The sequence below is a fragment of the Zoogloea sp. genome (genome assembly GCF_044344315.1).
GTDB lineage: Bacteria > Pseudomonadota > Gammaproteobacteria > Burkholderiales > Rhodocyclaceae > Zoogloea.
In genome coordinates this window covers 1-40,673 of record NZ_JBIJDC010000033.1, presented here as the reverse complement: position 1 = coordinate 40,673, position 40,673 = coordinate 1, and the positions used below count along the sequence as shown (strand labels likewise).

The window sequence follows — 40,673 nt, the reverse complement described above, 5'->3', positions numbered from 1 at the left end:
AAGGCAGGAAACTACACAAAATATGGCGCTGTGAACAGGGGTGTTGTAAGCACATGAAAGTGAACGATATTTTTATGGAAATATGCCATATCGATGCAATTGCCCTGCGCCTGGGGGGTGGACCGTTCCGGAGCTGCTAGGGTGCTTTTCGGCTGGGGATACCCCGGATGAAGTCATTGAACATGCTCGCGAGGCCATCGAGCTGCATATTGATGGCCTGCTTGACGACCGCCAGCCCGATCAGTTGGAGCGCATCAAGCCCGTATAGAGTTTTCCGGGTGGATCTTGGCAGTAGTCGAGATCGATCCTGCCATGCTGGATGACCAAGTGGAGCGAGTGCCCCCCCTCCCGCGCTGAGTGCTGTCCCGCCTCGACCGAGCCGCCAAAGCCGCTGGCCAGACGCTGTGTGCATCGCCCACTTGGCGATTGGTGGGCACATATAAGCCACAACAAGAGCGCGAAGTCCGCGCAGATGCCGGATTCAAGAAATGATGAAAATCACCACCTGGAACGTCAATTCCCTCAAGGTCCGCCTGCCCCATGTGCTCGACTGGCTGGCGGCCAATCAGCCCGACGCCCTGTGTCTGCAGGAGCTCAAGTGTGAGAACAAGGCCTTTCCCCTGGCCGAAATCGAGGCCGCCGGCTACCAGGCCGTGTTCAACGGACAGAAAACCTACAACGGTGTCGCCATCCTCAGCCGCAAGCCCCTCGAGAACGTCACCCTCGACATCCCCGGCTTTGCCGACGAACAGAAGCGCATCATCGCCGGCACCCTCGACGGGGTACGCATCGTGTGCGGCTACTTCCCCAACGGGCAGGCGGTCGGCTCCGACAAGTTCGCCTACAAGATGGCCTGGCTGGAGGCCCTCACCGCCTGGCTGAAGACCGAACTGCAGGCCACGCCGCAGCTGGTGCTGGCCGGCGACTACAACGTGGCCCCGGAAGACCGGGACGCCCACCCGGACTGGAACGAAGAGATCCACGTGTCAGTGCCCGAGCGGGCCGCCTTCCAGGCGCTAATCGGTCTCGGGCTGAGTGATGCCTTCCGTCTCTTCGAGCAGGAGGAGCGCAGCTTTTCCTGGTGGCACTACCGGGAGGCATCCTTCCGCCGCAACTTCGGCCTGCGCATCGACCACCTGCTGCTGTCAGCACCGCTGGTGGAGAAGTGTTCGGCCTGCTACACCGACAAGGCGCCCCGCAAGCTGGAACGCCCCTCCGACCACATCCCGGTTGTCGTCGAACTGGCATGAACAGCGCACCGGCCGGCGACGCCCTGATCGCCCTCTACCCCATCCTGGCCCAGTTGACGGCCAGAGCACGTCAGCGTCTGCAGGCCCGCGCCCAGCTCGTGCAGGCCCCGGCCGGCACCACCGTATTCGACGAGCGTCAGGCTTGCCGGGGCTTTCCCTTCGTGATCGCCGGCAGCATCCGGGTGGTCAAGGCGGCCCCCAATGGCCGGGAGCTGCCCCTCTACCGTGTCACGCCCGGAGAAACCTGCATCATCTCGTCCGCCTGCCTGCTCGGCCAGGCGCCCTACAACGCCCGGGGCGTCACCGAAGCCGACACCACCCTGCTGGTCGTGCCCACGGAAGACTTCCAGGCCCTGCTGGGCGAGCAGGCCTTTCGCGATTTCGTCTTCCAGCTGTTTTCCGAGCGCATCGCCGACCTGATGCAACTGATCGAGGAAGTGGCCTTCCGCAAGCTGGATCAACGCCTCGCTGCACTCCTGCTGGGCAAGGGGCAGCGCGTGCACACCACCCATCAACAATTAGCCGACGAGCTGGGCAGCGTCCGCGAGATCGTCAGCCGCCTGCTCAAGGGCCTGGCAGAACAAGGCCTGGTCGCCCTGTCCCGGGAGCAGGTGGAGATCCTCGACCCCGCCGGCCTGCGCCGCCTGGCCGGTGGCTGACTCAGCCGCCCCCCGCTCTGTAACCAAGGTTACAGACGCCCCCTGGTCACGGATGCTCCAATGCGTCCACCTGAACCAATGTGCCGAGGAGGCGATCATGAAAGCGAACGTGGGCGGTATCGACAAAGTGTTGCGGATTGGCGGCGGCGTGGCCCTGGTGGCCTGGGCTGCACTGTTGGGCGGCCCCACCTGGGCCTGGATCGGCGTGGTCCCCCTGGCCACCGGTCTGACCGGCTTCTGCCCGGTCTACCCGCTGCTCGGCATGAGCACCTGCCCGATGAAGAAGGACTGAGCTCCGGCGTCTTCCCGGACACGTCCCGGCCCGGCCCCCTTTGCGGCGCCGGGCCTTTTTCATCGCCGGGCCGCCCCAAGATGCAAAGCACCCCCTTGGGGGGCAGCGAACCGCGCAGCGGGGAGCGTGGGGGTACTTGCCTCATCGCCGGGCCGCCCCAAGATGAGAAGCGCCCCCACGGGGGGCAGCGAACCGCGCAGCGGGGAGCGTGGGGGGGATTCTTCATGCCCGAGCGATACAAAATTCCACATGCGCAAACAGTTGTGCCATGAGGAATATTAGACACCTTTATCGTGGCCGACTTCTTATCCTCTGCGCTTTCCGTGCCCGCGAGGGCCCAATGCGCAAGAAAGGAAGTTCCATGAAGAAGCTCTCCCTGCTGGCGGTATCCGCCCTGCTGGCCTGCGGCCAGGCCGCTGCCGCCGATGTCAAGACCGACGGCCAGTGGCGTGGCGTGGGTGGCGCCGCCGCTTCGTTCTCGTCCGGCAATGCCCGCAACAGCACCGTAAACATCAACCTGGATGCCGCGCGCATCACCGCCACCGACAAGTGGTCGGTATACGGCCAGGCCCTCTTCGCCCAATCCAAGGACAAAGACGACAACACCAACACCACCGCCAACCTGTGGCGCGCCGGCACCCGCTACGACCACAACCTGAACGACAAGGTGTTTGTCTTTGGTGGTCTCGATCTGGAGCGTGACCAGCTCAAGCACCTCAACCTGCGTGCAGGTGTCAGCGGCGGTCTGGGTTACCACCTGATCAAGACGCCCGAAACCACCTGGGATGTGTTCGGCGGTCTCGGCTACAAGGTCGATCGCTACGCCTCCCCAGGCGTGATGATCAACAACGACCTGCGTCGCACCTACACCACGCCGGAGCTGATCCTCGGTCAGGAATCCACCCACAAGCTGACCGACACCACCAGCTTCAAGCAGCGCCTGGTGGTCCACCCCAACCTGCGTGAAACCGGCGAATTCCGCGCCATCTTCGACGCGGGCCTGGCCGTGGCCATCAACAAGACCATGAACCTGACGGTCGGCTTCCAGAACCGCTATGACAGCCTGGCCCAGTCCCCGGCCAAGCAGAACGACACCCTCTTCCTGGCGGGTGTGAATGTGAAGTTCGGCGCCGACTAAGCCACGCCACGCGCCTCCCCGAAGCCGTCACCGGGCCCCAGCCCCGCGGCGGCTTTAACGTTTTAGCGCCGGGCCGTGACCCGCTTGGCGGCGGAACACGAGAGGCAGCGTCCTCAAGCGCCGGCCACGCTCCAGAAACCCAGCTTCCCGAGACTTGCGGCGAGGCGCAGGCGGGTGGCCCGCCAGGTGGCCAGGGCGTTGATGCGCTGCTGGGCAGCATCGGCCATGGCGCGCTGGGCCTCCAGCAGCTCCAGGGTGCTGCCCACTCCCGCCTTGTAACGCCCCTGGGCCACCTCCAGGGATTTGCTGGCATAGCCGAGCAGCTTCTGGGTGCTGTCCAGGGTCTGGGTCTGGGTCTGCAGGGTCTGATAGGCCTGCCAGACCTCCAGCGCCACCTTCTGCTCCACCCCGCGCAGTTCGGCATCGGCCTGCTCAAACTCGGCACGGGCAGCAAGCCCCTGGTAGTGGCGGGAGAAGCCGTCGAAGATCGGCACACTGAGTTGCACGCTGACGCTCCGATCGTTCTGGTCGAGGGCCGGGGTGGCACTGTCGTAGCGTCGGTCGCTGGTCGAGCGGACGGCATTGAGGCTCAGCGTGGGCAGGTAGGCCCGGTCGGCCACCGCAATGCGGGCCCTGGCCGAGGACAGCCGTGCCCGGGCCGCTGCCAGTTCCGGATGGGCCTTCTGGGCCAGATCCAGCAACTCGTCCACACCCTTCACGAAACTCGTGTCGGGCAGATTGGCGTCATCCGCCTCCACCTTCACCGCCCGCAGGGGCGGCTCGCCGATGCTGACCGCCAGTTGCCCCTGGGCGTTGCGGAGGTTGCCCTCGGCCCTCACCCGGGCCAGGATGGCCTGGGCAAAGGCGGTCTGGGTCTGCAGCTTGGAGGTCAGATCACCCACACCGGCCGCGTGCTTGGCCTCGGCGGCCAGGAAACTCTGCAGGTTGATGCGCTCCACCTCCTGCGCCACCGCCAGCTCCCCCTGGGCGTTGAGCAGGCTGAAGTAGGCATTGGCCGCGTCGAGGAAGATGGTCTGGATGCTCAGGTTCTGGCTGGCCGCGGCGGCGAGCAGGGTCTGGCGGGCGCTGTCCACGTTGGCCTCGCGCTGACCAAAGTCGAACAGGTTCCACGCCAGATCCAGCTGGCTCCCCCGGTTGCGGCCGTCGGAGCGGACGGTGTTGCCGCCCTGCTCCAGTGTCTGGCCGATCCGGCTGCGCGTCAGGCTGCCGTTCAGGGTGGGGAGGTAGGCCGCACGGGCCGCCCCCAGGCGCGCCGCAGCGAGGGACGCCTCGGCCCAGGCCTGGCGCGTTCGGGGGTCGCGGCACAGGGCGCGGCGCACCACCTCCGAGAGGCTGATCTCACCACCGGCAAAGGGCTCGGGGCAACTCACGCCACCGCTCAGCTCGGCATCCAGTGGCACCCGGCCGGGGGCGGTGAGATCGCGCAGGTCGGTCCGGCTACCCAGCGGATCGAAGGCCAGCACCGACCCGCAAGCCACCAGCAGGCCGGCAGCGGCAAGCAGGCGCCGCATCACACCACCTCCTCCGCCGTTGGCGCCGCAGCCGCCGCCTGGCGCGCGATCAGCTCGCTCACCGGCATATCTTCGACAACCTTGCCGCCATGGAGCATCACCACGCGCTCGGCGCTGAGGATGGTCTCGGGGCGGTGGGCGATGATGATGCGGATCAGGTCGAGGGACTGGATGGCCGCATTGACGGCCTGCTCGCAGGCCACGTCCAGATGGCTGGTGGCCTCGTCGAGCACCAGGATGCGCGGCTGCTTGTAGAGGGCCCGGGCCAGGAAGAGGCGCTGCTTCTGCCCACCGGAGAGCACCGTGCCCATGTCCCCCACCAGGGTGTGATAGCCCATGGCCATGGCGGCGATCTCCTCGTGGATCTGGGCCAGGCGGGCGCATTCCTCGATGCGGGCCCGGTCGGGCGCCGGATCGAAGAAGCAGATGTTGTCGGCGATGGAGCCGGCGAACAGGGTGTCGTCCTGCATCACCGTGCCGATCAGCGCCCGGGGCGCCTCGCCACCGCTGCGGCGCAGGCTGGCCTCGCCGATCAGGATGTCGCCCTCCACCGGCGGAAAGACGCCGAGGATGAGGTTGATGAGGGTGGTCTTGCCGCAGCCCGAGGGGCCGACGAAGGCCACCGACTGGCCGGGGGGGATTTCCAGGTCGACGCCATCCACCACCCACGGGTCGGTCTCGGCGTAGCGGAAGCGCAGGCCCTGCAGGCGCACCGCCGGTGTGCTGCGGCTGGCTGCGTCGTGGCCGGGGCCGGGGCCGGGGGGGGCGTCCTGTTCGGGCTGGGTCAGCACGATGTCGGCCAGGCGCTCACCCTGCAGGCGCAGCATGCGCAGCTCGAAGAACTTCTCGATCAGCCCGGCCACGCGGCCGTCGAACTGGTCTTTGTAGGCCTTGAAGGCCATCAGCACGCCCACGGTCATCAGGCCGTCGAGGGTCTGCTTGGCCCCCAGCCACAGAATGGCGATGCCCACCAGGCCGAAGAGCAGGCCGTTGATCGACTCGAAGGCGATGAACAGGCGCTGGGTGCGCACTCCGGCATTGACCTGCTCGGCCACCAGGCTCACCCAACCGGAGCGGCGCTCGTTCTGGCGCTGGAACAGCTTGACGGCCTTGATGCCGCGCACGGTCTCGAGAAAGTGGGACTGCTGGCTGGCGTGATGGACGATCTCCTGCTCGGTGGCCAGGCGCAGGGGGCGGAACCACAGGGCGCGGATCAGGGCGTAGGTGAGCATCGCCGCCACCGCCATCCAGGCCAGCGCCGGGCTGTACAGGAACATCATGGCCAGGGTCACCGCCGACATCACCCCGTCGATCAGCACCGAGAAGAACGAGGCGGTGAGCTTGCTCTGGATCTCGTCCACCGCCCCGAAGCGTGACACGACGTCGCCCAGGTGGCGCTTCTCGAAGTACTGCACCGGCAGGCGCAGCAGGTGGGCAAAGACGTTGGTACGCCATTGCAGGCTGAGGTTGGTGCCGATGTGCAGCAGGATCCATGAACGCAGGGCCGAGAAGAGCTGCTGGACGATCAGCAGCAGGCCGAAGCCCAGGGCCAGGGTGGTGAGCAGGTCCCGGTCGGCGGACACCAGCACGTGGTCGATCACCCACTGCAGGTAGAAGGGGCTGGCCAGGGCGAAGACCTCCAGCGCCGCCGCCAGGATGAGCACCTGGGTCGCGGCGGAGAACAGCCCGTCCACCCGGCCGATCAGATCGCGGAAGCGGATCGCCGGCGGCGCCGCCGACGGCCGGAACTCGGCGCTGGGCCACAGCTCCAGGGCCACGCCGGTGAAGCTGCGGGAAATCTCGTCGCGGGCCACCCAGCGGGCGCCGCTGGCCGGGTCATGGATCAGGATGCCGCGACGGGCCACCTTCTTCAGCACCACGAAGTGGTTGAGATTCCAGTGCAGGATGCACGGCGTGCGCAGCTGGCCCAGGTCTTCCAGATCCAGGCGCAGGGGCCGGCTGGCCAGGCCGAGGGCGTTGGCGATGCCGATCAGCTGGCCCAGGGTGGCGCCGTGCTGGGAGATGGAGAACTGGCGGCGCAGCTGGGCCAGGTCGGTGCGGCACCCGTGGTAGCCGGACACCATGCCCAGGCATGGCCAGGCCGCATTCGGTGGCTTCGGTTTGCAGGATGACAGGGAGCGAGCGCCCGAACGCGGCGGGCAGATTGGCAATCAGGGACATGGGCTCAGAGTTTCCCGGTGATGCTGATGAGGGGTTCCAGGACCCATTCATAGAGCCGGCGACGCTCCTGCATGATGTCGGCCTCAAGCTGCATGCCCACCTGCAGCGGGCGCGGTTCGCCATAAGCTGTGATGGACTGGGCGGCCAGGTCCACCGTGATGCGATAAACCTGCTCCCCGCTGCCGGCGCCGTCCAGCCCGGACAAGCCGAGGGCTGACAGATCCTGACTCGACAGGGCAACCCGGGCCACCTGGGCCACGCGGCCGGCGGTGTGACCAAACTTCTGATAAGGGTAAGCGTCGAAGCGCAGCATCACGGCATCCCCCTCGCGCACAAAGCCCACCGCCTTGCTTGGCGCAAACAGGTAGGCCTGCAGGCGGGCGCCCGGCGGCACGATGGACACCACCGGACGGCTCCCATCCACGGTGTGGCCGACCTCGGCCGTCGCCGCCGTCGCCACCCCGTCACGGGGTGCCAGCACATGGATGCGCCGGCGCAGCTCGCTCTCGGTGAGTTCCTGATCGGAGCTGGAGATGCTGCGGCGGATCTCGGCGATCTGCTTCGACTGCTCCAGGGGCATACGCGCCAACTCGCCGCGCAGCAGGGTCAGCTCGCGCTGGGCATTGAGACGCTCGCGTTCGAGAACCTGCAGGCGCGAGCGCTGGTCGATCAGGTCTGCCTCACGCAACTGCACCTGCTCGCCGGCGATGTAGTCCTTCTCCAGCAAGCCCCTGTAACGCTGCAGGGTGTCCTGGGCCAGGGCCACGCGGGTGCGCTGACCGTCCATGGACTGTTCGATCACCTGCAGCTCGGCCTCGTAGGCGGCCTGCTTGCGGGCCAGTGCCGCGCGCTGCTCCTGCTGAAGGGATTCCGTCTTGCCCAGTTCATTGCGCAGGCTGTTGCGACGCGCTTCGACCTGCTCGGTGATGCTGGCGAGGCCGCCCGGCGCGGCATCGCTCTTGCGCTCCAGGGACAGCACGTACAGCACATCACCCTCGCGGACGGCCTGGCCTTCCCTGACGCGCTTCTCCACCACCACACCAGACTGCCCCGGATAGACCTTGGACCAGCCCCCGGCCGGCAGCAACTGGCCGGACACCGTCGTGCGCTTGGTATAGCTACCGAACACGAAGAAGGCCATCAGCGCCAACGCCGCCACTGCGGCGATCAGGGCGAAGATGGCGAAGGAGAGGGGCTGGCTGAGAGCCACCGGCCCGAGCCAGTTGGTGCGCTGGGCATCGAGAGCCTCGGTGCGGAACAGGGAGTCGTCTTTCACGGAAACAGGGGAAGCAGAGGCCGGAGGTGTGACGGGAGGATCCCACTTCTTTCCGGAAGCTGCCCTGAACTATTCCCGCCGGTCGGACGGATGGGCATCCGGAGCGTGAGGAATGTCCCGATGGCTCGATCAAATTCAAATGGCAACGGGCCACCCAGGGGTGGCCCGTTATCGGCAAGCCTGTCACCCGGAGGTGAGGGCTATCCCGACTTCCTCCGAGGCGCTAATCAGCAGCCGCAGGAGGGAGCAGGCTGGCAGGGGCTCGGGGCCGGCTGACAGGGGCTCGGAGCGGGCTGGCAAGGGCTCGGGGCCGGGGTGTAGCAGCTGCTGCGACGGCCGAAAAGGCTGCTCAGCAGGTTCAGCTTGAAGGACAGCAGGCCGCCCAGCAGGCCGAAGGTGCCGCCGGAAACGTTCTGGACTTCCTGGGAGGAGAGCTCACGAATAGCCATTTTGAAACCTCTTGAGAGTGAGTGAATTTGTATTTTGATGTTGCACCTCCCGAATACGCCAAACGGGTATCCAGACGGCGAATTCACTATAACCCCAAAGAAATCTTAAATTCGTGAATTAAACCGCTGAAAAACGACATGAAAAACATTTTTACCGTTTTTATGCGAATTTGGCGAAATTGCGTCCAGTATCGCTACACCCACCGCGCGGGACGCTGTCTCTACACGGCCAGGGACGCCCGCCCGGCAACGTGATTGGCGATTTGCACAAAACGGTCCACACCAAGTTTTTCACCGCGCAGACCAGGGTCCAGCTCGAGGGCCGCAAAATCTGACTCTTCCAGGAAATCCCGCAGGGTATTGCGCAGGGTCTTGCGACGCTGGCCGAAAGCTGCCGTCACGATCCGGCCGAGCAGGGCATAGTCTGTAGCGGTGCACTCAGCCACAGGGCGCGGCACCATGCGGACGATGCTCGACATCACCTTGGGCGCGGGACGGAAGGCGCCCGGCGGCACATCGAAGACCCGCCCCATGTTGAAGCGATACTGGAGCATCACCGACAGCCGCCCGTACTCCTCGGTACCCGGCTCGGCCACCATGCGCATCACCACTTCCTTCTGCAGCATGAAGGTCATGTCCTTCACCTTCTCGGCATAGTCGGCCAGGTGAAAGAGGATGGGCGTGGAGATGTTGTAAGGCAGATTGCCGACCACCCGCAGGGGTGCGCCGTCGGCCACCAGGCTACCGAAGTCGAACTTGAGGGCGTCGCCTTCGTGGATGGTCAGCTTCTCCGGGGAGTGGGCCTCCTTGAGGCGGGCGATCAGGTCCCGGTCGATCTCGACCACGTGCAGATGAGGCAGACGGGCCATCAGCGGCTCGGTCATGGCCCCCAGGCCGGGGCCGATCTCGACCATGCGGTCGCCCTCCGCCGGGCGGATGGCCTCGATGATCTTGCGGATGATGTTGGGGTCGGACAGGAAATTCTGGCCGAAGCGCTTGCGCGCGAGATGGGGTTCGCTCATCCGTTGTTCCTCAGGCGTTCTTTTTTTCCCAGGCGGCGATCGCCTCCCGGACGCGGGCCACGGCGGCAAAGCCGACCCGTTCCCCCTCCAGGATGGCTTCATGGCGCTGCTGGAAGTTGGTGGCCGGCAGGCCCTTCAGCTCGGGCCGGATGACCACGTCGGCCCCGGCCAGCTCATCGCGGCCCAGGGCGCCGCCCATGATGGCGATGGTATCGAGCAGCACATCGAGGCTGCCCTGGTTCTTCTTGCCACTGGGACGGGCGGAGATATCCACAGCGATGATGATGTCCGCGCCGAGGGCGCGGGCCTCGCGTACCGGAATCGGCGCCACCAGCCCGCCATCCACGTACTCCCGCCCGTTGATGGGCACCGGCGGGAACACCCCGGGGATGGACGAGGAGGCGCGCACGGCGGTGCCGGTATTGCCCCGCTGGAAGACGATGGGCTGGCCGCTCTGCAGGTCGGTGGCCACCGCGGCAAAGCGGCGCTTCAAGCCTTCGATGGGTTTGTTGCCCACGTTGGTGTTGATGAAGCGCTCCAGGGCTTCGCCCTTGATCACCCCTCTATCGAAGAGGCTCCAGTCGGTGACGGCCGATTCGTCCAGCTGGATGGCCAGCTTCTGCAGCTCGAAAGGCCCGTGTCCGGCAGCGTAGAGGGCACCGACCACCGCCCCGGCGCTGGTGCCGACCACCAGGTCCGGCGCCAGGCCATGGGTTTCGAGCACCTTGATGACGCCGATATGGGCAAAGCCGCGGGCCGCGCCCCCACCCAGGGCCAGCGCCACCCGCGGCTTGCGGGCGGCACGGGGCGCCACGGGCTCCGGCTTGCGGCCCAGGTCGGCGCAGGCAGCCAGACCCAGGGCCGCAAAGCCGCCAACGATCAGACGACGACGGCTGTTCATGCCCGAGCCATGGAAATGGCCAGCTCGACGGCCGCGAACAGGCTGCCAGGGTCGGCCCGGCCCGTCCCTGCCAGATCGAGGGCCGTGCCGTGATCCACCGAGGTGCGGATGATGGGCAACCCCAGGGTGACATTGACGCCGCCACCGAAGCTGGCGTGCTTGAGCACTGGCAGGCCCTGGTCGTGGAACATGGCCAGCACCGCATCACCCTGGGCCAGGGTGTGGGGCACGAACAGGGTGTCGGCCGGCAGCGGGCCGCGCAGGTCCATGCCCTCGGCGCGCAGGGCCTCGAGCACGGGCGTGATCACGTCGATTTCCTCGCGCCCCATGTGGCCCCCCTCCCCCGCGTGGGGATTCAGGCCGGCCACCAGGATGCGCGGCGCGGCCAGGCCGAAGCGCGTGCGCAGGTCGGTGTGCAGGATACGCAGGGTGTCGGTGAGCAGGGGGCGGGTGATGGCCGCGGAAACATCCTTGAGGGGCAGATGAGTGGTGGCGAGGGCGACGCGCATGCTCCCGCCCACCAGCATCATCACCACCAGCGGCGTGCCGGTGGCTTCGGCCAGATACTCGGTATGCCCGGAAAACGGCACACCCGCATCGCAGATGATGCCCTTGTGCACCGGCGCGGTGACCATGCCGGAGAACTCCCCGGAGGTGCAGCCGGCGATGGCCCGGTCGAGCACATCAAGGACATAGCGGGCATTGGCCGCATCCAGCTGCCCCGGCGTGACGGGCCGGGCCAGCGGCACGTGGAGCACCTCCAGGCTGCCGGGCCGGGGGGTGTTGCCAGCAGCGTAGTCGAGGATGTCGACGGAGGGCTCGACCGCGTGGATGCGTGCGGCGATCATCTTGCGGTCACCCAGGACGACAAGGCGCGCCGGGCATTCGAAGCGCGGCAGGGCGGCACACAGATCGGGGCCAATGCCGGCGGGCTCACCGCTGGTAATGGCGAGGACGGGAAGCGGGGATGGCATGGTGGGGGAGACGCAGGAAGGGGACAACAGGAGGGACAGGACTGCAGGCCTGGCCCGGGCGGTGGAAGGTGTTCCGCCGCCCGGGCCGCCAGATCAGCGGTCTTCGGTGCGGTATTCCACGTAGGCCCGGTCACGCAGCTGGCGCAGCCAGTCCTGGTAGGCCTCGTCGGACTTGCGCTCGCGCAGGGCGTTGCGGGCGGCACCGCGCTTGCGCTCGTCGGAAACATCCTGCACGCGGCGGTCTTCCACCTGGATCAGGTGCCAGCCAAAGGGCGACTGCACGGGCTGACTCAGCTCGCCGGGCTTGAGGGCGTCCATGGCCTGTTCGAACTCGGGCACGGTGTCACCTGGGTAGATCCAGCCCAGATCGCCGCCCTTGGCCGCAGACAGGTCGGCGGAGTGGATACGGGCCAGGTCGGCGAAGCTGGCGCCCCCCTGGACGACGCGCTCGCGCAGGTCGGTGAGGCGACGGCGGGCATCGGCATCGGTGAGCACTTCACTGGTTTTGATCAGGATGTGACGGGCACGGGTCTGCTGAACCTGGGCCGGCACGCCCGACTGGCTGCCCCCCTTGCGATCCATCACGCGGACGATGTGGAACCCGGCGGCGCTGCGCAGGATGGGCGTGGTTTCGCCCGGCTTGAGGGTGGTGACGGCTTCGGCAAACAGGCCCGGCAGGCGCTCGGCGCTGCGCCAGCCCAGATTGCCGCCGGTCAGGGCGTCGGGGGCATCCGAGTAGCTGGCAGCCAGCTTGTCGAAGGGTTCGCCCCGCCCAATGCGGGCAGCCACGTCTTCAGCCTTGGCGCGCAGGCGTGCCAATTGCTCGGGGGTAGCCCCCTCGGGCGCACGGAAGAGGATGTGGGAGAGGTTGTATTCCTCCTGCCCCATGGTGTTTTCGGGATGGGCCAGGAAGTTGCTGACCTCGGCATCCGACACCACGATGCGGGCCTCGACCTCACGCTCGCGCACCCGGGTGAGGAGCATCTCGTTGCGTACTTCCTCGCGGAAGCGCTCCCAGGAAAGGCCGTCCTTTTCTAGGGCCTTGCGGAACTCGGTCATGGACAGGCGGTTGCTGTCGGCAATGCGCCCGACGGCCCGGTCGAGGGTCACGTCATCGATGCGCAGGGAGGTTTCGGCGGCCAGCTGCAGTTGCAGGCGCTCGATGATCTGGCGCTCCAGCACTTGCTTCTCAAGCACATCGGCGGCCGGCAGGGGTGTGCCCTGACGGCTCAGCTGGCGCGTCACCTGGGCAACGCGCATGCGCAGGTCGGCGCGGGTGATGACTTCGCTGTTAACGACCGCCACGATGCGATCCACTTCGACCGGCCCGTTGGCGGCGAAGGCAGTGCTGGCGAGCAGGGTTGCGGCAAGCAGGGAGACGATGAGTTTCATGGGTCGGGATAGGCTTTCAGAATTCGTCGTCGCTGGAGAAGGGGTTGGAGCCATCGTTGATGCGGTTGTAGCCCGGCACGCTGCGGCGCAGGACATTGAGCGGGCTGGAGCCGAGGCTGCCTGCACCATTGAACTCGAGCTGGAAGAAGAAGGCGCGGGTCACGTCGGTGGCGCTGGTGGTGAGGTGCTGGATCACGCCGCGGAACACCCAGCAGCCGGCGTTGTATTCGACACCGGCAATACCCTGCGTCAGACGGTGGTCACGCAGGTTGCGGTTGTAACGCCCCACGCCGTACCAGTTGCCCCACAGGGGCCACTGACCGGTGAGATCGATGTCACGGAAACCGTTGGGGTTGGCCGGATCGGTGGAGTAGTTGCGCCGATAGCGCCAGCTCACTCCCAGGGTGCGGGCGTAGCCGGGCTGGAAACGGAAGCCGAAGTTGAAGCGCTCGGTCCAGTTGTCCCGGGGGTTGTACTGCCAGGCGGTGTCGAGCGTGGTCTTCGGGGCCAGGTTTACGCCGAAGGCGGCCAGCAGGTCGGCCTGCTTGCCGGTACGGGCCGGGGTGTCCTTGTTCAGGGTGACGCGCTGGTCTACCAGGTAGTAACGCTGGCCGAGGGCCGCACGCAGGGTTTCAGCGCCGCTGGTCGGGTCGATCAGGCGGCTCTGCACTGCCGTGGTGATCTGGTTGGCGTTGGAGATGCGGTCGCCGCCCGTGTAGACGTTCTCGGCGAAGATCTGCGCGAAGTTGAAGTCGTAGAAGCCCGTGTCGAAGTTGGGGATGTTCGACTGGTCCCGGTAGGGCACGTAGAGATAGTAGATCCGCGGCTCCAGGGTCTGCACGAAATCCCGACCGCCGAAGTTGGCGTCGCGCTCGAAGGTCACGCCACTGTCCAACGACAGGATGGGCAGGGTGCGGGTGACGGAGTTGTCGCCGGTGCTGACCCGCCGGTCGAGCTCATAGCGGGTGGCGTGCACGCCGATCTTCGGCGTGAAGTGGAAGGCCGCCGTCTGCATGGGCAGCGAGAGCTGCGGATAGAAGGTCAGGCGACGCCCCTCGTCCTGGGTCGGGTGGCTGAAGGCAACGAACTCGCTGGCCAGCTGGAATGTGGTTCCACCGGGCAGATCGGGACGGTTGGCCATCAACAGCAGTTGGGGCAGGCGCTTGTAGGGAATGCTCACCGGCGCGGCGCCGGTCTTCGGGTCATCCAGGGTCTGGAAGGCCTGCAACATGCCGGTGGCCGTCCACCAGCCTCCGCCAGCATAGGTCACCGAGCCCTGGCGCAGCAGGTTGACCTGGGAGGTCAAGGCCAGGCGCGTGCTCAGGTCGATGAAGTAACGCGGGTCGGAGACGCCGTTGAAGTTGATGTTGCTGGTCCAGCCGCCGCCGAAGTTGTGATCGTGGCGCACCGACCCCACGTAGCGGCTGCGCCCTTCCACCTGGTCCTGCGGCATGTATTCCAGGTAGGTGATACCCCGGTAATTGGGATTGATGTAGCGCGCCTCGTTGCGGAACTGCAGGCCCCGCCGCCCCATCAGGCGAGTGGTCAGGGTATCGTCGTAGTTCGGCGCAAGGTTGAAGTAATAGGGCACCGACAGGTCGAAGCCGACCTTGTTGGAAGTACCGAAGGTGGGAGACAGGAGACCGGACTTGCGGCTCTCACCCAAGGGGAAGTCGGCCCAAGGCAGGTAAGCCAGTGGAACGCCCTTGAACCACAGGGTGCCGTGGCGGGCTTCGCCCACCTCCGAATCGAAGTCCAGATCCAGCTCCTTGGCCTGCAGATACCAGTCGGGCCGACTCGGCTTGCAGCTGGTCCAGGAGGCATTGGAGAAGCGGAACTGGTTTTCGCCCTCGAGCACCAGGGAGTCGGCCGAGCCATGGCCGCTGATGGGCTGCTGGCTGGCCGGCACGGCCTGGCCGGGCAGCAGCGGCGCCTGACCAGGCCGCGGCGGCCGGGCCGGCCGGCTGATGGCATAGCTGGGCGAATCGAACACGCCGGACTGTTCCCCCACCTTGATACGGGCGTGGGGACCGGTCATTTCGTCGGTACCGCGGACCACCCGCACGTTGCCGGTGGCCTCCACCTCGTCGGTGAGCTCGAAATACTGCAGGCGGTCACCGTCGACGCGAGTGGCGTCACGCAACAGCGTGGCGCTGCCTTCGGCAACGGCATCCACGTCCTGGCGGCCACTCACCCGGTCGGCAGTGATGCGGGTGATGCCGGGGCTGGCTGCCGGGGCTGCGGCAGCCGCGGGCTTGCGCACCTGGACGCCGGGCGCCACCGGCCTGGCAGGCGCTGGCGCAGCGCGGGCGGCCGGCGCCGCAGAAGGCGTGGCAACAGCACGAGGGACCGGACGGGCAGCAGCCGGCTTGCCAAGCAGGGCCGGTGAGACCACGAAGGGCGGGAGTTCTTCCGCGCCGGCGCGCCCCCACAGGGCGAACAGGGCGATCGACAGGAAGCGCAACTGGGTGTGAGGTTTCATCCCGGGGCAGGAACCAGCCGGCGAGCCGACCGCATGGTTTGATAAACTGCACGATTTTACACGAACGCATCTCAGACTCCCGTGGAACGACGCCAACAACTCCAGTCCTGGATCGCCGCCGAATTTCCCGGCCGCCCCTTCGAACTCGCCCCGGCCAGTGCCGACGCCAGCTTCCGGCGCTATTTCCGGCTTACATTTGCTGACGATCCGGTTTCTCTGATCGTCATGGATGCGCCCCCCAGCCATGAAGACTGCCGCCCCTACATCAAGGTGGCGGCGCTGTTCGGTGCCACCGGTGCCCATGTGCCGCAAGTCATCCGACAGAACCTTGAGCAGGGTTTCCTGCTGCTGTCCGACCTGGGCAGCACCACCTACCTGGACGCCCTGACCAAGGACAACGCCCACAATCTCTACGCCGAAGCCCTGGGCGCCCTGATGAGCATCCAGGCGTCCAGCCAGCCCGGCGTGCTGCCCGAGTACGACCGCGAGCTGCTGATGCGCGAGCTGGAGCTCTTCCCGGTGTGGTACGTAAGCCGCCACAAGGGCATCACCCTCACCGAGCAGCAGACCACCCAGCTCTACGAGGTCTTCGACCGCATCGTCGATGTGAACCTGGCCGAGCCCAAGGTCTATGTGCATCGCGACTACCACAGCCGCAACCTGATGGTGTCCGCGCCCAACCCCGGCGTGCTCGATTTCCAGGACGCCGTTTACGGCCCCATGACCTACGACCTGGCCTCCCTGTTCAAGGACGCCTACATCCACTGGGAAGAAGACTTCACCCTCGACCTGCTGGCCCGCTACTGGGAAACCGCCCGTGAGCTGGGCCTGCCGGTGCGCGAGGACTTCGCCGAGTTCCACCGGGACTACGAGTGGATGGGCGTGCAGCGCCACATCAAGGTGCTCGGCATCTTTGCCCGCCTCTACCACCGGGACGGCAAGGACGGCTACCTGAAGGACATGCCGCTGGTTCTCCACTACCTGCGCAAGGCCTGCGAGCGCTACGGCGAACTCCGGCCCCTGCTGCGCATCCTTGAGCAGACCGACCCGACCGTCACCGAAGTCGGCTACTCCTTCTGAGCCCACGACCATGAAAGCGATGATCCTTGCCGCCGGCCGCGGCGAACGCATGCGCCCCCTCACCGACACCTGCCCCAAGCCGCTGCTGGTGGCCGGCGGCAAGCCGCTGATCGTGTGGCACATCGAGCGCCTGGCAGCGGCAGGCATCGTCGACCTGGTCATCAACCACGCCCACCTCGGCCAGATGATCGAGGAGGCACTCGGTGATGGCACGCGCTTTGGCGTGCGCATCACCTACTCGCCCGAGGGCAGCGCCCTCGAAACCGCCGGCGGCATCGCCCGCGCCCTGCCCCTGCTGGGTGCTGAACCCTTCGTGGTGGTGAATGGCGACGTCTTCTGCGACGCCGACTTCGCCGGCCTGCGCCGGGCCGCCGAGGAGCTCAACCCGGTGCGCTGCGCCCACCTGATGCTGGTCGCCAACCCCGAGCACAACCCGGGCGGTGACTTCGGCCTCACGCCGGACGGACTGGTCCATGAGGGAGAGGGCGAACGCCTCACCTTTTCCGGCCTCGGCGCCTATCATCCGGCCCTGTTCGCGGGTCTCTCGCCCGACGCCCCGGCCAAGCTCGCGCCCCTGCTGCGGGCGGCCATGGCGCGCAACCGGGTCAGCGGCGCCCGCCTGCTCGGCCGCTGGGTGGATGTGGGCACACCCGAACGACTCGCGTGGATCAATCACATCGTCGCCCCACCTCGGGATACTGCACCATGACAGAGCTGGGCGAAGGCATCGCCATCGGTATTCTGCCCCCCATCAAGGATGCGGAAGAGCCCAGGTCACCGGGCAATCTGGTCGTCACCCTGAAGGAGACCAGCAGCGGTGAAGCCATCAAGGACGTGAAGGTCTCCATTGCCGGTGCGTCCTCCGGCGAAGCCACCACGAACGCGGCCGGTCAGTGCCGCTTCGACGGCATCGCGGCAGGCTTCTATACCCTGACGCTCACCCAGGACGAATTCGAGATGAGCCCCGACAAGGCACGCTTTGCGATCCATCCCGATCAGACCCTCAAACTGAACATCAAGGTCCGGCGCGTCTTGACCACGGTGATCATGAAACGCATCCACGTGCGCGGCACCCTCAAAGCCGCAGGCGGCGACAAGTCGGAACTGGAGTACGGACACTGGTGGGTCGAGGTGGATGGCAGCCAGAGCTTTGGTTGGTGGCCAGCCAGCGGCGTATCCATCGGTGGAACCTTCCTCGGCGTTCCAGGCGTGCTCAACGAGATGAAAGGAGCGGGCGGTACGGCAACCCGCGACCCTCACCACGGCGATCCGGGTGATGAGGAGTTCTCGCCCTCCGTCCTCAATGGCAAATCCGCGGCCGACATCAAGAAATCCATCGGGGACTTCGCCAGTGGCTTTTCCGGCAAGTACGGCTCCACCTGGCGCTGGCCGGCAAAACACAACTGTCACACCTTCCAGGAGCAAATGATGAAAGACGTCGGTCTGAGCAAGAGCAACTCGAAAAAGCTGAACTAGACGCCGATGCGCCTGATGGCCGCCCACCCCCACGCTATTCGCGCACTCCTCGCGGCAACGCTGTGCGTTTTTCATCCCAGTCACGCCCACCCGGAGAAACCCATGCCCTCCTCCGCAACAGCCACCGGCATTGCCTTCTACGCCAGGGCGAACCTTTACTCCCTGCCGATTCGCCCCGAGCTTCCCATCGGCGAGGCCGAAGCCGAAGCGGCCCGCGCCCACTACCGCTTCTCCATGGAAGGCACGCGTATTCGATGGGCAGAAAAGTGGCTGGCCGAACGCAGCCCAGTCGCCGTTGACGCCCAATGGACCTTGAGGCTAGCCCCAGGCATCCATTACTTTCTCCCTGCCGCGGGCGGGCTGCCGCCCCAGGCCCGCAGCCTGGTGGACATCCGCGAGGAGAGGGCTTACTTTCGGGTCGAGGTATTCCCGGACGGGCGCCCGCCGACGGCCGAAAAGGTCATCAGAAGCAGGACGCTTCGCCACGACTACGAATACTGGAACAACGGCACGCTCAAGCACTGGCACTTCGAGACCGAGAGCAGCCGGGGCGATGAACACTTCGATCAGTTGGGTCACGCCCTGAAGTAAACCGCCGCCACTCCCAACCTGGACACCCTGCCACGCCATGCCCCTCGACATCGCCCCCTTCCAGGCCCGCCGCACCCGCCTGCTCGCCACCATGCAGGCCGCGGGCGGCGGCGTCGCCATCATCCCCACCGCGCCGGAGCACCTGCGTAACCGCGACACCCACTACGGCTACCGCTTCGACAGCTACTTCTATTACCTCACCGGCTTCCGTGAGCCCGAGGCGGTGCTGGTGCTGGTGGCCGGCGACACGCCGCGCAGCCTGCTGTTCTGCCGTACCAAAGACATGGAGAGGGAGATCTGGGACGGCTACCGCTTCGGCCCCGAGGCGGCCCGTGAGACCTTCGGCCTCGACGAGGCCCACCCCATCGCCGAACTGGACGCCCAGCTCACCACGCTGCTCGCCAACCAACCCGCCATCTTCCACTCCATGGGTTACGAACCGCCCTGGGACAACCGGGTCACCGAGGCCCTCAACCGGGTCCGCGCCCAGGCGCGCACGGGCTGCGTGGCTCCGGCGCAGATCCGCGACGTGCGCAGCCTGATCGACGAGATGCGCCTGATCAAGGATGCCAGCGAGATCGCCACCATGCGCCGCGCCGCCGACATCTCCGGCGGCGCCCATCGGCGTGCCATGCGCGCCACCCGGCCCGGCATCCACGAATACGAGATCGAGGCCGAGCTCATCCACGAGTTCCGCCGCTACGGCAGCCAGGCACCGGCCTACGGCTCCATCGTCGCCGGCGGCGCCAACGCCTGCGTGCTGCACTACGTGGAGAACGACGCCCTGCTGCGGGACGGCGACCTGCTGCTCATCGACGCCGGCTGCGAGCTCGACGGCTACGCCTCCGACATCACCCGGACCTTCCCGATCAACGGCCGCTTCAGCGGCCCCCAGAAGGCCGCCTACGAACTGGTGCTGGCGGCCCAGGCTGCGGCCATCACCGCCACCCGCCCCGGTGCCGGCTGGAACGACCCCCACGACGCCGCCACCCGGGTGCTCGCCCAGGGCTTCATCGATCTGGGCCTGCTCCAGGGCAGCCTGGATGGCGTGCTCGAGTCCGGCAGCTACCGCCAGTTCTACATGCACCGCACCGGGCACTGGCTGGGTCTGGACGTGCACGATGCGGGCGAGTACAAGCTCGCCGGCGAATGGCGGCCGCTGGTCCCCGGCAACGTGCTCACCGTCGAACCCGGCTGCTACATCCGCCCGGCCGATGGCGTTCCTGAAGCCTTCTGGAACATCGGCATCCGCATCGAGGACGACGCCCTCGTCACCGACAGCGGCTGCGACATCCTCACCGCCGGCACACCCAAGAGCGTGGCCGACATCGAGGCCCTGATGGCCGAACCTGCCTGACCCATGCCCCGGAACCCAAGCCCATGAAACGCCACGATATCGCCATCATCGGCGCCGGCCCGGTGGGCATGACCCTCGCCCTCGCCCTCAAGGACGCCGGCCTCGACATCGTGCTGGTGGATGCCCGCCCCCGTGGCGCCGCCCGCAAGGACCCGCGCATCCTGGCCCTATCCCACGGCACCCGCCTGACCCTGGAGCGCCTCGGCATCTGGTCCCGGCTACCGGCTACGCCCATCGAGACCATCCATGTCTCCCACCAGGGCGGCCTGGGCAGAACCGTGCTGCAGGCCAGCGAATACGGTCAGCCGGCCCTCGGCTACGTGGCCGGTGCCGGCGACCTGGCCACCGCGCTGGATGAGGCCCTGGCCGCTGCCGGCATTCCGATACTCGACCAGGCCACCGTCACCGGCCTGGCCGCCGGCGCCGACGACGTGATCCTCAGCCTTGCCGACGCGCCCCCCCTGTCGGCCCGCCTGGCAGCCTGCGCCGAAGGCAGCATCCAGGGCGTCGACGACAGCAGCCTGGTGGAGCGGGACTATGGCCAGCACGCCGTCATCTCCGTCGTCACTCCGGCGGAAAGCCACGGCAACCGCGCCTGGGAGCGCTTCACCCCCCAGGGGCCCCTGGCCGTACTGCCCTGCGGAAACGACTGCGCCATCGTGCACACTACCGATCCGGCCGAAGCCGACGCCCTGATGGCCCTCGACGACGAGGCCTACCTGGCCAGCCTGCAGGCACACTTCGGTACCCGCCTGCGCTTCGCCACGGTCGGGCCACGGGCCCGCTACCCCCTGCTGCTGCGTTACCGGCCCGACCCCGTCGGCCAGCGCACCGTGTGGCTGGGCAATGCCGCCCAGACCCTCCACCCCGTCGCCGGCCAGGGCTACAACCTGGCCCTCCGCGATGTGTGGTCCTGCGCCCAGATCCTTCTGCGGGCCGGCGGCGATCCTGGCGCCGCCGCCAACCTGGAGGCCTACGCCCGCAAACGCCGTCTCGACCGCCAGGGCACGATTCGCTTCACCGATGGCCTGGTGCGTCTGTTCAGCACGGCCTCTGCCCCCCTGCGCCACGCCCGGGGCGCTGGCTTGTTTGCCCTCGACCTGCTGCCACCGGCCCGCCATTTTGTGGCCAAGCGCATGATGTTCGGCGCCCGCGCCTGGCCCTGAGCGCGCCCCCGCAACCACGACATCAAAGGCTTCCCGCGCCGCCCGGGGAGGTGCTTTTCACCTTGGGGCCGCCCAAGGTGAAAAAGGCCGTCGCCGCGGCGCAGCAAACGCCGTAGAATCCGCAGCCTGCGCGCCGCCCGGCGCCCCGCCGCCCACGGGACCAGCACCATGGCCGAAGCTGACGATCTCCAGCAACACGACGACCTCGACATTCACCTGCGCGAGGTGCAGCACCTGCTTGCCCGCCACAAGCTGGTGGAAGATCTCGTTCACCGTCAGGACATGCCCAAGCACGACCTGGTGGAAAGCCTGGTGCACAAGCAGCACATCCACGAGCTGACCCACAAGCTTGAAAGCCTGCACTCGGCCGACGTCGCCCACATTCTCGAAGCCCTGCCCCTGGACGCACGCCTGTTCGTCTGGGATCTGGTCAAGGCCGAGCGGGACGGCGAGATCCTGCTGGAAGTCTCCGACGCGGTGCGGGAATCCCTCATCGAGTCCATGGACCCGGCCTCCCTGCGGGCTGCAGCCGAGCAGCTCGACGCCGATGAACTCGCCGACCTGGCCCCCGACCTGCCCCGGGAGGTGATGGAGGCGGTTTACCAGGGCCTCGACCCGGAAGAGCGCGAACAACTGCGCGCGGCCATGTCCTATCCGGAAGACTCGGTAGGCGCGCTGATGGATTTCGAGATGGTCACCGTGCGTGAGGACGTGAGCCTGGAAGTGGTGCTGCGCTACCTGCGCCGCTTCGACGAACTGCCTGACCACACCGACCAGCTCTTCGTGGTGGACCGGGACGAGCACCTGCGCGGCGTGCTGCCCATCAACCGGCTGCTCATCAACGACCCCGAAACCGAGGTGAGCGAGATCATGCTCACCGACACCCTGACCCTGGAACCATCAGACGAAGCCGAAACCGCCGCCCAGGCCTTCGAGCGCTACGACCTGGTGTCGGCGCCGGTGGTGGACTACCACCGCAAGCTGGTGGGCCGGGTGACGGTGGCGACAGTGGTGGACTTCATCCGCGAGGAAACCGAGAGCGAGCTGCTCAACCAGGCCGGTCTGCGGGAAGGGGAAGATATTTTCGCGTCGGTGTGGGACTCGGTGAAAAACCGCTGGGCCTGGCTGGCCGTCAATCTGGTCACCGCCTTCATCGCCAGCCGGGTGATCGGCGCCTTTGAGGGCTCCATCGAAAAGCTCGTGGCCCTGGCAGCGCTGATGCCCATCGTGGCCGGCATCGGTGGCAACTCGGGCAACCAGACCATCACCATGATCGTGCGCGGCATTGCCATGGGTCAGGTCCAGGACGATGCCCTGAGCCGTCTCATCAAGAAAGAGATGGGCGTCGCCCTGATCAACGGCATTGTATGGGGCGGCCTGCTCGGGGTGCTGTCGTGGATACTCTACGGCAGCGGCAAGCTCGGCGCGGTGATGACCGCTGCCATGACGCTCAACCTGCTGGTGGCGGCCTTCGTGGGCGTTATGGCCCCGATGATCCGCAACCGCCTGGGTCAGGACCCGGCGGTCGGCTCCAGCGTGATCATCACCGCCGTCACCGACTCGGGTGGCTTTTTCATCTTTCTGGGGCTGGCGACGATCTTCCTGATGTAGCGCGCCGCAGCCCCTTTACATCAGCCCCGGTTGGCGGCGAACCAGGCATCCGCTGCCGCGATGGTGGAGTCGATGTCTGCCTCCGAATGGGCTGCCGACACGAAGCCAGCCTCGAAGGCCGACGGAGCAAAGTAATGCCCGGCGTCCAGCATGGCGTGGAAGAAGCGGTTGAAACTGTCCTTGTCGGAGGCCATCACGTCGGCGTAGCTGGCAGGCACACCGGCAGCAAAGTAGAGCCCGAACATCCCCCCCACCGAATCCGCCACGAAGCGCACGCCGTGCTTTGCGGCAGCGGCATTGAGGCCCGTCACCAGGCGCTCGGTGCGGGCGGTGAGCACCTCGTAGAAGCCCGGACGGGCGATCTGGTTGAGGCTGGCCAGCCCCGCCGCCACCGCCACCGGGCTGCCGGACAGGGTGCCGGCCTGATACACGCCGCCGAGGGGGGCGATCTTTTGCATGATGTCGCGACGCCCGCCAAAGGCCCCAACCGGCATGCCACCACCGATGACCTTGCCCAGGGTGGTGAGATCCGGGGTAATGCCGAACAGACCCTGAACCCCGCGCGGCCCGACGCGAAAACCGGTCATCACCTCATCGAAGATCAACACCGTGCCGTGGGCGGTGCACAGGCGGCGCAGCAGGTGCATGAACTCGGCCGACGGCTTGACCAGGTTCATGTTGCCGGCGATGGGCTCGATGATCACGCAGGCGATGGCATCGCCCTTCTCCCGGAAGGTCTCTTCCAGCTGGGCCGGGTTGTTGTAGTCGAGCACGATGGTGTGCTTGGCGAAGTCTTCCGGCACGCCGGCCGACGAGGGGTTGCCGAAGGTCAGCAGGCCGGAGCCGGCCTTGACCAGCAGGCTGTCGGCATGGCCGTGGTAGCAACCCTCGAATTTGACGATGGCGTCCCGCCCGGTGAAGCCCCGGGCCAGGCGGATGGCGCTCATGGTGGCCTCGGTGCCGCTGGACACCAGGCGCACCATCTCCAGGCTGGGCAGGAGCTCGCACAGGCGCTCGGCCATATCGATCTCGCGCTCGGTAGGGGCGCCAAAGGACAGGCCCTCCAGGGCCGCCTCGCGCACGGCCTCGACCACCACCGGGTCGGCGTGGCCCAGGATGGCCGGCCCCCAGGAGCCCACGTAGTCCAGATATTCCTTGCCGTCTGCATCCCACACCCGGGCGCCCAGGGCCTTCTTGAGGAAGCGCGGCGTGCCGCCCACCGAGCGGAAGGCCCGGACCGGCGAATTGACGCCCCCCGGAATGGTGCGCTGGGCGCGGGCAAAGAGTTCTTCGTTGCGACTGGTCATGCGGGAGCTTCCTGAGAGGTCAATCGAACAGCCCGGCATAGGCTGCCGCACGGGCAGCCGGGTCGGGCGCTGAAAACACGTCGCTGATCACGGCGGGCAGATAGGCACCCGCCGTGATCAGCGACGGCGCGTTGTCGAGGGTGATGCCACCGATCGCCGCCACCGGCAGGCCGAACTCGGCCTTGGCGCGGGTCAGCATTTCAAGGGGGGCGAGCGGCGCCAGGGGCTTGGTGGACGAGGGGAACATGGCCCCGAAGGCCAGATAATCCACCCCCGCCGCCGCCGCTGCGGCAGCCCGCCACCACTCGCCATAGCAGCTCGCCCCGAGGATGCGGGACGCCCCCAGGGCGCGCCGGGCACCGGCCAGATCGCCATCATCGCGGCCCAGGTGGGCCCCGTCGGCGTCGATTTCCAGGGCCAGGGCCAGGTCATCGTTGATCACCAGGGGGATGCCGGACTGACGGCACAGGGCCAGCAGCTGTACTGCCTGCAACCGGCGCAGGTCAGCATCGACCAGCTTGCTGCGGTACTGGACGATGGCCGGACGGGCCGGGAGCACCTGGGCCACCGCATCCAGCAGCGCCCCGGTGTCGGCCTGGTCCGGCGTCACGATATACAAACCACGCAATGTCATAAATCAGGCGTCCGTTTCGGCCGGCGGACAGGCCCAGAAGAATCGGTTGGGAATGTGCTGACCCATGCCCGGCCGAAAGGCATGAGCCAGGGAATGCCAAGTGAAGTCCTGGGCCTCGTAGACCGCCTGGGGCATGTCGAGGCCGTGGGCCAGAGCCGCCGCCACCGCCGATGCCAGCGTGCACCCGGAGCCGTGATAGCTTCCACCCAGACGCTCCCAGGTGTCGGCCCGTACCACTCCGCCACTGCCGTAAAGGGTGTTGACGACCTGCGGCGTCTGGGCGTGGGAACCGGTGATGAGCACATACTCGCAGCCCATCTCCATCAGCACGGCTGCGCAGTCCGACTGGGTGCGCCCCTCGGGATCGTCCCGCACGCCGGCGCGGCAGGCGGCAAGCCGGCGGGCCTCCATGGTATTCGGGGTGATGACCGTCGCCTGGGGAAGAATGAGCTCGCAGAGCATCTCGAGCATCGCGTCCGAGGCCAGCTCGTCACCCCGGCCCGAGGCCACCACCGGATCGACGATGACCGGGATGTGCGGATAGTCGGCGATGATCTCGGCGATCACTGCGATGTTGTCGGCGCTGCCCAGCACCCCAAGCTTGAAGGCCTGGACCGGCATATCCTCAAGGACAGCACGGGCTTGCTCAGCGACAAAATCAGCATCGATCGGCAGTACGTCCTCCACGCCCGCCGTATCCTGGACGGTGAGTGCGGTGATGACGGTAAGGGCATGACAGCCCATACCTGCCAAGGTCATGATGTCAGCCTGGATGCCGGCGCCACCGGTAGGGTCGGCTGCGGCGAAAACGAGAACCAGCGGGGGATTGGGATCGTTGCGGTTTATAGTCATTAGGAGAGCCAAGGACGCACAAATTTAACTGCGACTGCGCTACCATTCACGATCCAAAAGATTCTAGCCGAAATCATCGCAACGCACCCCCATGGCAAATCCCCACTACCGGACCTGGATGTGTCTGATCTGCGGTTATATCTACGACGAAGAAACCGGCTCCCCTGAAGAGGGTATCGCTCCAGGCACCCGCTGGGAGGACATCCCCCCCAACTGGACCTGCCCAGAATGCGGCGCCCGCAAGGACGACTTCGAAATGGTCGCGATCTGACCGCCGTTCGTATTCAGGGCGCCCCAGGCACCACAACAATGCACGTCCGCAACGACATCGGCACGGACCCCGGAGGACCAAGGTGAATCTCAGCGGAATCAAGGTCATGGTCATCGATGACAGCAACACCATCCGCCGCAGCGCCGAGATCTTTCTCGCCCAGGCCGGATGCCAGGTGGTGCTGGCGGAGGACGGCTTCGACGCTCTCTCCAAGATCGCCGACCACGCCCCCGACCTGATCTTCGTGGACATCATGATGCCTCGCCTGGACGGCTATCAAACCTGTGCGCTGATCAAGAAAAACGCCCGGCTCAAGTCCACACCCGTCATCATGCTGTCCTCCAAGGACGGTCTGTTCGACCGGGCCCGCGGGCGTCTTGCCGGCTCGGACGAGTACCTCACCAAGCCCTTCACGAAGGAAAGCCTGCTGCGCTCCGTGGCCTGCCACACCGGCGCCGCGCGCCAGGCCGCCGCCAACGACTGACCTCCCCGAGACGCGTCTCCATGCCGATCAAGAAAATCCTCGTCGTAGACGACTCCCCGACCGAAAGGCTCGCCTTGTCGGAAATGCTGGTGAAGAGCGGCTACCAGGTTGTCACCGCCGAAAGCGGCGATGAAGCCGTGATCAAGAGCAAGACGGAGCACCCCGACCTGATCCTGATGGATGTGGTCATGCCCGGCACCAACGGCTACCAGGCTACCCGCACCATCGTGCGCGACGAGGCCACCCGCAACATTCCTGTCATCATCTGCACCAGCAAGGGTCTCGAAACCGACAAGATCTGGGGTATGCGCCAGGGCGCCTTCGACTACATGGTCAAGCCCCTCGATCACGCCGTGCTGCTCGAGAAGATCCGGGCGTTCAGTTAGGGCGGCAGAGCATGGCAAAGCGGATCAGTCTCCACGAATTCCAGGCCGGGCTGGCCCGGCGCCTTGCTGAAGCACGGGACACCCGCGCCTCGGCCTTCCTGGGAATACAGGCCGGCAAGCGTCACTGGCTGGTTGACCTGACCGAAGCGGGCGAGATCCTCGCGGTTCCGCCACTGGCTCCGGTCCCACTCAGCGAGCACTGGTTCCGCGGCCTTGCCAGCGTGCGTGGCAACCTCTTCGGCGTGGTCGATTTCGCTGCCTTCCACGGTGACCAGACCATTTCGCCGGTCGGACACGCTCGTCTGCTGCTGGTCGGCGTACGCCACAACCTCAACTGTGCATTGCTCGTGACCCGCGCTCTGGGACTGCGCTCCCTCGAGGATTTCGAGCTCCTGCCCTCGTCCCCCGACGCAGACCAACCCTGGATCGGTGACCAGCTCCGGGACGCCCGGGGCACCGCCTGGACACGTCTGAAAGTAGCCGACCTGCTGAATAACCCGCGTTTTCTGGACGCAGCACAATCATGATCATGAAAATCCATTCGGGAGGAGCAGCGGGCCCCGTCCGCTGAAGAGGAACACCATGGCATTCAAGTTACCGGGTCTGTCGCGCGGCGGCAGCAAACCAGCACCCACCAACGTGGACACGATCCTTGAATCCGGCGAGACGGCCCAGGCCACAGCGCCCCTGCCCTTCCTGGCCGGCAAGAGTGCAGCGGATCAGCTACGCCTGCTACGTATCCCCTTCCTGATCTTCGCGGCCCTGACCATCGGCTTTGTGCTTTACCAGATCCGTGTGAGCAGCTTCGGCACCGCCTACGTCACCGCCGCGGGCCAGATGCGCACCCTGTCCCAGCAGCTTGCCAAAGCCAGCCAGCTGGCTCTTCAGGGTGACTCCGCTGCATTCAATGAACTGAAAGGCAGCCGCGAGCAGTTCAACACCCTTCTGGGCGCCGTCACCAATGGCGGAGATGTGGACGGCACGGCCATTCCTGGCGGCAGCAGCGCGGTCGCGGACGAACTCGCCGTAGTCACCGAGCTGTGGCAGAAGACCGACAAGGACGCCGCCAACCTGATCGAGCAAGAGAAGAACCTGGCCAGCCTGGGCAAGGCGGTGAACACCATCAACACCAAGAATCCCCAGCTCCTCGAACTGTCCGAACAGGTTGCCGCCCTCAAGCTTCAGGGCGGGGCATCCGCCCGCGAGATCGCCGTGGCCAACCAGGTGGTGATGCTGACCCAGCGGATCGCCAAGAACGCCAACGCACTCCTCGTCGCCAACGCCATCGACCCGGAAGTGGCCTTCCTGCTCGGCAAGGACACCAACACCTTCCGCGACCTGATCGAACAACTCCAGAAGATGACCTCCGACGGCAGTGACGCCAAGGGAAAACTCGCAGAGCTCGAAAGCGTGGGCAAGGACAACCTGGCGTCCGTCACCGCGATACTGGGCAGTATCCAGCGCCTGGTCCAGGCAAAGCAGGCTGGCAACCAGATCTTCCAGAACTCCGGCCCCCTGCTCGAAAAGACCTCGGCTCTGGCCGAGGGCTATACCCGTGCCTACACCGGCTTCTTCACTTGGGTCAGCCTGGCCATCGTGCTGTGTGCCCTGGCCACCCTGGTAAGCCTCGTACTGATGGCCAAAACCTACAATGACGACATCGCCCGCCGCCGTCTTGCCGCCGAGCGCCTCAAGGAAGCGGCCGAGTTTGAACGCAACAATACGCAACAGGCCATCCTGCGCCTGATGAACGAGATGGGCGACCTGGCCGACGGTGACCTGACCGTGCGTGCCACCGTCACCGAAGACATCACCGGAGCCATCGCCGACTCGGTGAACTACACCATCGAAGAGCTCTCCGTGCTGGTGCGCCGTATCAACGACGCCGCCATCCGCGTGACTTCAGCCACCGAGTCCGCTCAGCAGACCTCTGATGAGCTGATTGCCGCCACCGAGCGTCAGGCCCAGGAGCTGCGCCTTGCCGGTGAAACCGCCCAGAGCATGGCCAGCTCCATGAGCGCAGCTTCCGAAGACGCCCTGCAGTCCGCCCAAGTGGCCCGCCGCTCACTGCAGGCTGCCCAGAAGGGTGCTGCCGCCGTGGAAGACACCATCAAGGGCATGAACGACATCCGCGAGAAGATCCAGGAGACCTCCAAGCGCATCAAACGTCTGGGTGAGTCGTCCCAGGAAATCGGCGAGATCGTCGAACTCATTTCGGACATTACCGAACAGACCAACGTGCTGGCCCTGAACGCCGCCATCCAGGCTGCCTCCGCCGGTGAAGCCGGCCGCGGCTTCTCGGTGGTGGCCGAAGAAGTGCAGCGCCTCGCCGAACGCTCAGCCGAAGCCACCAAGCAGATTGGTGCCATCGTGAAAACCATTCAGACCGACACCGGCGACGCCGTGGCCGCCATGGAGAACGCCACCCGTGACGTGGTTGACGGTGCCCACCTCTCCGAGACCGCCGGCCAGGAACTCGCCGAGATCGAACGTGTGTCGGCAGAAACCGCCGAGCTCATCGAGCGCATCTCGGTCAGTACCGAAGTACAGGCCAAGGCCGCAACCCAGGTGGCGGAAAAGATGAAAAACATTCTCGCCATCACCGATCGCACGACCACCGGCACCCAGCAAACGGCCGTTTCGATCGGCGAGCTGGCCGACCTGGCTGTCGAACTGAAGGGCTCGGTCTCCGGCTTCAAGGTCTGAGCCACGCGGCATCCCTCCCGGAACGGAAATCGACCAAGACCCACCGATGAGCTCTGCACATGAACTCGACCTCGGTCCTCTGACCTGGGTCAAAGGCGAGATCGACCTGGCCCTGGAACGGTCGGCGACGGCGCTTGCCGAAGCCGGCAGCGCCCCGGACCGTCTGGGCAGGATCAAATTCGCCCAGACCCACCTGCACCAAGCCCACGGCGCCCTTTCGATCGTGGGCCTGGACGGGCTGACCCAATTCTCGGAGCAAGTCGATCGCCTCCTCGGAGAGCTGGCCGGCGGCCAGGTCTCCTACACACCTGACGTCGCCCGCCTGGCAGCGCGCTGTATCGCGGCCATCGGCAACTATCTCGACGAACTGACCCGCGGCCAGCCCGATCAGGCACTGAGGCTCTTCGATCTTTACGTCGAACTGGCTATTGCCCGTGGGCAGGAAGCCCCCACCCCCGGTGAGCTGTTCTACCCGGACCTCTCCCAGCGTCCCGTCTTTGCCGGCCCTGCAGACACCAGCGAAGACCCGAAACGCCTGCGCACCTTGAGAGGGCGATTCGAGCGAGGTCTGCTCAAGTGGTTCCGCAATGGTCAGGACCCGGCCGGTCCCCAGGAAATGCGCGACGCCGTAGCCGGCATAGAAGGCCTGCAGGGCGTGCCCAACTCCCGTGCCTTCTGGTTTGCCGCTACCGCCTTCTTCGATGCACTGGGGCAGCTGGACGCTCCGGCCGACCCTGCAACAAAGCGGCTGTGCGGGCGCATTGATGCGCAGATGCGCCGGGTCATGGAAGGCTCCAGCATGGTCGCCGAGCGCCTGATGCGCGACGTGCTCTACCACGTAGCGAGCACATCGGCCCAGTCGCCCACAATCTCCGCCGTCCGTGGGGCCTATGCCCTTGAGCGGCTGATCCCTGCCGGCATGCGCCAGATCAGCGACACGCCCCAGGCGCCGCTGCTGCGCAAGCTCCGCGAAGGTTTTGCCGATGCCCGGGACGCCTGGACCCAGTTCTCCAAGGGCGGCGCGATCGGCCTGCCTCGCTTCCAGGAAGCCGTCGCCCCTCTGGCCGCGCAAGCTCGTGAGCTCAACCAGCCCGAGATCGCCGAGCTTGTCGAATCCCTGATCGACCTCGCCTTGTGGTTGCGTCAGGACCCTCTGCAGTTCAACGACACCATGTCCATGGACGTGGCGACCCTGATGCTGCTGGTGGACTCCCAGATCGACGCCCACGGGCAGGCCCAGCCCGAGGGCAGCACCCCGATCCAGACCCTGATCGACCGTCTGCAGGCTCACCAACGGGGTGAGCACCTGCCTCCACTGGCGATAATCGAGCCCGAATCCGAAGACCGGCAGGTCAGCCGCCAACTCGCCCACGAGATCCTCGCCAGTCTCGGTGAGGTCGAACAAAGCCTCGACAGCTTCTTCCGAGCTCCGACCCAGACCGACATACTGAACGCCGTGCGTGCCCCCCTCAAGCAGATTGAGGGGGCTCTGTCGGTCATGAACGAGGACGGCGCCGTACGCCTGTTGCAGGACGCCGCCGGCCGCATTGCGGCCCTGACCGCCCTCGGTACCGAAACCGACACCTCTGCCTTCGAAGAAATCGCCCACCGCCTCTCGGCCCTTGGCGTTTACATTGAGGCCTTGCAGCATGGCCCGGCCAACCTGGACCGCATCCTGCGCCCCGAGCAGCCGAGCGATGCTCCCACGGGTGCGAGCATCGAAGCCGAGCTCGACCAGCAGAAGCGCGATACGGCGGCCCTCGCCGCCGCACTGAAGGACAACCCGGACGACTTCGGACTGCGCACAGAACTGCAGCTCAACCTCGAGAACCTTCGCCAGGACGCCTCCCTCACCGCCAATACCGAGCTCGAGAAGCAGGCCCGCCAGGCCCTCACCATGCTGGATGCCGGCGAACTGTTCAGCGAAGCCGTCCCCCTCCCGTCAGGCCTGGAAGCGCCGGCCCTGTCTGCCGAAGCGACCCGACTGCTCGACGCCAGCGCAGCCGAGATCGACGCCGAACTGCTGGACATCTTCATCGAAGAAGCTGTTGACGTGCGGGCCACCATTGCCCGCAATCTCGTTCTCCTCGACGAGAATCCCGACGATACGGATGTCCTCACCACCATCCGGCGCAGCTTCCACACCCTCAAGGGCAGTGGCCGCATGGTCGGCCTCAAGGACTTCGGCGAAGCCGCCTGGAGCATCGAACAGACCCTCAATCACTGGCTCCGCGTCGAACAGGCGGTCACCCCCGAACTCATCAACCTCATCGGCCAGGCGCTGGCCGAGTTTTCCGGCTGGGTCGAGCAACTCCAGTCAGGCTCTGGCACTCAGCGCGATGTCAGCGCACTGCTTGCGGAATCGGCACGGTTGCGCGGAGAGGGCGGCACGGAACGCCCAGCCACCCCGCCGGCGATGTCCGAGGCGCATGCTGCGCCAGAAGCCCCCATTGCACCGTTGCCCCCCCTGCCCGTCGATGCGCCCCTGACCATCGACATCCCGGAGTCCAACGACTATCAGCCGACCGAGAGCAGCCTCTTTGCCGTCCCCCTGATCGACGAAACCCAGGAGATGGACCTTGAGGGAACGCTCATCCTCTCCGAGTACGATCTTGCTGCGACCACCCTGAACCTGCCCCAGGCGATAGTCGAGGACGCTCCTGACGAGGCCTTCGATCTGAACTTCCCGGAGCTGTCATTCCACGACCAGCCGGGCAACGCAACAGCCGCAACGCCACCGCACGAACCCAAGCTCGACAAAACCGCCATCGATGCGCGGCCTCTCCAGGAAGATCTGGCTACGGAGCCCTTCGACCTGAGCTTCGATCTCCCCACCGAGGCAGCACAGCCGCCGGCAGAAGCTGCGCCGCTGTCCGACATTTCACCCGACGCACTACCGCTGGCCACTGACGTCGAGCTCGTATCCATCGAGGCACTGGAGATCGCCGAGGACGAAATACCGGCTCCCGAAGCCAGCCCGGTGATCGTATCGGACGAAGCCCTCGAAGCGCTGGATAAGCTCGAAACAACCGCCCCCCCGGCCGTCGCCGAGGAGGCGTCTGAACCGCCCAAGCTCATCGACGCCTTCGAGGCCCCGGAGGCCCCGGATTCGATTGAGCTTGGCGAGCCATTCGAGCTGATTGAAACTATCGACTCCCTTGAGTTGCTGGAAGATGTCTTCGAGCCCGAAGAGGTCCCGACACCTGCGGAGACCACCTCCACGGCTCCGCCCGAAATCAGGGAGAGCCTTGCCGACGAAGAGGTGATTGACGAGGCACCCGACCTCCTTGATCTTGCCGACCTGCCGGAAGACCTGCCCCTGGAGCAGGAAGACGACACGGATCCGGACGAGGTCCGGCTGGGGAACGTCACCCTGTCCCGCCCCCTGTTCGACCTCTATCTTGCCGAAGCACGGCAGCATGTGGCCACCTTGCGCCATGAGCTGGCCCGGCTGTCTGTCAACCCCAGCCTGATTCCGACCGGCAGCGCCATTCGCGCCGCCCACACCCTGGCGGGTATTTCCGGCACTGCCCACTTCTCCGCACCCCAGCAACTCGCCAAGGCCCTCGAACTGGCCCAGCAGCGCCTCGCCGATCACGACCGGGCCCCCACCGCCCAGCAGGCCGGCACACTCAATGCCGCAGCCACGGCCCTGGAGAGCATGCTCATCCAGTTGGCCAGCCGCCAGCTGCCCGAGTCCGCACCCGAGCTCGCCGACCAGCTCGACGATATCCTCGTGTCCCATCTGGCCGAGGTCATCTCCCTGCACTCGGCGGCAGCACCCGAACCGCTCGTCGCCGTACCGGCCAGCCGCAGCGAAGCCGCCCCCCGCGCCCCCGAAGCCCCAGTGGCGGCCAGCGCGCCCCTGCGTGACGAGCTTGACCCGGAACTGCTGCCGATCTTCCTCGACGAAGGCAGCGAACTTCTCGACAACCTCGACACCGCGCTGCGCAACTGGCGCGAAGATCCGGCCGAAGGTGGCCATGCCAGCAGCGTCGCCCGCCTCCTCCACACCCTGAAGGGCAGCGCCCGGATGGTGGGTGCCATGAGCCTGGGGCAAAGCCTGCACGAACTCGAAACCCGGCTGGAGCGGGCTCGCACGCAGGAGCCCGGCGGCCAGGGCATCATCGACGATCTCGAAGCCTCCCTCGACCAGGCCCGCCAGGCCCTGGAGAACCTGCAACAACCGGCTCCGGCAGCCATCGCCAGCGGCGAGGCCCCCGCGGTAGCCGAAGACAGCACGCCAGCCCAGGCGGGCGATACCACCGCCCCGGGCACCCGGGTGCAGCTGCGGGTGGAAGCCACCCGGATCGACCAGTTCGTCAACGAGGCCGGCGAGATCAGCATCGCCCGGACCCGCATCGAAGGCGAACTGCGCACCCTGCGCCGCTCCCTCCTCGACCTCACCGAAAACGTCATCCGCCTGCGCAACCAGCTGCGCGAAGTGGAAATCCAGGCCGACACGCAGATGCAGTCACGACTCTCCCAGGTCGAGACCCAGCACACCGAGTTCGACCCCCTGGAAATGGACCGCTACACCCGCCTCCAGGAACTCACCCGGATGATGGCGGAGAGCGTCGGTGACGTGACCACCGTGCAGCAGAACCTGCTGCGCAACCTGGATGGCGCTGAAGTCGCGCTGCACGCCCAGTCCCGCATGGCGCGGGAACTTCAGCAGTCGCTGATGCACGTGCGCATGGTGCCCTTCGACAGCCTGGCCGAACGGCTCTACCGCCTGGTTCGCCAGACCGCCAAGGAGCTCGGCCGCCGCGCCAACCTGGACATCATCGGCGGGCAGATCGAAATCGACCGCAGCGTGCTCGACGCCATGACCGGCCCCCTCGGCCACCTGGTGCGCAACGCGGTGGCCCACGGCATCGAATCGCCGGAGCAACGCCGCGAAGCCGGCAAGCCCGAGATCGGCCAGATCAACCTGCGGGTCTCCCACGAAGGCAACGAAGTCGTCATGGAGTTCCGCGACGACGGCGCCGGCCTGGACTTCCAGCGCATCCGCGCCCAGGCCATCGAAACCGGCCTGCTGAGCCCCGATGAGGACGCTGACGACAAGCGCCTGACCAACCTGATTTTCGTTCCCGGTTTTACCACCGCCAGCCTGTCCAGCCTGGCCGGCCGGGGCGTGGGCATGGACGTGGTGAAGAGCGAGACGGCCGCCGTGGGCGGACGCATCAGCGTCGAGACCACCCCCGGCCAGGGCACGTGCTTCCGTATCCACCTGCCCCTGACCCTCGCCGTCACCCAGGCGCTGCTGGTGCGATCCGGCAACCGCACCTTCGCCATTCCGTCATCGATGGTGGCCCAGGTGCTCGAGCTCAAAGCCGCCGCCCTTGAAAAGCTGCGGTACGAACAGGGTACCGAATGGCTGGGCGAGCATTTCGGCTACCGCTATCTGCCGCGCCTGCTTGGCGATTTCGAATCCCGGCCCCAGATCGAACGCTTCAACTGGGTGCTGCTGCTGCGCGCCGGCAGCGAGACCGTGGCCCTCCACGTGGATGCCCTGCGTGGCAATCAGGAAGTCGTGGTCAAGAACGCCGGGCCCCAGTACGCCCGGATGGTTGGCTATTCCGGTGCCACCGTGCTTGGCGACGGCGAGATCGTTTTGATCCTCAACCCGGTCGCCCTGGCTGCCCGCAGCCCGGCGGGGGTCGACGATGGTGCCATCCTGCAGGCCGCCGCGCTGCCCAGCCAGCCCACGGTGATGGTGGTGGATGACTCACTCACCGTCCGCAAGATCACCGGCCGCCTGCTCGAACGGGAAGGCTACCGGGTGATCACCGCCAAGGACGGCGTGGACGCGCTCGAGCAGTTGCTGACCGTCCGCCCTGACGTAATCATCGCCGACATCGAAATGCCGCGCATGGATGGTTTCGACCTGACACGCAACATTCGCGCCGATGTGAAACTGAAGGTCGTGCCGATCATCATGATCACCTCGCGCACCGCCGAGAAGCACAAGCGCTACGCGGAAGAGATTGGCGTCAATCACTACCTCGGCAAGCCCTACGACGAGGATGTGCTGCTCGCCTTGATCCGGGGCTTTGCCCCCTTGCCGGAGTCCTGAACGGCGGGAAAACCGCGCTTTCGTCCGGGGCACGGGCCGGCTTGGCTATAATCGGGTGTTTTCCAGCCCGACCGTCCCATGAATCTGCTCTTCGAAGAGGATGGTGCCTTCAAGACCGGCACCATCCTGACCGACAACGACGCCTCCCTGCAGGTGGAAACACCCTACGGCAAGCGCCTCAAACTGAAGAGCAAGGACGTGCTGATGCGTTTCGCCCAGCCGTCCGCGGGCGAACTGCTTGAGCGCGCGGAGACCGAAGCCGAAGGTTTCGATACCGAGTTCCTGTGGGAAGTCTGTGGTGACGACGAGTTCGTGTTCTCCGATTTCGCCAGGGAGTACTTCGGTCACGTCCCCAGCCCGGTCGAATCCACGGCCATTCTGCTGCGTCTCCACGCTGCCCCCATCTACTTCCACCGCAAGGGCCGCGGACGTTTCCGCAAGGCGCCTGCCGAGATCCTCCAGGCCGCTTTGGCCGGGCTCGAGAAGAAGCGCCTCCAGGCTGCCGCGGTCGAGCGCATGCGCGACGAACTCCTCGCGAGCCGCCTGCCCGAGGAACTCAAGCCCCTCGTCCGGCAACTGCTCTACAAGCCCGATCGCAACCGCCTGGAAACCAAGGCCCTGGAAGCCGCCTGTGCCGAAAGCGGCCAGTCGCCGGCACGCCTGCTGCTCGCCTGTGGCGCCCTGGCGTCGTCCCACGAACTTCACTTTGATCGCTTCCTGTTCGAGTACTTCCCCGCCGGCACCGATTTCCCCCCGGTGGACGATCCGGTCGAGCCCGGCGATCTGCCGCTGGCCACCGTGCGCGCCTTCTCCATCGACGACGCCGCCACCACCGAGATCGACGATGCATTCTCGGTGACGACCACCGATGCCGGCTGGCGCATCGGCATCCACATCGCCGCCCCGGGCCTGGGCTTCGGCCGGGAGTCAGGGCTGGACGGCATCGCCCGCCAGCGGCTGTCCACGGTGTACATGCCGGGCAACAAGATCACCATGCTGCCGGAGAGCATCGTCGGGCGCTTCACCCTCGGCGAAGGCCGCGACTGCCCGGCCCTGTCCCTGTACCTGGACGTCAGCCGCGATCTCATCGTCACCGGCAACCATTCGTGCATCGAGCGCGTGCCGGTGGTGGCCAACCTGCGCCACCACGACATCGAGCCGGTGTTCAACGAAACGACCCTCGCCGAGGGTGGGCCGGACTTTCCATGGAAGGCCGAGCTGACCCTGCTGTGGGAACTCGCCACCGTACTGGAAGCCGGCCGGGGCAAGCCCGCCGCCAACCAGAACCTGGTGGACTACAACTTCAACGTCGACTGGAACGACCGTACCGCCGATGGCCCCGGCCGCATCGAGATCGGCCGGCGCCCCCGGGGCTCGCCCCTGGACAAGCTCGTTGCCGAGCTGATGATTGCCGCCAACAGCACTTGGGGCAAGGCCCTCGCCGACGCCGGCATCCCGGCCTTGTACCGCGCCCAGACGGGCGGAAAGGTGCGCATGACCACGGCCGCAGCCCCCCATGAAGGGCTTGGCGTCGATTGCTACGCCTGGTCCAGCTCGCCCCTGCGCCGCTACGTGGACCTGGTGAATCAGTGGCAACTCATCGCCTGGCTGCAGGGCAGCGCGCCAGTCTTCCCGCCCAAGTCCCCCGACCTGATCGCCGCCATGCGCGATTTCGAGCTCACCTACGCCGCCTATGCCGAATTCCAGCGCGGCATGGAGCGCTACTGGTGCCTGCGCTGGCTGCGCCAGGCCGGCCATCCGGCCATGAACGCCCGCGTGCTGCGGGAAAGCCTGGTGCGCCTGGAAGACATCCCGCTGGTCTTCAAGGTGCCGTCCATGCCCACCCTGCCTCCGGGCACCCGGGTTCGCCTGGCCATCGACAGCACCGACCTGATCGACGTGGAGGTGCGCGCCACCTACCTCGAAACCCTGGCCGCTTCCACCGGCGAGCCTGTCGACGTAGACGAGGAGGAGATTCCCGAAGCCCTCGCCGCCGCAGACGAGGCACCCGCGCCGTCCCCGGCGGCAGACATCCCACCGCCCCATCCCGCCTGACCCCTCGATGCTGCAGGCACTCCGCCGCCTTCCCGGCCGCTTCGGCACACCGGCCGCTCCTGCCAAACGGCAGCCAGGCCCCTTGCCGGTCTTCGCGGGGGCAACGGCACGCTACGCCCTGGAATGGGGAGTGGGCCTGTCCCTGACCCTGCACGGTATCCTCCTGTCCGTCCACTTCGTGATGCCGGACCCGGACAAGTTCAAGCGTCAGGACAAGGGGCTCAACGTGGTGCTGGTCAATTCCCGCCACGCCCAGCGACCGGACAAGGTGGACGTGCTGGCCCAGAGCAACCTGGATGCGGGCGGCACCGGCGATAAGTCCGAACGCATGGCCACCCCTCTGCCGCCCCAGGAACGCTCCCGGATCGGTGATGGGCTGGTCGAGGCCCAGCGCCGCAGCGAGCAGCAGCAGACGCCGCAGATGCAGGTCATGACCGGGCCGAAGGGTCGCCCGACGCAGGTGGATAGCCAGCAGGTCAATCCCACCGAAGCGCCCAGCCCAGTCTCCGGCTACGACCTGCTCGACAGCTCGGCCGCCGTTGCCCGTATCGAGGCCCAGATCGACAAGGATCTGGTGGACTACGCCGCCCGCCCCCGCAAGAAATTCATCGGCGCCCGCGCCGGTGAGTACCGGTTTGCCCAGTATGTGGAAGACTGGCGCCAGAAGATCGAACGCGTCGGCACCCTCAACTACCCGCCAGCGGCCAGGGGCAAGATGTACGGCAGCCTGCTGCTGTCGATCAGCATTGGCGCCAATGGCACGGTCCGCCACGTGGAGATCCAGCGTTCGTCGGGCAACAAGATCCTCGATGACGCGGCCGTCCGCATCGTCCAGTTGGCCTCGCCATTCGCGGCGTTCCCGGAGAGCATCCGCAAGGACACGGACGAGATCGTGATCACCCGTACCTGGAGGTTCACCAACGCCGACATGGTCAAGACGGACAACTCCGAACAACCCTAAACGAGCACGCCCATGGACCGCTACGCCGTGATCGGCAACCCGATCTCCCACAGCAAGTCACCCCGCATCCACAGCCTGTTTGCGGCCCAGACCGGCCAGGACCTCGTCTACGAAGCCCTTCTCGGCCCCATCGAGGCCTTCGCCGCCACCGTGGAGGCCTTTCGGGCGGCGGGCGGGCGGGGGCTCAACGTGACCGTCCCCTTCAAGCTCGAGGCCTTTGATCTGGCCGACCGTCACACCCCGCGGGCCCTGGCCGCCGGGGCGGTGAATACGCTGGCCTTCGACGTTGACGGCATCCTTGGAGACAACACCGACGGCGCCGGCATCCTGCGGGACATCAGCGTCAACCAGGGCTGCCCCGTTGCCGGCCGGCGCGTGCTCCTCCTCGGCGCCGGCGGCGCCGCGCGGGGCACCGTGCTGCCCCTCCTCGAGGCCGCCCCGGCCAGCCTGGTGATCGCCAACCGCACGGCCAGCAAGGCCGCCGGGCTGGCCGACGAGTTCACCCGCTCCGGCCCCCTCAGGCCCCTGGGTTGCGGTTTCGCCGAACTCGCCGGGCAGCGCTTCGACGTGGTCATCAACGCCACCAGCGCCAGCCTCTCCGATGCCGCCCCCGATCTGCCCGACGGCCTCTACGCGCCGGGCAGCCTGGCCTACGACATGATGTACGGCAAGGGCGATACCCCCTTCATGCGCGCCGCCCGGGAACAGGGCGCAGCCCGCCTCTCCGACGGGCTGGGCATGCTGGTGGAACAGGCCGCCGAGAGCTTCCTGTTGTGGCGTGGCGTGCGCCCCGACACCGCCCCCGTACTGGCGCAGCTACGCGCCGGCCTCTGACACGCGCGGCGATGAAGACACTCTGGTACTGGACCCGGCGCACGCTCCTGGCCCTGGCCCTGCTCTTCATCGCCTGGCACCTGTGGCTGTTCGGGCTGGTCGTATGGTGGAAGTGGGTCCCACCCTCAGAAACCAGCTTCATGAGCCTGCGCCTGGACGAGCTCAACGCAAAGAAGCCCGACGCCGAACTGCGCTACCGCTGGGTGCCCTACGAGCAGATCTCCCTGCACCTGAAGCGCGCCGTCATCGCCGCCGAGGACGACAAGTTCGTCGATCACGAAGGTTTTGACTGGGACGGCATCCAGAAGGCCATCGAGAAGAACCAGAAGAAGGGCAAGGCGGTGGCGGGCGGCTCCACCATCAGCCAGCAACTAGCCAAGAACCTCTTCCTGTCGCCCTCCCGCAGCTACTTTCGCAAGGCCGAAGAGGCCATCATCACGGTGATGATCGAGGCCGTCTGGGACAAGCGCCGCATCCTGGAGGTGTATCTGAATGTCGTCGAATGGGGCAACGGCATCTTCGGCTGCGAAGCCGCCGCGCAGCGCTACTACAAGACCTCCGCCGCCCGCCTCAACCCGGCCCAGGCCGCCCGTCTGGCCGTGATGCTGCCCAATCCCCGCAAGTACGAAACCAGCTTCGGCCCGCGTCTGGCCGCCCACGCCGCGCGCATCCAGGGACGCATGCATTACTCGGAAGTCCCCTGAGACTTCACCCTCAAAACGGTACTCGTGCACACCCTTGGGGTACTTCGGCCCCTGCCCGACCGAGGGCCCTTGGGGTAGAATGCCCTGCTTTTCCCCAGTCGTGCCTCCCCCGATGCAATTCGCCGGATTCACCTTGCGAAACAATCTGTTCGTCGCGCCCATGGCCGGCGTCACGGACCGTCCTTTCCGCCAGCTTTGCAAGAAGATGGGTGCGGGTGTCGCCGTCTCCGAGATGGTCACCTCCAACTCCCTCCTCTACGGCAGCGCCAAGACCCAGCGGCGCGCCAACCACGATGGCGAAGTGGATCCCATCTCCGTGCAGATCGCCGGTGCCGACCCGGCCATGATGGCCGAGGCCGCCCGTCACAACATCGACCGTGGCGCCCAGATCATCGACATCAACATGGGCTGCCCGGCCAAGAAGGTCTGCAACGTGATGGCCGGCTCGGCGCTGATGCAGGACGAACCGCTGGTCGCACGCATCCTCGAGGCCGTGGTGGGTGCCGCCGGCAGCACCCCGTTGACCCTCAAGTTCCGCACCGGCTGGAACAAGGCCAACAAGAACGCCCCG

34 protein-coding genes and 1 pseudogene are annotated in these 40,673 nt (G+C 66.5%); 23 read left to right on the top strand and 12 right to left on the bottom strand.

What is annotated here, in order from left to right:
- Window positions 1-82 precede the first annotated feature (82 nt).
- The 5 genes and pseudogenes from ACIQ09_RS09460 to ACIQ09_RS09440 all read left to right on the top strand — a co-directional run bounded on the left by ACIQ09_RS09460 (window position 83) and on the right by ACIQ09_RS09440 (window position 3,339).
- Window positions 83-357, top strand: a pseudogene (locus ACIQ09_RS09460) (type II toxin-antitoxin system HicB family antitoxin).
- Window positions 358-491: 134 nt separating this feature from the next.
- Window positions 492-1,250 (top strand): exodeoxyribonuclease III, encoded by a 759-nt coding sequence (xth, locus tag ACIQ09_RS09455; RefSeq protein WP_398308537.1) that lies wholly within the window; start codon window positions 492-494, stop codon window positions 1,248-1,250.
- Window positions 1,247-1,909 (top strand): Crp/Fnr family transcriptional regulator, encoded by a 663-nt coding sequence (locus ACIQ09_RS09450; protein ID WP_398308533.1) that lies wholly within the window; start codon window positions 1,247-1,249, stop codon window positions 1,907-1,909. The genes xth and ACIQ09_RS09450 overlap by 4 nt, the downstream gene beginning before the upstream one ends.
- Before the next feature lie 97 nt (window positions 1,910-2,006).
- Complete coding sequence (locus ACIQ09_RS09445) at window positions 2,007-2,201, top strand: DUF2892 domain-containing protein (protein ID WP_296565043.1); 195 nt, start codon at window positions 2,007-2,009, stop codon at window positions 2,199-2,201.
- A 361-nt stretch (window positions 2,202-2,562) separates the two neighbouring features.
- Complete coding sequence (locus ACIQ09_RS09440) at window positions 2,563-3,339, top strand: YdiY family protein (RefSeq protein ID WP_398308530.1); 777 nt, start codon at window positions 2,563-2,565, stop codon at window positions 3,337-3,339.
- 113 nt (window positions 3,340-3,452) lie between these two features.
- Here ACIQ09_RS09440 and ACIQ09_RS09435 read toward each other — a convergent pair whose 3' ends face one another.
- From ACIQ09_RS09435 to ACIQ09_RS09395, 9 genes are all read right to left on the bottom strand, one after another.
- Complete coding sequence (locus tag ACIQ09_RS09435) at window positions 3,453-4,871, bottom strand: TolC family protein (RefSeq protein ID WP_398308528.1); 1,419 nt, start codon at window positions 4,869-4,871, stop codon at window positions 3,453-3,455.
- Window positions 4,871-6,955: a peptidase domain-containing ABC transporter gene (locus ACIQ09_RS09430; protein WP_398308526.1), complete on the bottom strand. Its 2,085-nt coding sequence runs from the start codon at window positions 6,953-6,955 to the stop codon at window positions 4,871-4,873. Before ACIQ09_RS09430 ends, ACIQ09_RS09435 begins: the two co-directional genes overlap by 1 nt.
- A gap of 101 nt (window positions 6,956-7,056) precedes the next feature.
- Complete coding sequence (locus tag ACIQ09_RS09425) at window positions 7,057-8,328, bottom strand: HlyD family secretion protein (protein ID WP_398308524.1); 1,272 nt, start codon at window positions 8,326-8,328, stop codon at window positions 7,057-7,059.
- Window positions 8,329-8,555: 227 nt separating this feature from the next.
- Complete coding sequence (locus ACIQ09_RS09420; RefSeq protein WP_398308522.1) at window positions 8,556-8,777, bottom strand: hypothetical protein; 222 nt, start codon at window positions 8,775-8,777, stop codon at window positions 8,556-8,558.
- Window positions 8,778-8,998: 221 nt separating this feature from the next.
- Complete coding sequence (rsmA, locus tag ACIQ09_RS09415) at window positions 8,999-9,799, bottom strand: 16S rRNA (adenine(1518)-N(6)/adenine(1519)-N(6))-dimethyltransferase RsmA (protein WP_398308520.1); 801 nt, start codon at window positions 9,797-9,799, stop codon at window positions 8,999-9,001.
- Window positions 9,800-9,809: 10 nt separating this feature from the next.
- On the bottom strand, window positions 9,810-10,700 hold the full coding sequence (locus ACIQ09_RS09410) for a patatin-like phospholipase family protein (protein ID WP_398308518.1): 891 nt from the start codon (window positions 10,698-10,700) through the stop codon (window positions 9,810-9,812).
- Window positions 10,697-11,674 (bottom strand): 4-hydroxythreonine-4-phosphate dehydrogenase PdxA, encoded by a 978-nt coding sequence (gene pdxA, locus ACIQ09_RS09405; RefSeq protein WP_398308516.1) that lies wholly within the window; start codon window positions 11,672-11,674, stop codon window positions 10,697-10,699. Before pdxA ends, ACIQ09_RS09410 begins: the two co-directional genes overlap by 4 nt.
- A gap of 93 nt (window positions 11,675-11,767) precedes the next feature.
- A complete protein-coding gene (locus ACIQ09_RS09400) occupies window positions 11,768-13,066 on the bottom strand; it encodes a peptidylprolyl isomerase (protein WP_398308514.1) in 1,299 nt (432 codons plus the stop codon).
- Between the two features lie 16 nt (window positions 13,067-13,082).
- Complete coding sequence (locus ACIQ09_RS09395; protein ID WP_398308512.1) at window positions 13,083-15,548, bottom strand: LPS-assembly protein LptD; 2,466 nt, start codon at window positions 15,546-15,548, stop codon at window positions 13,083-13,085.
- Window positions 15,549-15,629: 81 nt separating this feature from the next.
- On the opposite strand from ACIQ09_RS09395, the gene ACIQ09_RS09390 reads away from it, so the two are divergent.
- The 7 genes from ACIQ09_RS09390 (at window position 15,630) to mgtE (ending at window position 22,829) form a co-directional block, all read left to right on the top strand.
- On the top strand, window positions 15,630-16,628 hold the full coding sequence (locus ACIQ09_RS09390; RefSeq protein ID WP_398308510.1) for an aminoglycoside phosphotransferase family protein: 999 nt from the start codon (window positions 15,630-15,632) through the stop codon (window positions 16,626-16,628).
- 19 nt (window positions 16,629-16,647) lie between these two features.
- A complete protein-coding gene (gene murU / locus ACIQ09_RS09385) occupies window positions 16,648-17,337 on the top strand; it encodes an N-acetylmuramate alpha-1-phosphate uridylyltransferase MurU (RefSeq protein WP_398308535.1) in 690 nt (229 codons plus the stop codon).
- Window positions 17,334-18,104 (top strand): carboxypeptidase-like regulatory domain-containing protein, encoded by a 771-nt coding sequence (locus tag ACIQ09_RS09380; RefSeq protein ID WP_398308508.1) that lies wholly within the window; start codon window positions 17,334-17,336, stop codon window positions 18,102-18,104. Before murU ends, ACIQ09_RS09380 begins: the two co-directional genes overlap by 4 nt.
- A 102-nt stretch (window positions 18,105-18,206) precedes the next feature.
- Window positions 18,207-18,695, top strand: coding sequence for a hypothetical protein (locus ACIQ09_RS09375; protein WP_398308506.1), 489 nt, complete (start codon window positions 18,207-18,209; stop codon window positions 18,693-18,695).
- A 37-nt stretch (window positions 18,696-18,732) separates the two neighbouring features.
- Window positions 18,733-20,052, top strand: a complete 1,320-nt coding sequence (gene pepP, locus ACIQ09_RS09370; RefSeq protein WP_398308504.1) for a Xaa-Pro aminopeptidase — start codon at window positions 18,733-18,735, stop codon at window positions 20,050-20,052.
- 23 nt (window positions 20,053-20,075) lie between these two features.
- Window positions 20,076-21,218 carry an FAD-dependent monooxygenase gene (locus tag ACIQ09_RS09365; RefSeq protein ID WP_398308502.1) on the top strand — a complete coding sequence of 381 codons (1,143 nt, stop codon included), beginning with the start codon at window positions 20,076-20,078 and terminating at the stop codon, window positions 21,216-21,218.
- A gap of 168 nt (window positions 21,219-21,386) precedes the next feature.
- Entirely contained in the window at window positions 21,387-22,829 is a 1,443-nt protein-coding gene (mgtE, locus tag ACIQ09_RS09360; protein ID WP_398308500.1) for a magnesium transporter, read from the top strand.
- Between the two features lie 20 nt (window positions 22,830-22,849).
- Here mgtE and hemL read toward each other — a convergent pair whose 3' ends face one another.
- The 3 genes from hemL to thiD are packed head-to-tail and all read right to left on the bottom strand — an operon-like array spanning window position 22,850 to window position 25,622.
- Entirely contained in the window at window positions 22,850-24,136 is a 1,287-nt protein-coding gene (hemL, locus tag ACIQ09_RS09355; RefSeq protein ID WP_398308498.1) for a glutamate-1-semialdehyde 2,1-aminomutase, read from the bottom strand.
- A 19-nt stretch (window positions 24,137-24,155) separates the two neighbouring features.
- Window positions 24,156-24,770 (bottom strand): thiamine phosphate synthase, encoded by a 615-nt coding sequence (gene thiE, locus ACIQ09_RS09350; RefSeq protein ID WP_398308496.1) that lies wholly within the window; start codon window positions 24,768-24,770, stop codon window positions 24,156-24,158.
- 3 nt (window positions 24,771-24,773) lie between these two features.
- The gene (gene thiD / locus ACIQ09_RS09345) at window positions 24,774-25,622 is read right to left on the bottom strand and encodes a bifunctional hydroxymethylpyrimidine kinase/phosphomethylpyrimidine kinase (protein WP_398308494.1); all 849 of its coding nucleotides are present in this window, start codon (window positions 25,620-25,622) and stop codon (window positions 24,774-24,776) included.
- Between the two features lie 118 nt (window positions 25,623-25,740).
- On the opposite strand from thiD, the gene ACIQ09_RS09340 reads away from it, so the two are divergent.
- The 11 genes from ACIQ09_RS09340 to ACIQ09_RS09290 form a co-directional block, all read left to right on the top strand.
- A complete protein-coding gene (locus ACIQ09_RS09340) occupies window positions 25,741-25,893 on the top strand; it encodes a rubredoxin (RefSeq protein ID WP_296565200.1) in 153 nt (50 codons plus the stop codon).
- An 82-nt stretch (window positions 25,894-25,975) separates the two neighbouring features.
- On the top strand, window positions 25,976-26,377 hold the full coding sequence (pilG, locus tag ACIQ09_RS09335; protein ID WP_398308492.1) for a twitching motility response regulator PilG: 402 nt from the start codon (window positions 25,976-25,978) through the stop codon (window positions 26,375-26,377).
- 20 nt (window positions 26,378-26,397) lie between these two features.
- Window positions 26,398-26,763 carry a response regulator gene (locus ACIQ09_RS09330; protein ID WP_398308490.1) on the top strand — a complete coding sequence of 122 codons (366 nt, stop codon included), beginning with the start codon at window positions 26,398-26,400 and terminating at the stop codon, window positions 26,761-26,763.
- An 11-nt stretch (window positions 26,764-26,774) separates the two neighbouring features.
- Window positions 26,775-27,290 carry a chemotaxis protein CheW gene (locus tag ACIQ09_RS09325; protein ID WP_398308489.1) on the top strand — a complete coding sequence of 172 codons (516 nt, stop codon included), beginning with the start codon at window positions 26,775-26,777 and terminating at the stop codon, window positions 27,288-27,290.
- Between the two features lie 55 nt (window positions 27,291-27,345).
- On the top strand, window positions 27,346-29,469 hold the full coding sequence (locus tag ACIQ09_RS09320) for a methyl-accepting chemotaxis protein (protein ID WP_398308487.1): 2,124 nt from the start codon (window positions 27,346-27,348) through the stop codon (window positions 29,467-29,469).
- 46 nt (window positions 29,470-29,515) lie between these two features.
- On the top strand, window positions 29,516-35,548 hold the full coding sequence (locus ACIQ09_RS09315) for an Hpt domain-containing protein (protein WP_398308485.1): 6,033 nt from the start codon (window positions 29,516-29,518) through the stop codon (window positions 35,546-35,548).
- Between the two features lie 78 nt (window positions 35,549-35,626).
- The gene (locus tag ACIQ09_RS09310; protein ID WP_398308483.1) at window positions 35,627-37,603 is read left to right on the top strand and encodes a ribonuclease catalytic domain-containing protein; all 1,977 of its coding nucleotides are present in this window, start codon (window positions 35,627-35,629) and stop codon (window positions 37,601-37,603) included.
- A gap of 7 nt (window positions 37,604-37,610) precedes the next feature.
- A complete protein-coding gene (locus tag ACIQ09_RS09305; RefSeq protein ID WP_398308481.1) occupies window positions 37,611-38,564 on the top strand; it encodes an energy transducer TonB in 954 nt (317 codons plus the stop codon).
- 12 nt (window positions 38,565-38,576) lie between these two features.
- The gene (gene aroE, locus ACIQ09_RS09300) at window positions 38,577-39,398 is read left to right on the top strand and encodes a shikimate dehydrogenase (protein WP_398308479.1); all 822 of its coding nucleotides are present in this window, start codon (window positions 38,577-38,579) and stop codon (window positions 39,396-39,398) included.
- Between the two features lie 11 nt (window positions 39,399-39,409).
- Window positions 39,410-40,102: a monofunctional biosynthetic peptidoglycan transglycosylase gene (gene mtgA, locus ACIQ09_RS09295; protein WP_398308477.1), complete on the top strand. Its 693-nt coding sequence runs from the start codon at window positions 39,410-39,412 to the stop codon at window positions 40,100-40,102.
- Window positions 40,103-40,214: 112 nt separating this feature from the next.
- Window positions 40,215-40,673, top strand: a 459-nt coding sequence (locus tag ACIQ09_RS09290; RefSeq protein WP_398308475.1) for a tRNA dihydrouridine synthase, incomplete at its 3' end; no start/stop codon positions are given.

Coding starts and splice junctions, on each gene's coding strand:
- ACIQ09_RS09330 (WP_398308490.1), top strand. CDS start 26,398: ATGCCGATCAAGAAAATCCTCGTCGTAGACGACTCCCCGACCGAAAGG.
- ACIQ09_RS09420 (WP_398308522.1), bottom strand. CDS start 8,777: ATGGCTATTCGTGAGCTCTCCTCCCAGGAAGTCCAGAACGTTTCCGGC.
- thiD (WP_398308494.1), bottom strand. CDS start 25,622: ATGACTATAAACCGCAACGATCCCAATCCCCCGCTGGTTCTCGTTTTC.
- ACIQ09_RS09365 (WP_398308502.1), top strand. CDS start 20,076: ATGAAACGCCACGATATCGCCATCATCGGCGCCGGCCCGGTGGGCATG.
- rsmA (WP_398308520.1), bottom strand. CDS start 9,799: ATGAGCGAACCCCATCTCGCGCGCAAGCGCTTCGGCCAGAATTTCCTG.
- ACIQ09_RS09395 (WP_398308512.1), bottom strand. CDS start 15,548: ATGAAACCTCACACCCAGTTGCGCTTCCTGTCGATCGCCCTGTTCGCC.
- mtgA (WP_398308477.1), top strand. CDS start 39,410: ATGAAGACACTCTGGTACTGGACCCGGCGCACGCTCCTGGCCCTGGCC.
- ACIQ09_RS09325 (WP_398308489.1), top strand. CDS start 26,775: ATGGCAAAGCGGATCAGTCTCCACGAATTCCAGGCCGGGCTGGCCCGG.
- ACIQ09_RS09430 (WP_398308526.1), bottom strand. CDS start 6,955: ATGGTGTCCGGCTACCACGGGTGCCGCACCGACCTGGCCCAGCTGCGC.
- pdxA (WP_398308516.1), bottom strand. CDS start 11,674: ATGCCATCCCCGCTTCCCGTCCTCGCCATTACCAGCGGTGAGCCCGCC.
- ACIQ09_RS09400 (WP_398308514.1), bottom strand. CDS start 13,066: ATGAAACTCATCGTCTCCCTGCTTGCCGCAACCCTGCTCGCCAGCACT.
- ACIQ09_RS09310 (WP_398308483.1), top strand. CDS start 35,627: ATGAATCTGCTCTTCGAAGAGGATGGTGCCTTCAAGACCGGCACCATC.
- ACIQ09_RS09445 (WP_296565043.1), top strand. CDS start 2,007: ATGAAAGCGAACGTGGGCGGTATCGACAAAGTGTTGCGGATTGGCGGC.
- thiE (WP_398308496.1), bottom strand. CDS start 24,770: ATGACATTGCGTGGTTTGTATATCGTGACGCCGGACCAGGCCGACACC.
- ACIQ09_RS09450 (WP_398308533.1), top strand. CDS start 1,247: ATGAACAGCGCACCGGCCGGCGACGCCCTGATCGCCCTCTACCCCATC.
- murU (WP_398308535.1), top strand. CDS start 16,648: ATGATCCTTGCCGCCGGCCGCGGCGAACGCATGCGCCCCCTCACCGAC.
- ACIQ09_RS09435 (WP_398308528.1), bottom strand. CDS start 4,871: ATGCGGCGCCTGCTTGCCGCTGCCGGCCTGCTGGTGGCTTGCGGGTCG.
- ACIQ09_RS09410 (WP_398308518.1), bottom strand. CDS start 10,700: ATGAACAGCCGTCGTCGTCTGATCGTTGGCGGCTTTGCGGCCCTGGGT.
- ACIQ09_RS09380 (WP_398308508.1), top strand. CDS start 17,334: ATGACAGAGCTGGGCGAAGGCATCGCCATCGGTATTCTGCCCCCCATC.
- ACIQ09_RS09440 (WP_398308530.1), top strand. CDS start 2,563: ATGAAGAAGCTCTCCCTGCTGGCGGTATCCGCCCTGCTGGCCTGCGGC.
- pepP (WP_398308504.1), top strand. CDS start 18,733: ATGCCCCTCGACATCGCCCCCTTCCAGGCCCGCCGCACCCGCCTGCTC.
- hemL (WP_398308498.1), bottom strand. CDS start 24,136: ATGACCAGTCGCAACGAAGAACTCTTTGCCCGCGCCCAGCGCACCATT.
- ACIQ09_RS09340 (WP_296565200.1), top strand. CDS start 25,741: ATGTGTCTGATCTGCGGTTATATCTACGACGAAGAAACCGGCTCCCCT.
- aroE (WP_398308479.1), top strand. CDS start 38,577: ATGGACCGCTACGCCGTGATCGGCAACCCGATCTCCCACAGCAAGTCA.
- xth (WP_398308537.1), top strand. CDS start 492: ATGAAAATCACCACCTGGAACGTCAATTCCCTCAAGGTCCGCCTGCCC.
- ACIQ09_RS09320 (WP_398308487.1), top strand. CDS start 27,346: ATGGCATTCAAGTTACCGGGTCTGTCGCGCGGCGGCAGCAAACCAGCA.
- mgtE (WP_398308500.1), top strand. CDS start 21,387: ATGGCCGAAGCTGACGATCTCCAGCAACACGACGACCTCGACATTCAC.
- ACIQ09_RS09375 (WP_398308506.1), top strand. CDS start 18,207: ATGCCCTCCTCCGCAACAGCCACCGGCATTGCCTTCTACGCCAGGGCG.
- ACIQ09_RS09305 (WP_398308481.1), top strand. CDS start 37,611: ATGCTGCAGGCACTCCGCCGCCTTCCCGGCCGCTTCGGCACACCGGCC.
- ACIQ09_RS09315 (WP_398308485.1), top strand. CDS start 29,516: ATGAGCTCTGCACATGAACTCGACCTCGGTCCTCTGACCTGGGTCAAA.